57 protein-coding genes (2 of these 57 cut by a window edge) are annotated in these 56,804 nt (G+C 58.4%); 42 read left to right on the forward strand and 15 right to left on the reverse strand.

Translation table 11 applies throughout. From position 1 onward, the window contains the following. From ACR0DK_RS16685 to ACR0DK_RS16695, 3 genes are all read right to left on the reverse strand, one after another. On the reverse strand, positions 1-2,269 hold the 5' portion of the coding sequence (locus ACR0DK_RS16685; RefSeq protein ID WP_480737209.1) for a translocation/assembly module TamB domain-containing protein. The gene continues 1,814 nt to the left of window position 1, outside the view; the window shows 2,269 of its 4,083 coding nt (coding positions 1-2,269); it begins with the start codon at positions 2,267-2,269; its stop codon lies off the left edge, out of view. Beyond that, entirely contained in the window at positions 2,269-4,074 is a 1,806-nt protein-coding gene (locus ACR0DK_RS16690) for an autotransporter assembly complex protein TamA (protein ID WP_480737212.1), read from the reverse strand. Before ACR0DK_RS16690 ends, ACR0DK_RS16685 begins: the two co-directional genes overlap by 1 nt. Positions 4,075-4,227: 153 nt before the next feature. After that, positions 4,228-5,451: a urate hydroxylase PuuD gene (locus tag ACR0DK_RS16695; RefSeq protein WP_480737215.1), complete on the reverse strand. Its 1,224-nt coding sequence runs from the start codon at positions 5,449-5,451 to the stop codon at positions 4,228-4,230. A 95-nt stretch (positions 5,452-5,546) separates the two neighbouring features. Between ACR0DK_RS16695 and ACR0DK_RS16700 the strand changes: the two genes are divergently transcribed. Then, a complete protein-coding gene (locus ACR0DK_RS16700; RefSeq protein ID WP_170511345.1) occupies positions 5,547-6,461 on the forward strand; it encodes a LysR family transcriptional regulator in 915 nt (304 codons plus the stop codon). Between the two features lie 2 nt (positions 6,462-6,463). On the opposite strand, the gene uraH is transcribed toward ACR0DK_RS16700, so the two are convergent. Further along, complete coding sequence (gene uraH / locus ACR0DK_RS16705; protein WP_170404478.1) at positions 6,464-6,820, reverse strand: hydroxyisourate hydrolase; 357 nt, start codon at positions 6,818-6,820, stop codon at positions 6,464-6,466. Positions 6,821-6,983: 163 nt separating this feature from the next. On the opposite strand from uraH, the gene puuE reads away from it, so the two are divergent. From puuE to ACR0DK_RS16720, 3 genes are all read left to right on the forward strand, one after another. After that, entirely contained in the window at positions 6,984-8,402 is a 1,419-nt protein-coding gene (puuE, locus tag ACR0DK_RS16710; protein WP_480737219.1) for an allantoinase PuuE, read from the forward strand. Next, positions 8,399-8,884 carry an ureidoglycolate lyase gene (locus ACR0DK_RS16715; protein ID WP_170564627.1) on the forward strand — a complete coding sequence of 162 codons (486 nt, stop codon included), beginning with the start codon at positions 8,399-8,401 and terminating at the stop codon, positions 8,882-8,884. Before puuE ends, ACR0DK_RS16715 begins: the two co-directional genes overlap by 4 nt. A gap of 67 nt (positions 8,885-8,951) precedes the next feature. Further along, positions 8,952-10,379, forward strand: a complete 1,428-nt coding sequence (locus ACR0DK_RS16720) for a nucleobase:cation symporter-2 family protein (protein ID WP_170424357.1) — start codon at positions 8,952-8,954, stop codon at positions 10,377-10,379. A 39-nt stretch (positions 10,380-10,418) separates the two neighbouring features. Here the strand turns inward: ACR0DK_RS16720 and ACR0DK_RS16725 are convergent, their stop codons facing one another. From ACR0DK_RS16725 to ACR0DK_RS16735, 3 genes are all read right to left on the reverse strand, one after another. After that, entirely contained in the window at positions 10,419-11,408 is a 990-nt protein-coding gene (locus tag ACR0DK_RS16725) for a type I glyceraldehyde-3-phosphate dehydrogenase (RefSeq protein ID WP_480437477.1), read from the reverse strand. A 54-nt stretch (positions 11,409-11,462) separates the two neighbouring features. Next, complete coding sequence (locus tag ACR0DK_RS16730) at positions 11,463-11,786, reverse strand: hypothetical protein (protein ID WP_170397457.1); 324 nt, start codon at positions 11,784-11,786, stop codon at positions 11,463-11,465. Positions 11,787-11,888: 102 nt separating this feature from the next. Next, positions 11,889-12,722 carry a bifunctional allantoicase/(S)-ureidoglycine aminohydrolase gene (locus ACR0DK_RS16735; protein WP_170397455.1) on the reverse strand — a complete coding sequence of 278 codons (834 nt, stop codon included), beginning with the start codon at positions 12,720-12,722 and terminating at the stop codon, positions 11,889-11,891. Between the two features lie 176 nt (positions 12,723-12,898). Between ACR0DK_RS16735 and ACR0DK_RS16740 the strand changes: the two genes are divergently transcribed. The 5 genes from ACR0DK_RS16740 to ACR0DK_RS16760 all read left to right on the forward strand — a co-directional run bounded on the left by ACR0DK_RS16740 (position 12,899) and on the right by ACR0DK_RS16760 (position 17,169). Then, positions 12,899-13,255, forward strand: coding sequence for a hypothetical protein (locus ACR0DK_RS16740; RefSeq protein WP_170404458.1), 357 nt, complete (start codon positions 12,899-12,901; stop codon positions 13,253-13,255). Between the two features lie 222 nt (positions 13,256-13,477). Beyond that, the gene (locus ACR0DK_RS16745) at positions 13,478-14,713 is read left to right on the forward strand and encodes an acyl-CoA dehydrogenase family protein (RefSeq protein WP_480737223.1); all 1,236 of its coding nucleotides are present in this window, start codon (positions 13,478-13,480) and stop codon (positions 14,711-14,713) included. A gap of 15 nt (positions 14,714-14,728) precedes the next feature. Continuing rightward, a complete protein-coding gene (locus ACR0DK_RS16750) occupies positions 14,729-15,529 on the forward strand; it encodes a thioesterase family protein (protein ID WP_170424351.1) in 801 nt (266 codons plus the stop codon). Between the two features lie 69 nt (positions 15,530-15,598). After that, the gene (locus tag ACR0DK_RS16755; RefSeq protein WP_480737225.1) at positions 15,599-16,246 is read left to right on the forward strand and encodes a DUF1007 family protein; all 648 of its coding nucleotides are present in this window, start codon (positions 15,599-15,601) and stop codon (positions 16,244-16,246) included. After that, positions 16,231-17,169 (forward strand): nickel/cobalt transporter, encoded by a 939-nt coding sequence (locus ACR0DK_RS16760; RefSeq protein WP_223117664.1) that lies wholly within the window; start codon positions 16,231-16,233, stop codon positions 17,167-17,169. The genes ACR0DK_RS16755 and ACR0DK_RS16760 overlap by 16 nt, the downstream gene beginning before the upstream one ends. A 2-nt stretch (positions 17,170-17,171) precedes the next feature. On the opposite strand, the gene truA is transcribed toward ACR0DK_RS16760, so the two are convergent. After that, positions 17,172-17,939, reverse strand: coding sequence for a tRNA pseudouridine(38-40) synthase TruA (gene truA, locus ACR0DK_RS16765; RefSeq protein ID WP_480737226.1), 768 nt, complete (start codon positions 17,937-17,939; stop codon positions 17,172-17,174). 107 nt (positions 17,940-18,046) lie between these two features. Here truA and ACR0DK_RS16770 point away from each other — a divergent pair, with 107 nt between their 5' ends. The 11 genes from ACR0DK_RS16770 (at position 18,047) to ACR0DK_RS16820 (ending at position 29,744) form a co-directional block, all read left to right on the forward strand. Further along, the gene (locus ACR0DK_RS16770) at positions 18,047-19,462 is read left to right on the forward strand and encodes a YcjX family GTP-binding protein (protein WP_170397441.1); all 1,416 of its coding nucleotides are present in this window, start codon (positions 18,047-18,049) and stop codon (positions 19,460-19,462) included. Further along, on the forward strand, positions 19,459-19,914 hold the full coding sequence (locus ACR0DK_RS16775; RefSeq protein ID WP_480737228.1) for an N-acetyltransferase family protein: 456 nt from the start codon (positions 19,459-19,461) through the stop codon (positions 19,912-19,914). The genes ACR0DK_RS16770 and ACR0DK_RS16775 overlap by 4 nt, the downstream gene beginning before the upstream one ends. Continuing rightward, a complete protein-coding gene (locus tag ACR0DK_RS16780; RefSeq protein ID WP_480737230.1) occupies positions 19,907-20,896 on the forward strand; it encodes a YcjF family protein in 990 nt (329 codons plus the stop codon). The genes ACR0DK_RS16775 and ACR0DK_RS16780 overlap by 8 nt, the downstream gene beginning before the upstream one ends. Before the next feature lie 54 nt (positions 20,897-20,950). Next, entirely contained in the window at positions 20,951-21,661 is a 711-nt protein-coding gene (locus tag ACR0DK_RS16785) for a VIT1/CCC1 transporter family protein (RefSeq protein WP_170404431.1), read from the forward strand. Between the two features lie 86 nt (positions 21,662-21,747). After that, entirely contained in the window at positions 21,748-21,948 is a 201-nt protein-coding gene (locus ACR0DK_RS16790) for an NAD-dependent epimerase/dehydratase family protein (protein WP_170663888.1), read from the forward strand. Beyond that, a complete protein-coding gene (locus tag ACR0DK_RS16795) occupies positions 21,945-22,241 on the forward strand; it encodes a DoxX-like family protein (protein ID WP_480737232.1) in 297 nt (98 codons plus the stop codon). Before ACR0DK_RS16790 ends, ACR0DK_RS16795 begins: the two co-directional genes overlap by 4 nt. Further along, the gene (locus tag ACR0DK_RS16800; RefSeq protein WP_170511427.1) at positions 22,241-22,720 is read left to right on the forward strand and encodes a DUF2269 domain-containing protein; all 480 of its coding nucleotides are present in this window, start codon (positions 22,241-22,243) and stop codon (positions 22,718-22,720) included. The genes ACR0DK_RS16795 and ACR0DK_RS16800 overlap by 1 nt, the downstream gene beginning before the upstream one ends. 101 nt (positions 22,721-22,821) lie before the next feature. Then, positions 22,822-25,530 (forward strand): DUF2339 domain-containing protein, encoded by a 2,709-nt coding sequence (locus ACR0DK_RS16805; RefSeq protein WP_480737234.1) that lies wholly within the window; start codon positions 22,822-22,824, stop codon positions 25,528-25,530. Between the two features lie 164 nt (positions 25,531-25,694). Next, the gene (gene ileS, locus ACR0DK_RS16810; RefSeq protein ID WP_480737236.1) at positions 25,695-28,604 is read left to right on the forward strand and encodes an isoleucine--tRNA ligase; all 2,910 of its coding nucleotides are present in this window, start codon (positions 25,695-25,697) and stop codon (positions 28,602-28,604) included. A 137-nt stretch (positions 28,605-28,741) separates the two neighbouring features. Beyond that, entirely contained in the window at positions 28,742-29,200 is a 459-nt protein-coding gene (locus tag ACR0DK_RS16815) for a methylated-DNA--[protein]-cysteine S-methyltransferase (RefSeq protein WP_170397424.1), read from the forward strand. Between the two features lie 76 nt (positions 29,201-29,276). Next, positions 29,277-29,744: a hypothetical protein gene (locus ACR0DK_RS16820; RefSeq protein WP_170397423.1), complete on the forward strand. Its 468-nt coding sequence runs from the start codon at positions 29,277-29,279 to the stop codon at positions 29,742-29,744. Here ACR0DK_RS16820 and ACR0DK_RS16825 read toward each other — a convergent pair. From ACR0DK_RS16825 to fsa, 4 genes are all read right to left on the reverse strand, one after another. Further along, the gene (locus ACR0DK_RS16825; protein WP_170397421.1) at positions 29,729-30,442 is read right to left on the reverse strand and encodes a CDP-alcohol phosphatidyltransferase family protein; all 714 of its coding nucleotides are present in this window, start codon (positions 30,440-30,442) and stop codon (positions 29,729-29,731) included. The two genes, ACR0DK_RS16820 and ACR0DK_RS16825, sit on opposite strands and share 16 nt — an antisense overlap. A gap of 54 nt (positions 30,443-30,496) precedes the next feature. Beyond that, a complete protein-coding gene (locus ACR0DK_RS16830) occupies positions 30,497-31,417 on the reverse strand; it encodes a tyrosine recombinase XerC (protein WP_170397419.1) in 921 nt (306 codons plus the stop codon). Beyond that, positions 31,414-32,121, reverse strand: coding sequence for a DUF484 family protein (locus ACR0DK_RS16835; RefSeq protein WP_170397417.1), 708 nt, complete (start codon positions 32,119-32,121; stop codon positions 31,414-31,416). The genes ACR0DK_RS16830 and ACR0DK_RS16835 overlap by 4 nt, the downstream gene beginning before the upstream one ends. 197 nt (positions 32,122-32,318) lie before the next feature. Beyond that, complete coding sequence (gene fsa / locus ACR0DK_RS16840) at positions 32,319-32,972, reverse strand: fructose-6-phosphate aldolase (RefSeq protein WP_170397415.1); 654 nt, start codon at positions 32,970-32,972, stop codon at positions 32,319-32,321. 88 nt (positions 32,973-33,060) lie between these two features. On the opposite strand from fsa, the gene ACR0DK_RS16845 reads away from it, so the two are divergent. The 4 genes from ACR0DK_RS16845 (at position 33,061) to ACR0DK_RS16860 (ending at position 37,956) form a co-directional block, all read left to right on the forward strand. Next, entirely contained in the window at positions 33,061-35,256 is a 2,196-nt protein-coding gene (locus ACR0DK_RS16845) for a primosomal protein N' (RefSeq protein WP_480737243.1), read from the forward strand. Positions 35,257-35,335: 79 nt separating this feature from the next. Continuing rightward, positions 35,336-36,568: an MFS transporter gene (locus ACR0DK_RS16850; RefSeq protein ID WP_480737245.1), complete on the forward strand. Its 1,233-nt coding sequence runs from the start codon at positions 35,336-35,338 to the stop codon at positions 36,566-36,568. 66 nt (positions 36,569-36,634) lie between these two features. Continuing rightward, entirely contained in the window at positions 36,635-37,507 is an 873-nt protein-coding gene (locus tag ACR0DK_RS16855) for a 50S ribosomal protein L11 methyltransferase (RefSeq protein ID WP_480737247.1), read from the forward strand. A 104-nt stretch (positions 37,508-37,611) separates the two neighbouring features. Continuing rightward, a complete protein-coding gene (locus tag ACR0DK_RS16860) occupies positions 37,612-37,956 on the forward strand; it encodes a hypothetical protein (RefSeq protein WP_170397406.1) in 345 nt (114 codons plus the stop codon). A gap of 108 nt (positions 37,957-38,064) precedes the next feature. On the opposite strand, the gene ACR0DK_RS16865 is transcribed toward ACR0DK_RS16860, so the two are convergent. Next, positions 38,065-38,280: a DUF1127 domain-containing protein gene (locus ACR0DK_RS16865; RefSeq protein ID WP_170397404.1), complete on the reverse strand. Its 216-nt coding sequence runs from the start codon at positions 38,278-38,280 to the stop codon at positions 38,065-38,067. A gap of 333 nt (positions 38,281-38,613) precedes the next feature. On the opposite strand from ACR0DK_RS16865, the gene ruvC reads away from it, so the two are divergent. From ruvC to ACR0DK_RS16955, 18 genes are all read left to right on the forward strand, one after another. Then, entirely contained in the window at positions 38,614-39,111 is a 498-nt protein-coding gene (gene ruvC, locus ACR0DK_RS16870) for a crossover junction endodeoxyribonuclease RuvC (protein ID WP_170818083.1), read from the forward strand. Beyond that, positions 39,108-39,785, forward strand: a complete 678-nt coding sequence (ruvA, locus tag ACR0DK_RS16875) for a Holliday junction branch migration protein RuvA (RefSeq protein WP_170424326.1) — start codon at positions 39,108-39,110, stop codon at positions 39,783-39,785. Before ruvC ends, ruvA begins: the two co-directional genes overlap by 4 nt. Before the next feature lie 16 nt (positions 39,786-39,801). Then, complete coding sequence (ruvB, locus tag ACR0DK_RS16880; protein ID WP_480737250.1) at positions 39,802-40,821, forward strand: Holliday junction branch migration DNA helicase RuvB; 1,020 nt, start codon at positions 39,802-39,804, stop codon at positions 40,819-40,821. A 64-nt stretch (positions 40,822-40,885) separates the two neighbouring features. Then, entirely contained in the window at positions 40,886-41,509 is a 624-nt protein-coding gene (locus ACR0DK_RS16885; RefSeq protein WP_170397395.1) for a hypothetical protein, read from the forward strand. Further along, complete coding sequence (gene ybgC / locus ACR0DK_RS16890) at positions 41,506-41,889, forward strand: tol-pal system-associated acyl-CoA thioesterase (RefSeq protein ID WP_170404386.1); 384 nt, start codon at positions 41,506-41,508, stop codon at positions 41,887-41,889. The genes ACR0DK_RS16885 and ybgC overlap by 4 nt, the downstream gene beginning before the upstream one ends. A gap of 105 nt (positions 41,890-41,994) precedes the next feature. Beyond that, entirely contained in the window at positions 41,995-42,690 is a 696-nt protein-coding gene (gene tolQ / locus ACR0DK_RS16895; RefSeq protein WP_170397391.1) for a protein TolQ, read from the forward strand. Between the two features lie 2 nt (positions 42,691-42,692). Beyond that, positions 42,693-43,163, forward strand: coding sequence for a protein TolR (gene tolR / locus ACR0DK_RS16900; RefSeq protein ID WP_170424320.1), 471 nt, complete (start codon positions 42,693-42,695; stop codon positions 43,161-43,163). A gap of 15 nt (positions 43,164-43,178) precedes the next feature. Further along, positions 43,179-44,282, forward strand: a complete 1,104-nt coding sequence (locus tag ACR0DK_RS16905; RefSeq protein WP_480737254.1) for an energy transducer TonB — start codon at positions 43,179-43,181, stop codon at positions 44,280-44,282. Continuing rightward, entirely contained in the window at positions 44,279-45,598 is a 1,320-nt protein-coding gene (gene tolB, locus ACR0DK_RS16910; protein WP_170466163.1) for a Tol-Pal system beta propeller repeat protein TolB, read from the forward strand. Before ACR0DK_RS16905 ends, tolB begins: the two co-directional genes overlap by 4 nt. 86 nt (positions 45,599-45,684) lie before the next feature. After that, positions 45,685-46,188: a peptidoglycan-associated lipoprotein Pal gene (gene pal / locus ACR0DK_RS16915; RefSeq protein WP_170397385.1), complete on the forward strand. Its 504-nt coding sequence runs from the start codon at positions 45,685-45,687 to the stop codon at positions 46,186-46,188. 4 nt (positions 46,189-46,192) lie between these two features. Then, entirely contained in the window at positions 46,193-47,023 is an 831-nt protein-coding gene (gene ybgF, locus ACR0DK_RS16920) for a tol-pal system protein YbgF (protein WP_480737256.1), read from the forward strand. Further along, the gene (tilS, locus tag ACR0DK_RS16925; RefSeq protein ID WP_480737258.1) at positions 47,020-48,273 is read left to right on the forward strand and encodes a tRNA lysidine(34) synthetase TilS; all 1,254 of its coding nucleotides are present in this window, start codon (positions 47,020-47,022) and stop codon (positions 48,271-48,273) included. Before ybgF ends, tilS begins: the two co-directional genes overlap by 4 nt. A gap of 77 nt (positions 48,274-48,350) precedes the next feature. Then, positions 48,351-50,267, forward strand: coding sequence for an ATP-dependent zinc metalloprotease FtsH (gene ftsH / locus ACR0DK_RS16930; RefSeq protein ID WP_170424311.1), 1,917 nt, complete (start codon positions 48,351-48,353; stop codon positions 50,265-50,267). A gap of 95 nt (positions 50,268-50,362) precedes the next feature. Continuing rightward, positions 50,363-50,938, forward strand: a complete 576-nt coding sequence (locus ACR0DK_RS16935) for an MOSC domain-containing protein (protein ID WP_170511399.1) — start codon at positions 50,363-50,365, stop codon at positions 50,936-50,938. 166 nt (positions 50,939-51,104) lie between these two features. Continuing rightward, positions 51,105-52,781: a formate--tetrahydrofolate ligase gene (locus tag ACR0DK_RS16940; RefSeq protein WP_170397376.1), complete on the forward strand. Its 1,677-nt coding sequence runs from the start codon at positions 51,105-51,107 to the stop codon at positions 52,779-52,781. 57 nt (positions 52,782-52,838) lie between these two features. Continuing rightward, complete coding sequence (locus tag ACR0DK_RS16945; RefSeq protein ID WP_170404363.1) at positions 52,839-53,144, forward strand: chorismate mutase; 306 nt, start codon at positions 52,839-52,841, stop codon at positions 53,142-53,144. A gap of 53 nt (positions 53,145-53,197) precedes the next feature. After that, on the forward strand, positions 53,198-54,088 hold the full coding sequence (gene folD / locus ACR0DK_RS16950; RefSeq protein WP_170397373.1) for a bifunctional methylenetetrahydrofolate dehydrogenase/methenyltetrahydrofolate cyclohydrolase FolD: 891 nt from the start codon (positions 53,198-53,200) through the stop codon (positions 54,086-54,088). Positions 54,089-54,417: 329 nt separating this feature from the next. Next, a complete protein-coding gene (locus ACR0DK_RS16955; RefSeq protein WP_480737261.1) occupies positions 54,418-55,047 on the forward strand; it encodes a LytTR family DNA-binding domain-containing protein in 630 nt (209 codons plus the stop codon). Between the two features lie 3 nt (positions 55,048-55,050). On the opposite strand, the gene pdeM is transcribed toward ACR0DK_RS16955, so the two are convergent. Both pdeM and ACR0DK_RS16965 read right to left on the reverse strand, forming a co-directional pair. Beyond that, entirely contained in the window at positions 55,051-55,713 is a 663-nt protein-coding gene (pdeM, locus tag ACR0DK_RS16960) for a ligase-associated DNA damage response endonuclease PdeM (protein ID WP_170397369.1), read from the reverse strand. Positions 55,714-55,753: 40 nt separating this feature from the next. Further along, on the reverse strand, positions 55,754-56,804 hold the 3' portion of the coding sequence (locus ACR0DK_RS16965; RefSeq protein ID WP_480737264.1) for a ligase-associated DNA damage response DEXH box helicase. 1,361 nt of this gene lie beyond the right edge of the window; 1,051 of the gene's 2,412 nt are visible here — the last part of the coding sequence; its start codon lies off the right edge, out of view; it ends in the stop codon at positions 55,754-55,756.

Raw genomic sequence — 56,804 nt, forward strand, 5'->3', positions numbered from 1 at the left:
GGTCGTCTGCTCTCAGGTTGCCTTTGATATCAAAGGCCTTGCTGCTTTGCGCGGCCCGACCGGTGACGTCGGCATCAATCGACCCGGCCAGATCAAGCCCGGCGAGGCCGGAGAACAAAGACAGGTCGGGGGCGTTCAGCTTGGCGCTTCCATCCACCGTGATGTTTCCGGTGGGGTCATCGATGGTTGCGCCCACCTCGGCAGTAAGAGCAGCACTTTTGACCGTGGCGTTTCGAATAACGATTTGGTTGCCCGAATGCGCACCGTCCAGATTGATTGATGTCCGGCCTTTCAACAGCGGGTCGAACTCGCTCATCCCGGTTTCGATATTTGTTCCGATCACGCTGGCTTGGCCGTCGAATTCCAACGTCTGTACGGTGCCTTTGCCATCCAGCCGGGCCTGTAATGCGCCCGCCAGATCACGCTGTGCGATGCCTGAGAACACCGCCAGATCGGGGGCGTTCACGCTGGCCTGACCGTCAATTGTCAGATTGCCATTTGGCGTCGTGACCGTGCCGCTGGCCTGCGCTGTCAGAGCGTCGCCATTCACGGTGAAATCGCGAATTGTTACCCCTTCGGTGTCGCGTTTGGCATCCAGAACGATTTCGGTTTCACCCGTGATCATTGGATCAATATCGTCACGCCCGGTCACCAGATCACGCCCATTCACCGTGACCTTGCCGTCAAAGCTGCGTTCCAGTGGCGAGCCCTTGCCAGCCACCTGTATCGAAGCTTTGCCACCAAGTTGAAGCTGAGCCAGGTCCGAGAAACGCGACAGGTCGGTTGCCTGCAGCAGCGCCGTACCATCAACCTGCAACCCGGTCGCAAGCCCGCTGATCAACGCATCAGCGTCTAGGGTATAGTCGCTGCCGACCAGTTCGACCCCGGACAATTGCAATGTCTGGTCGCTGCCGTACTCGAACTGTCCATCCAGTGTGATCTGATTTCCGACGGCGGCATTCAGTGCGGCATCTGTCAGATCAATGCCATCCAGCACAGCCTGCAGATCGCCATCGACCGACAGCCCGCTGGATTGATCTAGCGTGCCTTGCCCGCTGATCCGTGCATGATCGAGGTTCAGGTTGGGGGTTTCAATCTTGTTGGTCGTCAGGCTCAGGTCCCAGAGATTGCCATTCTCGGTATTGTACAAGGCCGAAATCTGAGCCGCGCCGATTGACGTATCGCCGCCGCTGACGGGCAGAACGACCTTGTCACCTTCCGGCGGCGTGATACGACCTTGCAGGGCGACCAGTTTCAGAACACCACCCGAAGCAAGGCTGAGTTCGCTTTTGAGGTCCAGCGCTTCCGAGGTAATCTCGATATCCGATATATCCAGCGCCCCGTCAGAATGGGTGCGCCCATCTACAAACAGCCGTGTGTCGGTACCGAAGAACGTGTCCATCTCTTCGGCCAGAAACGGCGTCAGGTCGCCTCCGACATCGGCAGTAAACGCGATTCCATCGGAAGCGTTGCCACTCTCTTCGGCTGTGCGCAGTCGTACCTGACCGGACACGCGAAGCTGCTGATCGCTGCTTAGACCGATATCAGCATTAAAATCCGTTATCGGCCCCGAGCCTTTTGCAGTCAGCTCAAGCGGCGGGGCATCGGGGATGGACAGGGCCGTTGCGATCAGACCGCCTGAGGCTTCGGCTACGGTCAAGTCCAGATCGATCTGGCGGCTGTCGTTCTGAAAGCCTGCTTTCAGATCAATCGTGTCCCCGGCGCGGTCCAGTCGGTCGATATCCAGCGTAGTATCCAGTGTTCCATCAGCCAGCGATAGGTTGCCGTTCACGGCAAGCTCAGCAGCGACGCCGATCAGCGGCTCACCCAGAGACAGGTCATCGACACGCAGCTCTCCGATTTCGATCGAAACCGGAAGCTCAGGTAGTTGGAAGGGTTGGGTTTCGGCTGAAGGGGTCGGTGCGTCCTTAGTTGTTGTACCGGGTGTGCGGGCGATATCGATTTCCTGCGCCGATAGTGTGTTGACCGAGAACCGACCGCGCAGCAGTGCCAATCGGTTCCAGTCCAATTCAGCGTTTTTAATGGTGAGCCAGACGCCGTCGTCATCGGCGACTGTGATTTCCTGAATCGTTGCACGCGAACTTAAGGCACCTTCAAGGCCGATCACCCGCACATTCTGATCATCACCGGACAGGGTATCTTGCAGAAACTGCTCGATCATGCTGCCGCCCTCGTCCTGAGCGGTCGCCGCGATGGGAACGGTGATCGCTGCTGAACTTAGCAACAGGGGATATACAACGCGACGCATCAAAAGGCCTGCCCGATCCCGAGGTAGAATTGCAGCCCGTCACCCGTATCGCCCTGAACCGGCACCGCAAGGTCAAAGCGCAAGGGCCCGAAGCCGCCCAGATCATAACGGATTCCAAGGCCCGCGCCAGAATGCTCTTCCGCGCCGCTGCCGATGAATGAGGACGTGTCGACCACACCGTAGTCATAAAACCCAACCAACGAGATTGCGTCAGTGACTTTGCCTCGGACCTCGGCTGAGAGCCCCAGAAAGGATTTGCCACCGGCGACACCATCCCCGACGGGGATACCTAGGCTTTCAAATGGCTGACCCCGTACTGTACCGGCACCACCCGAGAAGAACAGGAAATCTGGAGTCACACCATCTGCCGGAGGTCCGAGGACCGATCCCAACTGCACCCGGCCTGCCAACACCAGCCGACCGGCGGTGCCCAGATCGTTATAGGCGCGACCGTCAAAGAACATTCTCAGGCCGGTATCCGACCCGGAGAACCCGACAAAGGGCATGACTTGCGAGTCTAGATAATAACCGCGCGTAGCACTGACTTTGCTGTCGCGTTCATCCCATTCTGACCGGAACGGAAGAATGAAGTATCGAAACTTGCGCCCATCGCCATAGGCGTCATCCGCGTCCGACCATTGGAAACCTGCCGAGGCTTCGGCGTAGAGGCGGTCAGAGAATGTGCGGCGTGCACCATAGGCAAGCGAGGCGACGGTGACGTTGTAGTTTTCGGTATTGCGCCGTTCCAGCAGGGCGCTCCAGAATGTATTGTCGTCAGGGCCCAGACGATCAGGTTGATCCAGCCGCAGACCAATGCGTCCATCGATATCCTCGGCACCGCCGATATTGCGGATTGCCGCCTCGAACCGCAGCCTTTCGGCTCGCCGGAAAACGTTTCGATGGGTCCACGTAGCTGTAAGATCAACCCCGTCGCGCGAGGCAATCTCGGCCCCAAAGGTCAGGCGGCGCGGTGGCAGGTCTTCAAACGTCGCGTCGAAATCAAGCGTGCCATCCGGGTTGGGTTCTTCATGTTCCTTGAGCGAAACCGTAGCGAATGTGCCGGTACGCCGCAGGCGGGTGCCAACCTTTTGGACCTGTTCAGGCGAATAAACCTCACCCGAGGGGAAGCCCGCGATTTTCTCGATCGATCGATGGCGGACATTTGTATCGCCCTGAATGATCATTTTACCGAACCGCAGCCTTGGCCCCGGAGCCAGATCAATTGTCGCGTCCAGCCGTGCCTGCGCATGGCGCGCTATCACTTTCTGATCTTCCACTTCCGCCTTGGCATGGCCTGTATCGCGCCAGCCCTGCACCCCGGCCGAAGCCGCCTGTTGGATCGCTCCGGTGGTCGCGGTCTTACCCGTGGCGAACTCTTCGGGCAGTTCCGTGCCCGGTGCCAGCGGTTGCACGACAGCCGTTCCGAACTTGAACTTCCGTCCCGGTGTGACAAGGATAGTCGCCCGTTTGAATTGGGCTGGAACGTTCAGCGAATTGATTTTGGCGGCTTCCTGCCCGTCAAGCTTGATGCTGACGACGGGGCTGAAATAGCCTTCGTCGTACATGATCTGAACGATGGTGCGGTAATCGGACAAAGCTGCCGACAGTATTTCCAGTGACGTATCAAGACCACGCGATTCCGAGGTGAAGATGGATGAAGTCTCTTCCAAGCGGTCGACCAGATCTTCAGATGCACCAGGGGCGGATAGGGTCGTTTCTAGCGCGGTAGCAAGATTGGGGGACAAGGCCACAAACGCACCAAAAAGCCAGCCTCTCAGATCGCTGCGCGGTCTGCTCCCTGTCATTGTCTGGCTCCAACTGCCCCAAGTCGAAATCGCTATGGCCGCGAAACAAAACGAATGCGGCGTGTTGAATTCATTTAGAGCATCTGACGGCGCTTAGGGGAAGAACTAAACAAAGTTCAGGTGTTTTTATTGGCAAACTCGTGTGCCAATCCGCTACAGACCGGCATTTCGGAACCAGCGAACAATCGCATCCCGGTCTTCAGGTTCCATATAGGTCACGTTCGCAGGAGGCATGGCATGTGTGACGCCGGATTGCAGATAAATCTGTTGCGCGTTCTGAGCAATGTCAGCTTTTGTTTCCAGCAGGACACCTTTGGGTGCCCACAGGATGCCTTCCCAGACAGGCTCGCGCGCGTGGCACATAGAACAGCGACCCAGAACTATGTCCTGTGCTTCTTCAAAGCCATCCGCCGCTGCGAATTTCTGTTCATAGGGGGTTAGTTGCTGCGCTTCTGCCTCCTCAAGCGGGTCATGCATCGAAGCGGTCGACAACCACATGATGGTCATGAACAGCAAAGCCGTCACCAGCCAGGTCCAGGTTGGATTGCCAGCGCGCGCATGGCGGGTGTTGAAATAGTGCCGGATCGTGACACCCATCAGGAAGACCAGCGCGGCGATGATCCAATTGTACTCGGTCGCAAAAGCCAGCGGATAGTGGTTCGACAACATCAGAAACACGACCGGCAATGTCAGATAGTTGTTGTGGGTCGAACGCAGCTTGGCGATTTTGCCGTATTTCGGATCAGGTGTACGCCCGTTCTTTAGGTCGTCCACCACAATGCGCTGGTTTGGCATGATGATGAAGAACACATTTGCGGTCATGATTGTGGCCGTGAAGGCCCCCAGATGCAGCATCATCGCGCGACCGGTGAATATCTGGTTATAACCCCAGCCCATAATCACCAGCAGCACGAACAGAAGAACCATCAGCAATGTCGGACGCTCGCCCAATCCCGACTTGCAAAGAAAATCGTAGACCAGCCAACCGACAGTCAGCGAGGCAGCCGAGATCAATATGCCTTGCCATAGCGCCAGATCCGCCTTTTGGGCATCGATCAGATAGAGCTCTCCGCCTACCCAGTAGACGATCATCAGTAGCGCGGCACCGCTGAGCCATGTGGCATAGCTTTCCCATTTAAACCAGGTCAGGTGGTCGGGCATACGCTCCGGAGCGACGAGATATTTCTGGATGTGATAGAATCCTCCGCCATGGACTTGCCATTCCTCGCCGTCCGCCGGTCCGGGGATATCGCGGTTCAAACCAAGATCCAGCGCGATGAAGTAGAAGGATGATCCGATCCAGGCAATCGCGGTGATAACGTGCAACCAGCGCACGCCAAAACCAATCCAATCCCAGAAAACGGCGAAGTCGTACATGCTTATGTCTCCGATTGCGTTGCGCCACACTAGGCAAACGGGCTTTTCTTCGGTATTCCCGTATATTGTCAAACTGTATCAAAAAAAACGATAAGATGTCCTATCTCGACAACATTCGAACCTTTGTCCGGGTCTATGACTTGGGCAGCATGTCAGCCGCCGGGCGGGATATGAGAATTTCACCTGCGGTGACGTCGGCGCGAATTTCGCAGTTGGAGGATCATCTGGGAGTACGCCTGTTTCAGCGCACAACCCGGAACCTGACACCAACGGAACAGGGGCGGGCGTTCTACCCCGGCGCGGTTGCGGTTCTGGATGCAGTTGATGAGGCAGAAGCCCAAGTCACGCATCTGACCGAAGCCCCCCGCGGGTCTCTGTTTGTTGCTGCGCCCTTGGGTGTCGGGCGCCGGTTATTGGCGCCTCATGTGCCTGATTTTCTGTCAGAATACCCTGAGATTGATGTGCGTCTAAGACTGACAGACCGCTCGGTTGATCTGACCACCGAAGGCTTGGATCTGGCTTTTTTCATCGGTCAGCCCGAAGACAGTACATTGCGCATTCGCAAGATTGCGGATTGCCAGCGTGTGCTATGTGCAGCCCCTGATTACGTGAGCCGATGTGGGATGCCAGAAGCTGGATCCGATCTGATTTCAGGCAAGCATGAATGCTTGAACCTGCGCTTCCCTGGCGCGGCAGAGTTTCAGTGGATGCTGGAAACTCCCGATGGCCCGAAACGATTTGCTGTCTCGGGCAGGTATGAATGTGACGATGGTGATGTTTTGACCGATTGGGCGCTGTCTGGGCAAGGTATTGCCATGAAACCCGTTTTTGAAGTGTCAGAGCATTTGAAGGCGGGGAGGCTGATCCCGGTGGCGATGAAGACGCCCCCGGTTCCCGTGCAAATGGCCTGCCTGTATACGCATCGCCGCCATCAGGACCCGAAGGCTCGGCTGTTTATGGATTTCATGATTGACCGGATCGGTAAAGTGGTTCGAAGCGCCGAAGTCTAGGACTAGCTGCCCCGGTAGGTCGAGTAGCCGTAGGGGGACAACAGCAGCGGAACGTGGTAGTGCGCGTCCGCATCGGACATGCCAAAGCGGATCGGCACCTGATCCAGAAACAGAGGATCATCGCCATCCTGACCTGTCGCGCGCAGGTAATCTCCGGCGAAGAATATCAGCTCATAAGTGCCGGTTTTAAAGTCGTCCTGCGGTAAGATCGGGCTATTGGTTCGGCCATCCGCGTTGGTTTCCATCTCGACCAGTTTACGGTGCGAGTTCCCTGACACTTTGTAGAGCGCGATTTTCAACCCCTCAGCGGGGCAGCCGCGCGCCGTGTCGAGAACGTGGGTTGTCAGATAACCAGCCAAGGGTCTCTCCTATGTGTTTCTTTTGGTGTGCCACAGTCTGGGCCAAACCGCAAAATGGTTGAAATGCCGAAAGAAGTGGAAACAGTGTTCGGATTGATTTGATAATCAATAGACCGTTTCTGCGGTAAAGCTGTCAAAACACCTAATCGGACTGGAAGACCCTATGCAGCCGCCTCGTTACCCCCGCGATATGATCGGATACGGAGCCAACCCACCTGACGCCGCATGGCCCGGCGGTGCAAAACTGGCTGTGCAGATTGTGTTGAACTACGAAGAAGGCGGCGAGAACTGTGTCCTGCACGGGGACGCTGCGTCCGAGGCGTTCTTGTCCGAGATCGTTGGGGCGGCGCAGTGGCCGGGCCAGCGTCATTGGAACATGGAATCGATCTATGAATACGGCTCGCGGTCGGGGTTCTGGCGCCTGCATCGCTTGATGAAAGACCTACCGATCACCGTTTATGGTGTGGCTACCGCGTTAGCGCGTTCGCCAGATCAGGTTGCGGCGATGAAATCGGCAGGGTGGGAGATTGCCAGCCATGGTCTGAAATGGGTCGAGCACAAGGATATGCCCGAGGCGGAAGAACGGGCCCAGATCACCGAAGCGATCCGTCTGCATGCCGAAGTCGTAGGGGATCGCCCGCGCGGCTGGTACACTGGGCGCTGTTCGGACAACACCGTGCGTCTGGTCGCCGAGGAAGGTGGCTTTGCTTATGTTGCCGATACCTATGCAGACGATCTACCCTACTGGATGCAAACCGGTGGTCGGGATCAGTTGATTGTTCCCTACACGCTGGATTGCAACGACATGCGCTTTGCGACGCCACAGGGGTTCAACGCCGGGGATCAGTTCTATTCATATCTGAAAGACAGTTTCGATGCGCTTTATGCGGAAGGCGAGGCCGGTGCACCCAAGATGCTGTCGATCGGTTTGCACTGTCGCCTGATCGGGCGACCGGGACGCGTCATGGCGCTGAAACGGTTTCTGGATTACGCGCGTGGGTTCTCGGACGTGTGGTTCGCAACGCGATTGCAGATTGCCGAGCATTGGGCCGAAAAGCACCCGGCGGCTGAGCGTCCACAACCCTCGCAAATGGGCCGCGAAGAATTCGTCTCTGCGTATGGAGGTATCTTCGAGCATTCCGCTTGGATCGCCGAGCGCGCCTATGATCTGGAATTGGGCGCGGCGCATGACACGGCAGTCGGATTACACAGTGCTTTGACGCGCATGTTCCGGTCCGCCTCGACCGAGGAACGGCTCGGTGTTTTGACAGCCCACCCTGATCTGGCAGGCAAACTGGCGCAGGCAAAGCGGCTGACACAGGAAAGTACGTCCGAGCAAGCCTCGGCAGGGCTTGATGCGCTGACGGATGAGGAACGCGCCACCTTCACCGAACTGAACCAGCGCTATACGGAAAAATTCGGCTTTCCGTTCATCATTGCCGTGCGGGACCACAACAAGGCTTCGATCCTAAACGCATTCGAACGGCGCATCGAACAGGATCGCGAAACCGAGTTCGCCGAGGCCTGCCGACAGGTCGAGCGGATTGCCGAGTTCCGTTTGCGCGATGTGCTGCCCTCATGACTCGGATTGTCGCTGAACCGATCTCGGCCGAAGCTTTCGCACCGTTTGGTGATCTGATTGATGTGTCAGGTGAGGCCGACAAGATCATCAACCAGGGCCAGTGCGGGCGGTATCATGATCGGGCAAGGCTGGATTTCGGTGATGCCCAAGCGGGCATCAGCCTGTTCAATGCAAACCCACGCGAACTGCCTTATCAGCTAGCGATGGTTGAGCGTCATCCTGACGGCAGCCAGGCGTTCATTCCGATGACTCACCAGCCCTTTCTCGTGATCGTCGCCCCGGATGAGGAGGGGCAACCGGGTCGTCCTCGCGCGTTCATTACACAGCCAGGACAGGCGGTGAACTATCACCGGGGAACATGGCACGGAGTTCTGACACCCTTGCATGGACCCGGTCTGTTCGCAGTCGTTGATCGGATCGGGGAAGGCCCGAACTTGGAGGAATACTGGTTCAGCACACCGTACGAGGTGGTCAACCGCTAAAACCAGAACCGAAGCCGCCGGAGAAGCGGTAAAAACCCCATTGGATCTTAGGGAGGACAATGAGATCATGGCAGAAACTTCGATAGGGACGCCCGAACAGCTTCGGGACCCGAACTTCACACCCGCCTTGCACAAGGCGATACCGCTGGGCATTCAGCACGTTTTGGCGATGTTCGTCTCGAACGTGACACCGGCCATCATCGTGGCGGGTGCTGCCGGTTTTGGATTTGGGTCGAACTCCCCGGATTTTCCCGAATTGCTGTACCTGATCCAGATGTCGATGCTGTTCGCTGGGCTGGCGACCCTGCTGCAGACTATCACGATTGGCCCGGTTGGAGCGGCTCTGCCGATTGTACAAGGAACGAGCTTTGCGTTTTTGCCCATCATGATCCCTCTGGTCGCCGGAAAAGGCGTGGATGCCTTAGGGGCGCTGTTTTGCGGTGTCTTGGTTGGCGGTTTGTTTCATGCCTTTCTTGGCCTCTTCATAGGCAAGATACGGTTTGCGCTTCCGCCGCTGGTCACTGGACTTGTCGTAACAATGATCGGTTTGGCGCTGGTCAAGGTCGGCATACAATACGCCGCTGGTGGTGTGCCTGCGATTGGAACTCCTGAGTATGGATCGCTGCTCAACTGGTCGGCTGCACTGGTTGTGGTTGTTGTGACGCTTGGCCTCAAGTTCTTTGCACGCGGTATGCTGTCGGTGTCTGCCGTACTGGTTGGTTTGGCCATCGGCTACGTCTATGCCCTGATGGTCGGGATGGTGACGTTCGAGGCCATTGGCACAAGTTGGTCGCGCGCCTCAGCTTTTGCTCTGCCCGTACCGTTCAAATATGGGTTTGAGTTCTCTCTGGCCGCCGTGATCGGCTTTTGTCTGATGTCTTTTGTCTCGGCCATCGAGACCGTCGGAGACGTATCGGGTATCACCAAAGGTGGTGCAGGTCGCGAAGCAACCGACAAGGAAATCGCTGGCGCGACCTATGCCGATGGTTTCGGAACAGCGATTGCCGGTATGTTTGGCGGGTTTCCCAATACGTCCTTCAGCCAGAATGTCGGTTTGATTGCGATGACGGGCGTCATGAGCCGCCATGTCGTGACCTGTGGAGCTATCTTCCTGATCCTGTGTGGCCTTGTGCCAAAAGTCGGGGCAATTATCCGCACCGTGCCTATCGAAGTGCTGGGCGGTGGTGTGATCGTCATGTTCGGCATGGTGGTCGCGGCAGGTATCTCGATGCTGTCAGACGTGGATTGGAACCGTCGCAACATGGTGATCTTTGCGATTTCGCTGTCGATCGGTCTTGGGTTGCAACTGGAACCCGGCGCGGTTCAGCACCTACCTGATACACTTCGTATCCTGATGACCAGCGGCCTGCTGCCCGCAGCGCTGATCGCCATTGTACTGAATTTGGTCCTGCCAGAAGAATTGGCCGAAGAATCGACTGAAGAGGTTTCAGGGGGTATGGCCGGTCACGGGGCGGGTAGCCTACCTCACGATTGAAGTGTTGAAGTAATCCGCAGCGTGCTTCAGCGCTGCGGATTACCCGGTGTTTGCCATTAGGCGCGCGACATCCAGCATGCGGGCTGAAAACCCCCATTCATTGTCGTACCAGCCAAAAACCCTGATCTGCATCTCTCCAATCATGCGCGTCTCGGGCCCCGCCACTACCAGTGACTCAGGGCGGGACCGCAAATCAGATGACACCAAGGGCAGATCGGTCCATCCCAGCACGGCAGAAGCTGCGACCGCGTCGCGAAAGGCTTGGTCGAACTGCTCAGCGCTCATGCCACGTTCAAGCGTGGCGACAAGATCAATGGCAGATACGCTGGCCGTCGGAACACGCACCGCGGCCCCCGACACACGACCGGCCAGGTCTGGCAAGACGATATCAATCAAATGCGTCGCGCTCGAGGTCGTGGGCACCATCGACAATGCCCCGGCGCGCGATCGGGCCAAATCCCCGCGTGGCGCATCGACCATCGGCTGGCTGTTTGTATAGCAGTGGATGGTGGTCATGTGCCCGGACACAAGCCCGCCGATTTGATCAATCAGCTTGACGAGCGGCGCCAGCCCATTCGTGGTGCAGGATGCATTTGAAACGATCCGTGCGCTGCCCAATTGATCTTCGTTTGCCCCCAGTACCAGTGTGACTTCGGCAGCGGGTGACGGACCGGAAATCAACACTTTATCCGCCCCAGCAGTCAAGCCCCGGCTGGCCACGTCGGATGTTCGCGCGATGCCGGTGCAATCGAGCATGACATCGACGCCGGACAGATCGACCTGTGCCAAATCGGCGCTGTGAGACATCAGAATAACGCGGCCATCGATATTCAGTGCTTCACCTTCAGTCGTGACCGAACCCTGATAGGGGCCAAACGTGCTGTCATATTTGAGCAGGTATGCGCATGTTTCCAGCGGTGCGATATCGTTGATCAGCACCAGTTCTACATCCGAATGCTGCGGCAGGCTTAGGACCTGACGCAGAATGGTGCGGCCGATACGGCCGAATCCGTTGATCGCGAGTTTCATGCGCAAGCTATGGCAGGCAGATCAGGCGATCTCAATCAAAGTATTGTACCAATTTCAGTTGCAGCTGACCTGCGAAAAGAACTGGCCCGAAATGTTCTGATACATGCTGGAATAGATCGCCTTGCAGCCAGTCGCCTTCTGTATCGCGGCCATTGCCTGGATGGTGCGAAGACGTGGCGGCGGGCCAAAGGGGTTCAGATTGTTATTATCCCGCGTCGCCCGATAAACCACAGGCGCGTCCGAGACCTGCGTCACCGCCCATGTGCGGCTCATGACGAAAACGGATTTGGTTTCTTCCTTGGCTGCGACCGGGGCGGCGTTGAACGCCGAAAGGCCAAGGGTGGCAACCAGTGCAATCATCGTACCGCGCAGTAACATCGAACAATCTCCAGTGCTGAAAACTCATTTGATTTCATCAGATTCCAGCGATTCTGTGAACCCCTTTACCAGAACTTGACCCGGTAAAGCCCCGATCGTCAGCTACCTAGACGGTACAGACAACGGCATGTGCCTATTCACATCCTTGTACAACAGATAGCGAAACCGTCCCGGTCCGCCTGCGTAACAGGCCTGCGGGCAGAAAGCGCGCAGCCACATGTAGTCGCCGGCCTCAACCTCGACCCAGTCCTGATTGAGACGATAAACGGCCTTGCCCTCAAGCACATAAAGGCCGTGTTCCATCACATGGGTTTCGGCAAAGGGAATCACGCCACCAGGTTCGAAATTGACGATGTTGACATGCATGTCGTGACGCAGGTCCTGCGGATCGGTGAAACGGGTGGTAGACCAGCGGCCTTCGGTGCCGGGCATTTCGTTAGGTACCACGTCGCGTTCATTGGTGATGATCGGGTCAGGGGCGGGCAGGCCGGGCACTGCATCATAAGCCTTGCGCACCCAATGGAACCGGGCAACTGAATCGCCATGGTTGTGCAGCGTCCAGTCGCTGCCCGGGGGGATATAGGCATATCCACCGATCTCAAGAACATGATCCGCTTCGTTCAGGGTCAGCGTGACGCTGCCCTCGACCACGAAGATCACCCCTTGCGCATTTGGGTCGGTTTCGGGCGTATCGCTGCCACCGCCGGGCTGCACCTCCATTATGTATTGCGAGAATGTCTCGGCAAAACCACTCAGAGGCCGGGATAAGACCCAAAGACGTGTATTCTCCCAGAAAGGCAGAAAGCTGGTGACGATGTCGCGCATCGTGCCTTTGGGGATTACCGCATAGGCATCGGTGAACATGGCACGGTCGGTCAACAGTTGCTCTTGCCCCGGATGTCCGCCTGTCGGTGCATAATATTTAGGATGTGTCATCAAATGCCTCTGCTTCGTCTGGGGACAATATGAGGCGATCTCACGGGCGGACCTAGCGCCTGCCTTGCGAAAGGTTTGTTCGGGATAATTTGAAGGTGGCCAAGTGGGGCTTGGCCGCACACGCATAGAGGTATATCTATGGACGTGAAAGTCATTCAAATCGGCGAGGCCCTTTGATGAAAGCCTTTGTTTACACAGCGCTGGTTGCTGCACTTTTTCTGGGGGTGGGTGGAATAGCACAGGCTAAACCACTTTCCCGAATCATCGCGGAAATGGGGTTGAGCCCCGCTGACTTTGAGGTGTTGAACGACACCTCAAACGCGTTGCTGTCGACGGGCACTCCATCCGTGGGGCAGGAGAGGGCTTGGCTCAATCAGGACACCGGCTCGAAGGGGACAATCCGCGTGCAAAGCGTTCAGGGCAATTGTGTGATACTTCAGCACTTTGTGCAGCCTGAAGGTGCTGCACAGGCCCGCGATATCAGAACACGCCGCTGCAAGACCGCTGATGGGAACTGGATCCTGACACCTTAAAGGTCGGTGCCTTGGCCAGCACCCGAACTAGCACAGCTGCACCCTTGTGATTTGCTCCAGCTAATTTGACCGCAGGCCCCCTGCTGGGCATCGCATTGATGCTGGACCGGGCTCAATTTGCGTGAATGACGTTCCGTCACTTAGCTGGACACGCTCATGGCCACTAAGCCATCCTCGGACCAAAGCCAAAGACCCGCATTGCGCCACAGGGAAGGAATAGACATGACCATGACTTTCGGATTGCGTGAGGAAAACCGCTCCCTGTTACAGCGGGTGAGAGATATGATTCACGACGAGGTCATGCCGCTTGAAGATGAGTATCAGGCAGAAATCAATAAAGGCGATCGTTGGAAATATACCGAGCGACAGGCCGAGATTCTCGAGGGGCTGAAAGCCAAGGCCAAGGCGGCGGGGCTTTGGAACTTCTGGCTGACAGACAGCGACAAAGGTTTTGGCCTCAGTACAGTTGAATACGCCTATTTCGCCGAGGAGATGGGCAAGACGCCCTTGGGGGCCGAAGTTTTCAACTGCTCCGCGCCCGATACAGGGAATATGGAGGTGTTTGAACGCTACGGGTCAGGCGCGATGAAAGAGCAGTGGCTGAAGCCTTTGCTCGACGGGCAGATTCGCTCGGCCTATCTGATGACCGAGCCCGATGTGGCCTCATCAGATGCCACCAACATTTCGATGTCCTGCGTGCGGGACGGGGCCGACTATGTTCTGAACGGCGAAAAATGGTGGTCGTCTGGGGCGGGCGATCCGCGTTGCAAGGTCTATATCGTGATGGTCAAAACCGGCGGGGACGATCTGCCAAAGCACCAGCGCCAGTCGATGATCGTGGTCCCAGCGGACGCGCCCGGGATCGAAGTGCTGCGCCCGATGGAGGTCTATGGCCACGACGATGCGCCCCATGGGCACATGCACATCCGTTTCACAGAAGTTCGGGTCCCAGCCGAAAACATTCTACTGGGTGAAGGGCGCGGGTTCGAGATTGCGCAAGGTCGCTTGGGGCCGGGCCGTATTCACCATTGCATGCGCGCGATTGGTCAGGCCGAGTCTGCGCTGGAGCAGATGTGCAAGCGTTCACTACAGCGCCAGGCGTTTGGGATGAAACTGGCGCAGCTGGGGGCAAACTACGACATCATCGCCGAATGTCGGATGGAGATCGAAATGGCCCGTTTGCTGTGCCTCAAGGCCGCCTGGTACATGGATCAGGGCGATGCAAGGGCGGCGGCCCCATGGATCAGCCAGATCAAGGTCGTTGCCCCCAAGGTCGCGCTGAAGGTGATCGATGAGGCCGTGCAGATGTTCGGCGCACAGGGGATCAGTCAGGATACGCCCTTGGCAAATGCATGGACCCATGTGCGCACCCTGCGTCTGGCGGATGGGCCGGACGCAGTGCATCGCCGTCAGGTCGCTCGCGCCGAGTTGAAGAAATACACGCAAGAAAAAGTCTGAGGCGACAGAACCACAATGACATCGGATGTGTTGGGGCAGGCGTATTTCCACCAAAATGCGCAGGGTGTGTTTGTCGGAAATGACCCCGCGCGCGGGCCTTGGTCGGCCGATCATTGCCATGCTGGGCCAGTCAGCGGATTGATCGTGCGGGCGGCAGAAACCGAAGTCGGCCCTGAGAAGATGTTGACCCGGTTGACCGTCGATCTGCTGCGTCCATTGCCTCTGGCTGGTTTGCGAGTCGCGGCAGAGACGACACGCCATACCAAGACGCTGGCGACCACACGGGTCACCGTACATGATCTGGACGACACGCTTTGCGCCACCGCCACAACCATGCATATGGTGCGCAAAGACCTTGGGGCCGTGCCTAATGTCGAACTGCCCGCGCCCAGGGTCGAAGATATGGTCGATGGCCCGTTTCCGATCGGTGAGATGCGCCATCAGTTGCCCGGTTTTGCCCATCACTCCCAGATCGGCTATCCCGCTGATGGCAAGCAAGGGGCGGGTCCGAAAACCGTCTGGATGCGCACACCTGCCTTGCTGGAAGGAGAGGACCCATCGCCGATCCAAGCGCTCTGCCCGCTTGCAGATTGCGGCAATGGCATATCGTGGAACGCGCCCACATCTGAGATGGGTTTCATGAATACCGACCTGACTGTGCAAGTCCACCGCGAGCCTGTCTCGGACTGGCTGGCCTCTGACTCGATCTCGCACTGGCAACCCTCGGGGATCGGTATGTCGCAGTCAGTTCTATTTGATACGCAGGGGCCAGTTGGGACGGCTTTGCAGACATTGGTCTTGTTCCCGCCGGAGTAAATGGCGGGATTCTGCAGCCTAGTGTTTAGTCGGATTGCCGATACCCGCTGCGCATTCTATCTTTGCAACATGCGCTGGCTTGCCTTCTCCTTGACCTGCCTTCTGCCGATACCGGCACTGGCTCATCCCCATGTTTTTATCGACACGGGGCTAGAGTTCATGGTCGATGAAGCAGGCAACCTGACCCATGTGCGTGTGACCTGGGCCTATGATGAGTTCTATTCATTGCTGGTTCTCGAAGACATGCGACTGGATCAGGATGCTGATGGCGTGCTGACCGAGGCCGAAGAGCAGTTTTTAAGCGGCTTCGACGCGCAGTGGGTCGAAGGTTACAATGGCGATCTGGTCATCCGCATGGGCGAAAATGTGATCCCGCTCTCTGGCCCGCTTGAGCCGCAGGCCACGACCGAGGATGCCCGCATCGTGACCACACATCTGCGCGCGATCGAAGGAGACCCCGTTCCCGCGGATGCGCTGTCGATCAAAGCGTTTGATGAGAGCTTTTATACCGCATACGAAGTGACCCGCCCGGTTCTGGTTTCAGGCCCCACGACTTGTAATATCGAACGCAACGATCCGGATATCGACAACGAACTGGCCCAGATGCAGGCTTTTTTGCTGACGCTGGATGCCGAGTATGACCTTGAAGAAAATGATATCCCTCTGGTCGGTGAGAAATTCGCAACCGAGATTCGGCTTTCATGTCCAAATACCTGATCGTTCCCGTTGCCATCGCCTGCGGGGTGCTGCTGTGGTTCTGGGGCAGCGGTGGTTTTGACCATCTGGCCGCTTGGGCTGCCGGAGAGCAGCGCGAATTCCAGAACCAGATCGCCCGCGCCCTGCGCGCAGCACGCGCCGAGCAGCCCGAAGCTGTGGCAACGCTACTGACGGTCTGTTTTGCATATGGGTTTTTTCATGCCATCGGACCGGGCCATGGCAAGGTTCTGATCGGAGGATACGGGCTTGGCCGTCGTGTCGCGTTTTGGCGGTTGTCTGCAATCAGTGTCCTGTCGAGCCTAGGGCAAGCAGTGACGGCGGTTGTGCTGGTTTATGCCGGGGTATTGGTATTCCAGATGTCACGCGAGTCGCTTGTAGGCACGACCGAACAGGTCATGGCACCGATCAGCTACGGCGCAATTGCCGCTATAGGCCTGTGGCTGGTTTTTCGCGCCATCCGCAGTTTTGCGCGGCGTCACAAAAACCAGGCCTCTCAATCGCACGACCACCATCACCATGCGCATGATCACGACCACCATCATCACGACCACGAGGTTTGCGCTGACTGCGGCCACCGCCACGGCCCGACGGCCGATGAGGTCGCTCAGGTCGGCAGCTTGCGCGAGGCGTTGATCCTGATCGCTGGTATAGCCGCACGCCCCTGTACCGGCGCGTTATTCGTGCTGATCCTGACATGGCAGATGGGTATCGCAATGGTCGGCATCGCGGGCGCATTCGCCATGGCTTTAGGCACCGCAACCATCACCACTTTGGTCGGTTGGACATCCTTTGGGTTGCGCGGCGGGTTGCTGGCCTCAGCCTCGGCTACGCGCTTTGCATCGGTACTGGCCCCGACCATCGAACTGGTTGCGGGTCTTATCATCGCCGTGATTGCAAGCGGGCTGCTACTGCGGGCCTTGTAGACTTAGCCAAACACCGGTTCGGGATATCCTACCCGTGCCAGATACAATCCTTGCGGCGGGCATACCGGCCCACAGGCCGCTCGGTCAACCGCCTCAAGCGCATCGCGAACGTCCTCAGGCGTCCATGCCCCAGCCCCCACACGCTCCAACGTGCCAACAAAGCTACGTACCTGATTGTGCAGGAACGATCGGGCGCGAACATGGAAGTGGATTTCGGCCCCCGAGAAGCCCTGAACCTGTTCCACCCGCAACTCATCCAGTGTTTTGACCGGGCTGGCGGCCTGACAGATGGATGAACGGAAGGTGGTGAAGTCATGTCGCCCGATCAGCATATCCGCCCCGGCCTGCATCGCTGCAACGTCCAGAGAATGATTGATCTGCCAGACCTGCCCTTTGTCGTGGGTTGCAGGTGCGCGACGCATCAGGATACGGAACAGATATTGCCGCTCAAGCGCCGAAAACCGCGCGTGCCAATCATCATCCACTCGTGCAGCTTGCACGATCGCGACAGGCTGCGGTTTGAGGTGATAATTCAACGCCTCGGACAGGCGGAACAGGTCCCATTCTTTGACCAGATCGCAATGCGCCACTTGTCCTAGCGCGTGAACCCCCGCGTCGGTACGACCGGCGGCGGCGATGGTGTGGTCTCCGGGTTCGATCCGCGACAGGGCGAGTTCGATCGCGCCCTGAACCGACGGCAGTTCTTTCTGCCGCTGCCATCCGGCAAACGGTTCCCCTTGGTATTCGACTTGCAGCGCGTATCTGGGCATGGCGCGCTGGTATCGCGCCTTGGTCGGACGGGCAAGGGGGCGAAAGCTCTGGCAAGTGCCGCAACCGCTACCTATCTTGGGCAAAACGATAATTGCGGGGCGACAGCTTGGTCATCTCATCATTGGCAGACAGTCTGGTGCGCGGCGTCGAATCCGTGGGTGACCGTGTGTCCGAGACATTCTTCGAACCGGTCATCCGGCTGGGCGTCACGGGATTGGCGCGGTCGGGTAAGACAGTGTTCATCACATCACTGGTCGCCAACCTGCTGGATCGGGGCCGCATGACCGGTCTTGTGGCGCAGCAAGAGGGGCGTGTCACCGCCAGCTATCTGCAGCCGCAACCCGACGACACCGTGCCCCGGTTCGATTTCGAATCCCATCTGTCGGCGCTGACCGGACCAGCGCCGCACTGGCCGGACAGCACGCGTGCTGTTTCCGAGTTACGCCTGTCCTTCAAAGTCCAGCCCGCAGGTCTGCTTTCGGGATTGCAGGGCCCTCGAACATTGCATCTGGACATTGTGGACTATCCGGGTGAGTGGCTGCTGGATCTGGCCCTACTGGACAAATCCTATGAAGATTGGTCGCGGGACACGCTGGAACACATATCCAATCGCCCACAAGCAGGGGCATTTCTGGCAAAGGTTCAGGCGACCGACCCAACCGCGCCACATGATGAGCCGCAGGCGCAGGACCTCGCCCGCAGCTTCACCGATTACCTGAATGCCGCGCGTGATGCCGGTTTCTATGACTGCACTCCCGGTCGGTTTCTTCTGCCGGGCGATCTGGCCGGGTCTCCTGTGCTGACATTCGCGCCGCTCCCGGTGTCGGGGGCGTCAATTCGGCGTTCACTACACCGCGAGATGGAGCGGCGGTACGAGGCGTACAAATCGCGTGTGGTCAAACCTTTCTTTCGCGACCACTTTGCCCGGATCGACCGGCAGATCGTTCTGGTAGATGCGTTGGGGGCAATCCATAAAGGCCCGCAAGCGGTCGAGGATATGCGCCGCGCGATGGCCGATATCCTGTCGGCCTTCCGCCCCGGTCGCAACGCATGGCTCAACAGGCTGCTGCTTGGCAAGCGGGTCGAGCGTATCCTGTTTGCGGCCACCAAAGCGGACCATCTGCACCATCTGCAGCACCCGCGCCTGACCGCGATCATTGAGGCCCTGACCCGTGAGGCCCGCGACCGCGCCAGCTTTGCCGGGGCTGAAACTGCGGCCTTATCGTTGGCTTCACTTCGGACAACGACAGAAGAGATGCGCAGCCATAACGGCGTAGAACTGCCATGCGTGCGCGGCACTCTGCTAGACAGCGGTAAGCAGGCGGCCTTTTACCCCGGTGATTTGCCAGAGGACCCTGCCCATCTGCTGGGCCCCGCGCGCAATGGGGCCGAGGGATGGCTGGGCGACGACTATGGCAATATGGCCTTTGCACCCGCACATTTGACCCTGAATCCCGGTGACGGTCCGCCACATATTCGGCTGGACCGGGCTGCGCAGTTTCTGATCGGAGACCGGCTGTGAACGTGATCCTTCGTCCTGCTCGCAGTACCGATGCCGGAACCACAGGCGCTATTCTGCATGGGTTCGCCCGCGAAAACGACTGGATGCCTGAACTGCATTCTGAGGCCGAGACCATTGCGTTTTGCGGCAGGATGATTGATCTCGGCTGGGTCACGGTGGCCGAAAAGCAAGGGCAGGTGGCCGGATTTCTGGCGTTGAATGGGGACGAAGTGCAGTCGCTCTATCTGGCGGCCTCGGCGCGCGGGCAGGGGATCGGGCAGCAATTGCTGGATCGTGCCAAAACGCAGCGTCCCACGCTCAACTTGTATGCGTTTCAGGCCAATCCTTCCGCATGCCGGTTCTATGAGCGCAACGGCTTTGTTGAGGTCGCACGCGGCGATGGGTCCGAAAATGACGAAAACCTGCCCGACATCAGATATGTCTGGACGCGCAAGGAGTTGGTCGATGGCTAAAGGCCCTGTTTTGATTGATCTGGAAGACGATGCCTCGACAGTTGATGTCTCGGCCGCGCCTCCTGTTCCGGACATCGCGCCTCCGCAGGGGCAGGCGATGCAGTCAGCGGTGCGGTTTGCAGCGCGGAAACCTTCGGTTTTGGCGCGTTGGTTCTGGGGGTTGGCATTAGCCGTTGTGGGGGCGGTGGTCTCGGTCGCCGCATGGGATTTTGCCATCTCTCTGCTGGAACGCGCACCAATTCTGGGTTGGATCGTCACCGGTCTGATCGCTGCGCTGTTGCTGGTCGTCCTGATCATTGCACTGCGCGAGTTGGCCGCAATCAGCCGTCTGTCTCGCGTCGACGGGCTGCGGCGCGCGGCGGACACAGCTTTAACAGACGAGGACTTGTCGCAAGCCCGCGCTGTAACCACACGGCTGATTGCGTTCTATAAGGGACGCGATGAAACACGCTGGGGTCGCGACCGTTTGACCGAACGCATGGGAGAGCAATTCGATGCGGCAACCCTGCTGAGCTTGGCCGAAGACGAATTGCTGGCCCCGCTGGACGCTGCTGCCAGCCGCGAGGTCGAGGCCGCAGCCCGGCAGGTTGCCACCGTTACCGCTTTGGTTCCGCTCGCGCTGGCCGATGTCGCGACCGCGCTGGCAAGCTCATTGCGAATGATCCGACGTATTGCCGAAATCTATGGCGGTCGAGCAGGTTTCTTGGGCAGTTGGCGCCTAACCCGCGCCGTATTCGTGCATCTGATTGCAACTGGCGCGGTGGCAGTGGGGGATGATCTTCTGGAGCCGATTTTAGGCGGCTCGGTTCTCAGCAAATTGTCGCGCCGGTTCGGTGAGGGGCTGGTCAACGGCGCGCTCACCGCCCGCGTGGGTGTCGCTGCGATGGAGGTCTGTCGACCTTTGCCTTTCTCGAAACGCCACCAGCCCTCGACCCGTGGCATGATCAAACGCGCGCTCAGCGGGTTGTTCTCCAGGACTTGATCTGGCGCAAGGCCGTGCCTGAACCTGTCCTGCATAAACAGGACGGAGCCAGCCATGACCGAACACGGCCACAGCCAGCAAGAGATTTTCGAACGGATCAATGCGCCTCCGGGTCGTGGGGTTCTGCGCGATGTGGTTTATGGCGGCATCGATGGCTCAGTCACGACATTCGCGATCGTTGCCGGGGTTGCCGGGGCAGGTTTATCGCCTTTTGTCATCGTGGCACTTGGGTTGGCCAACGTGCTGGCGGATGGTTTTTCGATGGCGGCGGGCAACTACTCGGGAACCAAGGCCGAGCTCGATAACATCCACCGTATTCGAGCCATTGAGGAACGGCATATCAAGTTGTATCCGGATGGCGAGCGAAAGGAGGTGCGCGAAATCCTCGCACAAAAAGGCCTTTCAGGCAGCGTTCTGGATGACGCGACGGCTGAAATCACTTCGAACCACGACAATTGGGTCGACCTGATGATCGAGGGCGAATATGGGCTGGGCAGCGTCGACCCGCATCCCCTCAAAGCTGCGATGGCGACGTTCTTTGCCTTTCTGATCGCGGGGATGATTCCGTTGTTGCCGTTCCTCTTATCCGTTGCAAATGCGTTCACAGTATCGGCCTGGATGACTGCGGGCGTGTTCTTTGCCATTGGCGCGATGAAAAGCCGGTGGTCGCTTGCACCCTGGTGGCGATCAGGCGGAGAAACCCTGCTGATCGGGGGTGCGGCGGCAGCTATCGCGTTCTGGGTTGGCTCGTTGTTTCACCCCTGAATGGTGCTGTTGTCGCGGACGGGGTGATCAGGCTGGTCCTCAGAATCTGACCCGCTAGGGTGTTGTAAACCATTGCGAGGCACCTCGTGGCAACGGATCATCCTGAAAAAACTGTTTTGGTGCTGGGCGCTTATGGCTTCATCGGTGCTGCGGTCGTTCGGTCGCTGCATGCGGATGGCGCCTGTGTGAAGCGGCTTGCGCGCAGCCAGAAGACGGCTGAGAGGGTCCTTCCGGATATTGCGCTGATCTCGGGGGATCTACGTGATTTCAAGTCGGCGGCGGATTGACGGGGCTATCGCGGGCAGCCGAGATACTCTCGCGCAATGGTTGGCCCGTTGGGATTGCCAACGCGAGCGTGGTGTTTTGGTCGATGATCAATATCGCGCTGGGGCTGGCAATCTTGTGGCGTCCGTGGGCCGCGCGCGCTTGCCTCGCGCAGGCTGCAATCGCCGCTTGCTATCTGATCGCCGCCACGTTGACGGTGCCTGAACTGTGGCTCGACCCTTTGGGACCGTTGGTCAAGATAGCACCGGCTTTGATGCTATCACTGATCGCGCGACCCATGTTGGAGAGCCGCTGATGGACCCGGATCTGATCTTGCGTTGGCTTCACGTGATCGGAGCATGCGTTCTATTGGGCACTTGCGCGGGGATCGCCTTTTTCATGCTGATGGCGCACCGCACGGCAGATGCACGGGTGATTGCTCATACGGCGGGAATCGTGGTGCTGGCCGACACAGTTATTACGGCCACCTCAGTCATTTTCCAGCTGATCACCGGCGTGTTGCTGGCCTGGCAACTGGGCTGGTTGCTGTCGGAGGGTCGGATCGCGATATCACTGCTGCTTTACGTACTGACCGGCCTGTTCTGGCTGCCGGTGGTTTGGATTCAGTTGCGTCTGAGGGATTATGCAAGGCAGGCTGATCGGGATGGTACCTCCTTGCCAAGCAGTTACGACAAACTGTTCCGCAGATGGTTCGCTTGCGGTATTCCGGCCTATGCCGCAGTGCTGGCGATCCCTTGGCTGATGCTGGCACGCCCTCACATCCTGCTTTTCTAGGCCGATTACCTGAGCAGCAGGCGGTATCCATGCGGATTTCCAGACTATAAACTAGCCTGTCTGCACGGTACGTTTGGCGCATCGCATCCCGGAGGTTTCGGTTGGAATCCTTGCTTGTCCTCGTTGGTCTGATCGTTCTGGCCATTCCTGTTTCGATCATCGCTTTGCTGATTGGTCAATCGCGGTTGCGTAAGCGCGTCGAACAGCTTGAGCGGCAATTGGCCAGGCAAATACCGGAAAGCGGCGCCGAAACCTCCAAGACATCAAGGCCGGAGCCGACGACGACGCAAACCAAGCATGATCCCTGGGCCGCGGCAAAAACTTCATCTGCCACTGACGAAAATCAATCGGATGTGCCGCAGGCCTCAGAGGCTGACGATCCTCCTGCCACCATCGTTTTTCGTGAGGAAAAGATTGCCGTGCTGGGCGCGTGGATGCGTGAAAACTGGTTCTACGCGGTTTCGGCGTTGTCACTGGCGTTGGCGGGGATTTTTCTGGTTCAGTACGGGGTTGAAAACGGACTGTTGCCACCGACAGCGCGCGTCATCGCGGCGTTGGTCTTTGGCCTTTTGCTGATCGGAGCGGGTGAAGTGATCCGCCGCCGCTTTGGCGACGATGAAAACTCATCTACTGCATACTTGCCGTCTGTATTCTCGGGCGCAGGTCTGGTGACCCTGTTCGGTGGGGTTCTGGCCGCGCGCCAGCTTTATGATCTGATCGGCCCCGAGGCCGCTCTGGCCGGTCTCGTTATCATCGCTCTGTTTGCGTTGGTCTTGGGATGGTTCCACGGGCCGCTGCTCGCCGCCGTAGGTCTAATCGGAGCCTTTGCCGCGCCCTTTATGGTTGGAGGCGCATCGGACGATCCCAGTTGGCTTTATGGTTATTTCTTTATCATCGCCATTTTGGGCTTGGGTATCGATACCGTCAGGCGTTGGGCATGGATTTCTATTCTGACGCTAGTGGGTGCATACGGGGCGGCGTTTTTGCTGGTGCTGTCTTCCCCCTCTACGGAACCGGGATATCTGACCTGTGTGACAGCACTGGCGCTGATTGCGATGGCGATACCCGTACGCAGTATCTGGCCCGACCACACCGGCCCGATGATTGCCGAGGTCATCCGGCGACGGAAAGGGGATCCATGGCCCGAGTTTCCAACCCGAATTGCCTTTGGTGCGGTTCTCACCAGTTCCATCATCCTGTCGCTGCATTGGTCGGATTCAAGCGGTGAGTTTTGGCTGGGCGTTGCTCTGTTTACCGCTTTGATACTGGCGCTGATCCTTTGGACAAAAGCTGCGCGTGCTTTGCAGGATGTGACGGTGCTGCCTGCGTTGGGTCTGATCTGGTTTGTTCTGCTGCACGGGTTGGACGGTGGCTCCGTGTGGCGCGGCTTTGCCGACACATACGTGGAAACGGCCGAGGCCGATTATCCTTGGGTAGTCACGCTATTGGTTGCCCTCGGGGCCTTGATCAGCGTGCTCGCTGCGTGGCGGTCCTTCCACGCCGGGCGCTACGCTGTGGTCTGGGCCGGTGGTGCAGCCCTATATGCCCCGACGCTGGCGATCGCGCTTGAAGTCGGATGGCAGCCTGCAAACGTGATCGGAGCTTATGCGTGGGCCTTACACGCAATCGCATTAGGCGCGATGATGGTGGTTTTGGCCGAACGGTTTGCGCGGGCCGATGGTGAGAAACGGATGCGGCCTGCACTGGCAACTCTGTCTGCGCTATCGTGCCTTAGCTTTGCTTGCATCATCGTACTCAGCTCTGCCGCTTTGACCGTAGCACTTGTCGCCATGATTGTTGTGGCCGCGGCGCTGGACCGGCGATTTGTTCTGGCTCCGATGAGTTGGTTCATTTGGGCGGGTGTGTTCACGGTGACCGTACGGCTGGTGCTCGACCCGGGGCTCGATTGGGCCGAAACCGCGCCGTTGATCGAAATGACCTTGGTCTATGCGGTGGCGGTTGCCGGGTTCATCATGGGGTGGGCGTTGCTAAGGTCCTTGGACCGCCCGATTGCCTCATTGCTGCTTGAAAGCGCGGCCTGGGCAACGGCGGGAATACTGCTATCGCTCTTGTTGCTGCGCTGGCTGGAAAGCTTCGGAGAAGGCGGCGCGACAGACAGCCATTGGGGGCTGGGGCTGCTGGCGGTGATCTGGCTGCTGCTGGCTTTTGCACAAATACAGCGGTTCGAGCTTGGCGGTAAGCTGAACTACGCGCGTTACGCGCTCGCGGCGTTCTTTGCGGCACACGGCATGATGCGTCTGGTTCAGGCTTTGTCTGAGGCTAACCCGTTGCTCGACCCATTTGCCGATCCCGTGCTCGGCCCGCCGGTGCTGAACACGTTGGCGGTGGCCTATCTGTTGCCTGGGCTGGCCATCGGCTTCTCGGCTTGGCGCGTCGTGACGCAGCCCGTGCTACTGAAGCAGATCAGTTATTGGGTCGCCGGTGCCCTGATCGCTTTTTGGCTGGGGCTTACAATCCGTCATGTCTGGCAGGGGGCGGGTGGCATGTATGAAGGCAACGGCGTCACCCAGCCCGAGCTTTATTCATACACCATCACCTTGTTGGTGGTCGGCGCAGGGTTGTTCTACCAGTCGTTGGCCCGCCGGTCCGATTTGATGCGCAAGGCCGGTTTGGCCGTGATTGGCCTCGCGGTGGCCAAGGTGTTTCTGATCGATATTGCCGGATTGGGCGGGCTGATCCGGGTGTTTTCGCTGTTGGCGCTCGGTCTCGCACTGGCGGGTCTTGCATGGCTCAATCGCTGGGCCAAGCTGCGCCATTCGTCGCAAGACCCGGAACCTCTGGACCATTGAGAGCAGGCGTCCTATAAGCGCGGCCATGTTTGACCGGCTGGCCATCATTATTCGAATTATATCCCCGGCGCTCTGATATCGCGAGACGCCGGGCAAAGGTGCTTGAGTTATCGCACTGACCGCTTCGATCCATACACGACCAGAACATCCTGAGGACGCCCCAAATGTGCGCCGAAACACCTGACTACAAAGACACGCTGAACCTGCCGAAAACCGAATTCCCCATGCGTGCAGGCCTGCCCAAGCGCGAGCCAGCATGGCTGGACCGCTGGGAAAAGATCGGCGTCTATGACCGCCTGCGCGAGCAAGAGGGTCGCAAACCTTTTACCCTGCATGACGGCCCTCCTTACGCGAACGGCCATCTGCATATCGGCCACGCACTGAACAAGACCATCAAGGACATGATTGTTCGGTCCCATCAGATGATGGGCTACGATTCACGCTATGTACCCGGCTGGGACTGCCATGGCCTGCCCATCGAATGGAAGATCGAGGAACAGTACCGCAAGAAGGGCAAGAACAAAGACGAGGTGAACATCGTCGACTTCCGTCAGGAGTGCCGCAAGTTCGCCGAAGGCTGGATCGACATCCAACGCGAAGAGTTCAAGCGTCTGGGCATCACCGGCAATTGGCCCGACCCCTATATCACGATGGACTATCACGCCGAGGCCGTGATCGCGGATGAGTTCATGAAGTTCCTGATGAACGGTACGCTTTATCAGGGCTCGAAACCCGTGATGTGGTCCCCCATCGAGAAGACCGCGCTAGCCGAGGCCGAGGTCGAGTATCACGACAAGGAAAGCTTCACCATCTGGGTGAAGTTCAAGGTTGTGAACACCGGCGATGTGACGCTGGACAACGCTTATGTGGTGATCTGGACGACGACCCCATGGACGATGCCCTCGAATAAGGCCGTGGTCTATGGCGAGGGTATTTCCTATGGCCTCTACGAAGTCACTGGACGCCCCGAGGAGTGCTGGGCGCGGATCGGTGAGCGTTACTTGCTGGCCGATGACCGCGCCGCAGATGTGTTTGCGCGCGCGCGTCTGGATGACACGATGTATCGCCGTCTGTGCGATGTAACGCAGGAAGATCTGGCCAAGATCCAACTGGCACACCCGCTGGCCGGGGCCGAAGATGGCAATGGCGAATGGGACGACATCCGCGATTTCCGCGCCGCTGAGTTTGTGACCGACACCGAAGGCACCGGCTTTGTCCACTGCGCGCCGTCGCACGGGATGGAGGAATTCGAGCTTTACCGTGATCTGGGGATGTTGGAACAGGTCATCACTTACAACGTGATGGATGATGGCAGCTTCCGCGCCGATCTACCGTTCTTTGGCGGTAAATACATCCTGTCCCGCAAGGGCGGTGAAGGCGATGCGAACAAGGCCGTCATCGACAAGTTGGCCGAGGTTGGCGGGCTGCTGGCGCGTGGCAAAATCAAGCACAGCTATCCGCATTCGTGGCGCTCGAAGGCGCCGATCATCTACCGCAACACGCCGCAGTGGTTTGCCTCGGTTGACCGCAAGCTGGAGGACGGCATGGGCGAGATGGGCGACTCCATCCGTGAACGTGCCCTGCGCTCGATTGATGAACTGGTGAAATGGACGCCGCAGACCGGCCGCAACCGTCTGTATTCCATGATCGAAGCACGCCCGGACTGGGTCCTGTCGCGCCAACGCGCCTGGGGCGTGCCGCTGACCTGCTTCACCAAGAAGGGGGCATTGCCGACCGACGCGGACTACCTGCTGCGCAATGACGAACTCAATGCCCGCATCAAAGCCGCGTTTGAGAAGGATGGCGCAGACGTCTGGTACACGGACGGGTTCAAGGAGAAGATCCTCGACGGTATCGCGAACCCCGACGACTACGATCAGGTGTTCGACGTGCTGGATGTGTGGTTCGACTCTGGCTCGACCCACGCCTTTGTGCTGCGTGATCGTGAGGACGGGACCGCGGACGGTATCGCTGACGTCTATATGGAAGGCACCGACCAGCACCGCGGGTGGTTCCATTCGTCGATGCTGCAGGCTTGCGGCACCAAGGGGCGTGCACCATACCGCAACGTAGTGACCCACGGATTTACGCTGGATTCCAAGGGCAACAAGATGTCCAAATCGCTGGGCAACACCATCGTGCCGGAAGAGGTCGTTAAACAATACGGCGCCGATATCCTGCGCTTGTGGGTGGCTCAGACCGATTACACCGCTGACCAGAGGATCGGACCGGAGATCCTGAAAGGGACAGCCGACAGCTATCGCCGCCTGCGCAATACCATGCGGTTCATGCTAGGCTCGCTGGCGGACTTCACCAAAGCGGATCGGGTTGCGCCTGAAGATATGCCGCGCCTGGAGCGCTGGGTGTTAAGCCGACTGGCCGATTTGGATGAGCAAGTGCGCAAAGGTTATGCAGCATTTGACTTCCAGGGTGTATTCAGCGCTGTATTCACATTCGCCACGGTTGACCTGTCATCGTTCTATTTCGATGTCCGTAAAGACGCGCTTTATTGCGACGGTGACAGCCTACGCCGCCGTGCCGCGCGGACTGTGCTGGATATCCTATTCCACCGTCTGACCACATGGCTGGCCCCAGTTCTGGTCTTCACTATGGAAGAGGTCTGGCTGGAACGGTTCCCGGCCGATGATAGTTCGGTCCATTTAATGGATTTCCCTGAAACGCCCGCTGATTGGCGCCATGAAGAACTGGAAGCCAGCATGGCCAAAGTCCGCCGCGTTCGCCGCGCCGTGACCGCTGCGCTGGAAATTCAACGTCAGGACAAGGTGATCGGATCCAGCCTTGAGGCCGCACCGATCGTGCATGTCGAAGATCAGGAAACCCGCGATCTGCTTGCGACCTTCGACGTGGATGACATGTGCATCACTTCTGGTCTGGCTGTCACAGGCGATCCGGCTCCGGCCGAGGCGTTCCGTGTGCCGGAAATCGAGGGCGTAGCTGTAGTGTTCGAAAAAGCCCAAGGTGACAAATGCCAGCGCTGCTGGAAAATCCTTCCTGATGTTGGGCTGCACGCCCATCCGGGCGTATGCGGGCGCTGTAACGAGGCGCTGAGCTGACATTCGAACGGAGCGCGAGAGAGAGATCGCTGATGCGAGGCTCTGCCTCGCGCTCCGAGGTATTTTTGGCCAGATGAAGAGGCGGATCGTCAGGATTCGGGTTGCAGGCGTGGTGAAACATCTGCAACCGTTCTCTTATGCCGATGATCGCCGTAGAAACTCAGTTTGGTTGCCTTGGTGTCGAAGAGACCAGCGGCGCCATCACGCGTCTTGTCTGGAATGGCCGTGACGAAGGTCTAGCCACCCCGGTTCTGCGAGAAGCGGCGGCGCAGTTGCGTGCCTATGACGAAGGGCGTTTGCAGCAGTTCGAACTGCCCTACCGGATCAAGGGATCGGAATTTCAGCGTCAGGTGTGCGATGCAATGTATGCTATCCCATTTGGTGATACGCGCACCTATGGCGAGTTGGCTAACGACCTTGGCTACTCGGCGCAGGCGGTTGGGCGCGGATGCGGGGGAAATCCCATCCCCATCATTATTCCCTGTCACCGGGTTCTGGGTGCAGATGGGAAGATGGTTGGGTTTTCAGGCCACGGCGGTGTTGAGACCAAAGTGGCTCTGCTGCGTCACGAAGGTGCTGCCAGCCTGTTGATCTGATCGGTACTTATCTGTTGCAATCGGAGCGGCACGGCCCCAACCTATATCGAATAGTGAATTTGAAGGACCGAATTGAATGACCGGCCAGACAGACCCCGCCGCACGCAAGAAAGCCATCATCGATCATCTGATGTCTTTGGAAGAACAGGAACTGGCAACCGCACAGGCACATTATGATGCCTTCCTTAAGGACTCGCAGTTGGATGACCGAGAAGGGCATGACAAGGACGACATCGCTGCCTCGCGCGAGAATGCAGATCTGGCGGCCGCCTTTGATGCGCCTGTTCATGCGCATCACGCCAAGATTGACGTGATCGAGAACACCGATTTTGGCCTCACGGATACGGTGCAGCCCGGCGCCGTAATCAAGTTCAACAATCGCCGCTTCGTCGTATGTGTCTCAACGACTCGGTTTGAGGTGGACGGCAAAACCTACATGGGCATTTCGACCCAAAGCCCAATCTATCTGGCTATGGTTGGCCTGCAAGAGGGTGACGTGTTCACCCATAACGGGACTGAGTTCGAGGTTCAGGAAGTCTTGTAATCCCGGGCCTTGCGCGGCGGAATGATCTGCTGCGCAATACCGGCCGAGACCAAATACAAGCTGGTGATCACCAGCCCCCAATGGGCCCAGCTTTCGGGGTGAAAGTCGACCCAGGCGGCCCAGCCTGCAAAGAATGTCCACGCAAAAGCCATAGGCAATGACAGGGTGCGCCAACGCTCGGTCCGGACTGGGTGAATGAATTTCAGCGGCAGGAACATTGCGACAGACAGCAAGGTGACCAGCAGCAGGATGACCCAGAAGTTGGGCTCCAGGGCGAAGATCACAATGACGAACATGTTCCAGCAGCCTGGAAAGCCAGAGAAGGAATTATCCTTGGTTTTCATGCGGGTATCCGCAAAGTACATCGCGCTTGCAAAGGTGATGACGATGATTGCAAACCAGCCGGTCCAACCGTCCATCAGACCCGATTTGAACAGGGCAAAGGCAGGGATGAAAACATAGGTCAGATAGTCGATGATCAGGTCCAGCAAGACTCCGTCAAACTCGGGTGCGTTCTTCTTAACGTGATAGTGCCGCGCCAGCGGGCCATCGATGCCATCGACGATGAACGAGACAACGAGCCAGAGATACATCAGGCTCCATTTCTCTTCGACTGCTGCCAACATGGCGAGCATTGCGAAAACGGCACCTGTGGCGGTGAAGAGATGAACGGAAAGCGCTTTGAATCTGAGTGTCATGGTGGTGTCATGACGGAAGCAAGGCGCAGATGCAAAGCAAAAAGGGTCTTTGCTTCAGGCTTTTGGGTGCGTGCGGTTATAGACTTCCATCAACCGGGCCGTATCGACTGCGGTATAGGTCTGCGTGGTCGAAAGCGAGGCGTGACCCAAAAGCTCTTGGATCGCGCGCAGGTCGCCACCCGCAGACAGCAGATGGGTGGCAAAGCTGTGGCGCATCGCGTGCGGGGTGGCTGTTGCGGGAAGGCCAAGTTGCATCCGTGCCTTGGCGACCACAGCCTGAATGATTCCGGGGTTGAGCGGGCCGCCCCTGACACCTCGGAACAACGCCTTATCGGGGGATTGCGGATGTGGGCAGAGGTGAAGATAGCGATCCACCGAAGCCCGAGCGGCAGGCAAGACCGGTACGATTCTTTCCTTATCGCCCTTACCCGATATGCGCAGCGTTTCTGGCAGAGGAGCGTCCACACCGGTCAAAGACAACGCCTCGGAAATCCGCAACCCGCACCCGTAGAGGAGCGTCACAACCGCAACATCCCGTGCAGCGACCCAGTCCGATGAGGATTGTAGCTCGACCGTGTCGATCATTGCGCGCGCGGCATCTTCGGCCAGAGGTCGGGGCAGTTTCTTGGTAAATTTGGGCGCTCGGGTGGACAGCACCGCAGTAGGTTCGAACCCTTCGCGTTCGGCCAACCAGCGATAGAAGGTTTTGACGGCAGAAAGCTTGCGCGCCAGAGATCGCGCGCCGACATCAGAATTTCGCTGCTCTGCCATCCAGGCCCGCATGTCAGAAACGCTGATGCGTTCCAGCGCGGCCAGCCCTTGGCGCTCGCTGTGATGCAAGGTCATGAAGGACAGGAATTCTGTCACGTCGCCGCGATAGGCGTTGAGCGTATTTTCGGACCGCCCCGCCAGCGCCCCCAGACTGTCCAGCCAATGCTGCAGAGCATCGCGGCAGGCTGGGGAAATCAGGCTCACGACAGCCAGTGGCGCATAGAGCGTTCGAACACGCCGGCAAAGAAGGCAAGAAGATCAGTGCCAAGCTGAGGTGAGAAATGCCTCGGGTCGCGCGCGCCCATGACAATCATGCCGGGTAGGCGGCCAGTGCCAAGATCGAGTTTCAGGCAGGCCTCGGATCGTAGCTGATCGGCTTGTTTACCGTAAACTTGCGGATTGGGATGGCGGATTTCGCGCAAGGTAACCTCGCGCGGCTGACCGTTGCGGTCAGCGGTTAGATAGCTATCGATAAAGCCGGGCTCAGCCACAGTCAGCACGCCGCCGAGCTGGTTCACTACCGGATCATCGCGTACGACGGTTGTTTCGAGGACCAGAGTGATGTGATCGACTCGCAGGATTTCGGCCACGTCATTGCCTAGCGCGCGCAGGAAATCCTCGAACACGGTTGGCTCCAACAGGCGAAGAATGGCGCGATGCACCTGATTTGTGCCCGCCAAGTTCTCATACGCGGCAGCGATCACCGAGCGATGAGTGTCCTCAAGGCGGTCAAGACGCGCCTCAAGCCGCTGCATGGCGATACCGCGCAGGTCGATAACGTTGTCACCACGCGCCTGCTCATTTGCAGCCACCAAGGCCTGCATCAGGTCTTTGTCATCCAGCACGGCGTCAGGCTCAGCCAGAATTGCGGCGCGGAGATTGTCCTTGAGTTTAGGATCGCTGCTCATGTCCCGTCCGGTCGTTTTTTTTGTTTGGCGGGCTTATAACATGGGTTGCTGGATTTGCCTTGGGAAAAATGCACGCGAAAGGCGAATTTCATCGCTGCTGTGGCGGGCGCTCCCGCCTGCCCGGCGCTGATCAAAGATCAGCTTTTGCCGTTGGGCCGGGCGCGGTGCCTGATGGCACCGCGCGGCAATGCTTGGGATCAGAGGATTTTCTGACCTGTCTTGGCCCAGTCGGCCAGGAAAGTTTCAAGGCCTTTGTCGGTCAGCGGGTGGTCGGCCAGTTTTTTGATCACGCCCGGAGGTGCTGTAATCACGTCAGCCCCGATGCGGGCACTATCGGTCACGTGGTTTACGGTGCGGATCGAGGCGGCGAGGATTTCGGTCTCGAACCCGTAATTGTCATAAACTTGGCGAATATCTGCGATCAGGTCCATGCCATCGAGGTTGATATCATCCAGACGTCCGATGAAGGGCGAGATAAAGGTCGCGCCCGCCTTGGCGGCCAGAATGGCCTGATTGGTCGAGAAGCACAGGGTCACGTTGACCATCTGGCCTTCGTCGGTCAGTGTTTTACAGGTTTTCAAACCGGCCCATGTCAGCGGCACTTTGACTGCGATGTTGGGCGCGATCTTGGCCAGCTTACGGCCTTCGGCGATCATGTCGTCGGCCTCGGTGGCGACAACTTCGGCCGAGACGGGGCCGTCGACCAGATCACAGATCTCTTTGGTGACTTCCAGAATGTCGCGGCCCGATTTCAGGATCAGCGAGGGGTTGGTGGTTACGCCGTCCACCATGCCCAGATCGTTCAGTTCGGCGATGGCGTCGATCTCGGCGGTGTCTACGAAGAATTTCATGAGGGCAGTCCTTTGATGGGTTGGCCTTGGTCGCGGATGGCTTTACCTCAAAGAGACCCATGCTGGAACCCCCTGCGAAGGATATGCCGTGAGCGCTAACGGATTTTTCGACGAAGGAGAGCTGGTTGCGGTGCTGACCACGCAGCCGCTGGACCGGACGTTGGATTACAAAGCGCCCGAGGGCGGGTGCTTTCTTGGGGCGTTTGTCGAGGTGCCCTTGGGCCCGCGCAAAGTCTTGGGTGTGGTTTGGGGGCCGGGGCAGGGTGGTTTTGATCTGGCCAAGGCGCGGTCGGTGAACCGGGTGCTTGAGGTCGCGCCGATGCGTGAAGAAATGCGGGTGTTTCTGGGGAAAGTGGCTGACTACACCCTGACGCCGATGCCTGCGATGCTGCGGCTAGCAACGCGCGCGCCGGGGTTGGGCGATCCGCCCTCAATGCGCAAGGTTTATCGTTTGGGCGGTGGTCAACCGGACCGAATGACCGACGCACGAATGCGGGTACTAGAAGTTTTGCGAGACTATGGCGGCTTGGCCTTTACGCTGAAGGAACTGGCCGAGCAAGCGGGGGTCACATCTTCGGTCATTAAGGGGTTGGTCAAACAGAACGCTGTGCGTGAAGAGGACAGCCCGCGTGATCTTCCCTATCCTCATCTTGATCCAGAATTGCCGGGAAAGGACCTGACCGAAGATCAGGCGGAGGCCGTGATGCGGCTTCAGACCGGGCAACGGACGGGAGATTATGGAACGACTCTTCTGAAAGGGGTGACGGGCTCGGGCAAGACCGAGGTTTATCTTGAGGCGGTCGCCGAGGCCCTGCGCGTGGGGCGGCAAGCACTGGTCTTGCTGCCCGAGATCGCGCTGACGGCTGAATTTCTGACCCGTGTCGAGGCGCGATTTGGTGCGCGTCCGGCTGAGTGGCATTCGGGCGCGACCATGACCGAACGTCGCCGGGTTTGGCGGATGGTCGGTCAGGGTGATGCGCAACTGGTCGTTGGGGCCCGGTCAGCACTGTTTCTTCCATTTCGCGATCTTGGTCTCGTAGTTGTCGATGAAGAACACGACACCTCGTACAAACAAGAAGATGGGGTCCATTATAGTGCGCGGGATATGGCCGTTCTGCGTTCGGCCATCTGCGGAGCTCGGGTGATTCTGGCCAGCGCGACGCCTTCACTGGAAAGCTGGGCCAATGCCGAGGCGGGTAAATACGAACGGCTGGACCTGACCTCGCGTTTTGGTGCAGCAGTCCTGCCCGAAATGAAGCCGATCGACATGCGCGCCGAGCAGATGCAGGCCGGGACTTGGATTTCCCCCTCGCTGCGGCAGTCGGTGCAACAGCGTATCGAACGCGAAGAGCAGTCACTGCTGTTCATCAACCGCCGTGGCTATGCGCCCGTGACACTATGCCGGGCGTGCGGGGAGCAGATTGCCTGCGATCATTGCGACGCGCGAATGGTTGAACATCGGTTCCTCAAGCGTCTGATGTGCCATCAATGTGGTGAGACCAAGCCAATGCCAGAGGCCTGCCCATCCTGCGGGGTCGAGGGTAAACTGGCACCGGTCGGACCCGGGATTGAACGGCTGGCAGAAGAAGCCGAGGCGGCGTTCCCTGAAGCCAAAATCGCTATGCTCAGCTCTGATCTGTTTGGTTCGGCTCGTGCCCTGAAGGCCAAGATCGAAGAGATTGCCGAAGGCGATGCGGATATCGTTATCGGGACGCAACTCGTGGCCAAAGGACATAATTTTCCAAAGCTGACGCTGGTTGGGGTGATCGATGCGGACCTTAGCCTGCATGGTGCTGACCTGCGCGCGGCGGAACGAACTTTTCAATTGATGCGGCAGGTAGCGGGCCGGGCAGGTCGTGCGGAAAAACCGGGGCAGGCGTTGTTGCAGACATTCCAGCCGGAACATCCGGTGATCCGGGCGACTCTATCGGGCGATGAAGAAGGGTTCTGGAAGGCTGAAGCCGCCGGGCGTCAGGCCGCCGGGGTGCCGCCTTATGGTCGAATGGCCGGGATTGTCCTGTCTGGCCCCGAGGTCGGGCCGGTCTTCGACATCGGCAACGCCATGGCGCGCAACGATGCGCCGTTGCGCGATGTTGGTGCTCAGGTATTTGGCCCTGCTCCAGCCCCGATCGCGCGCATACGCGGGCGTCACCGCGTCCGGCTGTTAGTCAAAGCCCCGAAAGGTGCGCCTATTCAGGACGCCATAGCCCGCTGGATCGCCCCGTTGAAGTTGAAAGGCGATATCCGCCTGACCGTGGATATCGATCCGCAAAGCTTCTACTGACCCCTGCATCAGTGCAGAGCCGCTGTGCGCCGGCCGCTTTCCCCTCGCCAAAAAGTACAAATGGGCGTAGAGCATCCTCATGCTGAAACCCATGCCCTTGTCTGAGGCGCAGAGTCTTCCGCTCTGGCGCCGACCTATGACGCTCTTGTTCGTGATGGCGTTGACCATGCCGATCGCGTTCAACGCGTGGAGTGCATTGCTGAACAATTTCGTCATCGAGGCGGCGAACTTCGACGGGGCGGATATCGGGCTTTTGCACACGGTACGCGAGATTCCGGGCTTTCTGGCCGTTGGCGTGATTGCGGTGATCATTTTCATCCGCGAACAGGTACTGGCCATGATCTCATTGATGATGTTGGGCGTGGCGACGGCGGTGACGGCCTGGTTTCCCAGCCTTGGCGGGCTGCTGTTTGTGACGCTGTTCAGCTCGATCGGGTTTCACTACTATGAGACGGTGAACCAGTCACTGCAGCTGCAATGGCTGCCTAAAGACCGTGCGCCGCAGGTGCTTGGCTGGCTGGTGGCTATGGGCTCGGCTGCGACGGCTGTGGTCTATGGGTTGATCGTTCTGACATGGGACCGCTTCGACCTGTCCTATAACTTCGTGTTCATGGCGGCGGGCGGCGTGACGGCCTTGCTGGCATTGTTTTGCCTGATCGCTTACCCGCAATTCGACGCGCCGACGCCGCAGACCAAGAAGCTGATCCTACGCCGCCGCTACTGGCTGTATTATGCATTACAGTTCATGGCGGGCGCGCGGCGGCAGATTTTTGTCGTGTTCGCCGGTTTCATGATGGTCGAGAAATTCGGCTTTGAAGTGCACGAACTGACCAGCCTGTACCTGATCAACCTGATGATCAACATGATGGTGGCTCCGCTGCTGGGCAAGGCAGTCGCGCGTTTTGGCGAACGCCGCACGCTGATCTTTGAATATGCCGGGCTCGCCATCGTTTTCGCAGCCTATGGCGGCATCTACTGGTTTAGCTGGGGCGTGCTGCTGGCGGCGATTCTCTATGTGATCGACCATGTGCTGTTTGCTCTGGCGTTGGCTTTGAAAACTTATTTCCAGAAGATCGCCGACCCGGCGGATATTGCACCCACTGCGGCGGTGGCATTTACCATCAACCATATCGCCGCTGTTTTCTTGCCAGCACTTTTAGGTCTGCTATGGGTCGTTTCGCCCGGCGCTGTGTTTGGTTTGGCCGCTGCAATGGCGATCATCTCGCTTCTGCTGTCATTACTGATCCCGCGTCATCCGGAACCGGGCAACGAAACCATCCTGTCGAAATACGCCCCCGCGCCCGCCGAATAAGCGACTCCGCTTGACCTTGGCGGTCGGTGCCCCTAGGCGCTGTTTCGATCGAAACAGGAGGCCCCCATGCCAACATTCACTGCTCTGACCACTTTGACCGGCAAGAAAGCCGCCGAAGGATTGGGCGAGGCGATGGAACGGCTGGACCCGGAACCAACCGGCGTCGGCGTGTTCGAGGTCGAGGATGGCTCGGGCCTGTGGGAGGTCGGCGGCTATTTTACCGAAACCCCGGATGAAACCGCGCTGGCGGTTCTGGCCGCCGCGTTCGAGGCCAAGCCCTTTGTGGTCTCGGAACTGCCCGAAACGGATTGGGTCGCCCATGTCCGCCGCGAACTAGCCCCGGTCGAGGCCGGCCGGTTTTTTGTCTATGGAAGCCATGATGCCGACAAACTGCCCGAAGGCCGCATTCCGCTGCTGATCGAAGCTGCGATGGCCTTTGGCACAGGGCACCATGGGACAACGCTTGGTTGCCTCAAGGCTTTGGACCATCTTCTGGATCATGGGTTCACGGCCACCAAAGTTGCCGATATCGGCTGCGGTACTGCCGTGCTGGCGATGGCCGCAGCTCGAGTTTGGGATGGCGATATCATCGCCAGCGACATTGATGAGGTTGCCGTCGATGTGGCCGAGGCCAACCTTCGGGCGAACGGTATGGCGGGTGCGGTTAAATGTGTTGAAGCTGCAGGTTTCGATCACCCGGATCTGAAGGCGCATGCGCCTTACGATCTGATATTCGCCAATATCCTAAAAGGTCCGCTCGTGGCCCTTTCGCCTGAAATTTCGGCGAACCTGCGGGGGGGTGGACAAGCGATTCTATCGGGAATCCTCAATGAACAGTCCGATGGCGTGATCTCGGTTTATCTCCAAAACGGCTTCAATCTGGTTCGCCAGGATCGGATTGGTGAGTGGACGACGCTAATCTTAAGCAAACAGGGCTGAATTTAGACCATTTACGGGAGTTTTGTGGATTTTTGCCACGTTTTTGTCGCATTCTCTAATTACCGTCTTTCAATGCACTCGGGGGGCGGTTTTCGGAGGCTGCCATGACAGGAAAACAACTCGAATTCGATCAACGCATCTCGCGTTTGAACAAAAAGCACCAGAAACTCAGCCGCGGCTATCGTGCCACGTTGCGCTCAGACGGGCTGGTGGTGATGAAACCACAGCGTATGCGTTCAGCAGTTCCAGCGAGGGTTTTGTTACTGTGTTTGGTTGGCTTCTTTGCCTTCAAGGCCTTTTTACTGTCTCATCTTGGCCCGACTGCGTACGAAACGCGTGTTGAAAGCCTGAATCAGGGCACGCCGGTTGAGAAAGCTGGCGCCTGGATCATGCAGGCCGATCCGGTGACCGCGTTTTTCTCGAGCCAACTGAACAAGGTATGGTTCTAACCGGATATCTTGCACCCTCCTAACAAAAACACCGCATGCCTCACGGCGTGCGGTGTTTCTGTTTGCCCCACAGGGAGGAGGAAGGGGCGTATGCGGTAGTCCGTTATCTCAGTAACGGCGGCCTTCGGCGACAACGTCGATGTCGCCGCGGCATAGTCCGATATCGTCCAGTTCGCGGTCAGAAAGACCGTTCAGCGCGTTACGGGTTGCGCGGGCGTCATTCCATTCAACAACGGCGTTTACAACCGATGCAAAAAGTGCGCCGATACGGCCGACGAGGCCGAATGAGCCAGTGGTGGTGCGGGTGGTATCCAGTGCAGCCATATCCTGTTTCCTTCTGGTTTGTGTTAAACTCTGATCTTGCGATCTGAGCGGCATCTAGTGATGAGTTTCGCCGTGCGCAAGCGCAGAAATTGCATGTGTCCTATGCATTTTTTGCAACGCTCGAAATTGATGAAAACCCCTTAAATCATTGGTTAAAGTTCGATCGGAAAAGCGTCGAAAACGAACCTAACCCGGTCGCAAACAGGCCGCGAGGAACCGGAGGCGACATGAATGTCGGTTTTGGACCCTGAGTTGATTTCCTTGGAAAATGTTCACGCTTCGTGCTAGTCGATGAAAAAAGATCACACAAACCCGAGCAGGCCGAGACAAAACATGCGAATTCTGGGCATTGATCCAGGGCTTAGAACCTTGGGATGGGGCGTCATCGAATCGCATGGCAGCCGCCTGAGCCACATTGCGAATGGATTGTGCAAATCCGATGGTGATGATCTGGGGGAAAGGCTGCTGTCGCTACACAATCAAATCGTCGAAGTCATCGCCGAGCACAATCCAGATCAGGCGGCAATTGAACAGACCTTCGTCAACAAAGATGGGGCCGGTACACTGAAACTGGGTCAGGCGCGTGGTGTTGCGCTTCTGACGCTTGCGCAAGCGGGTTTGCCGGTTGGCGAGTACGCCCCCAACCGCGTCAAGAAAACGGTGGTGGGCGTCGGCCACGCCGAAAAAGAGCAGGTTCTGCATATGGTCAAACTTCAACTGCCCGGTTGTTCCCCCAAAGGGGCGGATGCTGCGGATGCATTGGCGATTGCGATCTGCCATTCCTACTATGGCGCCGCACCGCAGGCACGGATGAAAGAGGTACGCGCATGATCGGCAAGCTCACTGGACGGCTGGATTACCGCGCGGCGGATCACGTTCTGATCGACGTGCGGGGGGTCGGCTATATCGTCTATTGCTCGGACCGGACCATGGCGGCCCTGCCGGGGGTGGGTGAGGCAATGTCAATCTACACCGATATGGTCGTGCGCGAAGACCTGATGCAGCTTTATGGTTTTCTGTCCTTGGTCGAGAAGGAATGGCACCGTCTGCTGTGCTCGGTTCAGGGTGTGGGTGCGAAGGTATCGCTGGCCATTCTTAGTGCGCTGGGGCCCGATGGTGTCAGCCGCGCGATTGCCTTGGGCGACTGGGGGGCCGTGAAGGCCGCAAAGGGTGTCGGCCCCAAGACCGCGCAGCGGATCGTGCTTGACCTCAAGGACAAGGCCCCGGGTGTGATGGCGATGGGCGGCACGGTGACCGAAGCGATGGATGGCCCGGCACTTGAAGTGGTTGAGACGACCGAGCCTGCGCCTGTTCCGAAACGGGTGGCGAAACCGGCCTCGGGCGCTGCCGCTGCTTCTGCGGATGCGCTGTCGGCGTTGGGCAATTTGGGCTATGGACCGTCCGAGGCGGCATCGGCCGTGGCCGAGGCAGCGGCCAATATGCCAGATGCGGGCGAGGCCGATCTGATACGCGCCGCGCTGAAGCTACTGGCCCCCAAGGGCTGAGTGAAAGGGTAACTGAATGGTAGACGCTGATCCCGCCCTGCGAGCCGAACGGATGCCCGAGGACAATGACCGCGCCCTGCGCCCGCAGGGGCTGGATGAATTCATTGGTCAGGCCGAGGCGCGGGCCAACCTACGCATCTTCATCCAGTCGGCCCGCCAACGCGGTGAGGCGATGGATCACACGCTGTTCCATGGTCCACCTGGATTGGGTAAGACCACGCTTGCGCAGATCATGGCGCGCGAGTTGGGAGTGAATTTCCGCATGACCTCGGGGCCGGTTCTGGCCAAGGCGGGGGATTTGGCGGCGATTCTGACCAATCTGGAATCGCGGGATGTCTTGTTCATCGACGAGATTCACCGTCTGAACCCGGCGGTCGAAGAGGTGCTGTACCCCGCGATGGAGGATTTCGAGCTGGATCTTGTCATTGGTGAAGGTCCGGCGGCACGGACTGTACGGATCGAGCTGCAGCCATTTACGCTGGTCGGGGCGACAACGCGGATGGGGTTGCTGACCACGCCGTTGCGCGATCGGTTTGGCATCCCGACCCGGCTGCAGTTCTATACGGTCGACGAGTTGCACGAGATCGTCACCCGCAATGCCCGCAAACTGGGCGCACCTGCGGATGACGAAGGCGCGCGTGAGATCGCGCGCAGGTCTCGTGGAACACCACGGATCGCCGGTCGTCTGCTGAGACGCGTAGTGGATTTTGCCATTGTTGAAGGCGATGGGCGGATTACGCGCGACTTGGCGGATGGGTCACTGACCCGGCTGGGGGTCGATAACCTTGGTCTGGACGGGGCCGACCGCCGGTATTTGAAGCTGATTGCCGAGAACTATGCGGGCGGGCCAGTGGGGATTGAAACACTCTCGGCGGCGTTGTCCGAAAGCCGGGATTCGCTGGAAGAGGTGATCGAGCCTTATCTCCTGCAGCAAGGCCTGATCCAGCGCACTCCGCGCGGACGGATGCTGGCGCAAAAGGCATGGACGCATCTGGGGATGGCTGCACCCAAAGGACAAAGCGATCTGTTTGGTTGAAGTGGGGCGCATTAGATTTTAAGCCTCAGGCGGTCGTATCTAAATCGAGAAGAAGGACTGGGGCGTGACACCCGATGAGATTGAGGCGCTGTTCACACGCGATAGCGGTGAGTTTCTGTTTGCGCGCTGGGGCAGACCCATCGTGCCCATCGTGTTTGGTGTCGAGGATGAAACGCTGTCGACCGTAAAAGGTGCGTTCGAGGCGGTTGTCACTCTGGCAAATCACAAGATGGCCGAGACGGATCCCGAACTGGGTGCCAATTGCATGGTGTTCTTCTTCCGTGAGTGGCAGGAATTGTTGGACGTGCCCGATCTGGATCGCCTGATCCCGGATCTGGCTCCACTGGTTGACCGGCTGGTGGCTGCCGATGCCAATCAGTATCGCATATTTCGGTTCGAGGATGACGGCGCTATCCGCGCGGCATTTGTGTTTTTGCGCATGGACAAAGAGCTGTCGAAAGTGCCGGCAGAAACGCTGGCGCTAAACCAGGTCGTGCAAACGATCCTGCTTTGGTCCGATACTGCCTTTCGCAGCGCCTCACCTCTGGCGATTGCTGGTGACGCGACGATCTTGCGGCCTGATATTGCGGCCTTGATCCGCGCCGCCTACGATCCTGTTCTGCCCGGTGCCGCGCAGGACCCCTCTCATGCGTTGCGCTTGTTCGCCAGATTGGAGCCGTCGCAATGAAGCATCACTACCCGGTCCGTGTTTATTACGAAGACACCGACATGGGAGGCGTGGTCTATCACGCAAATTATCTGAGATTCATCGAACGCGCCCGGTCGGACTGGGTGCGTAAACTGGGTAATGATCAGAACGCGATGCGGGACGCAGGCATTGTCTGGGTCGTGCGGCGGATCGAGGCGGATTATCTCGCCGCCGCTAGGTTTGAAGACGAGCTGATGGTCGAGACCGAGATGGTTTCGCTATCGGGCGCTCGGTTGACAATGTCGCAATTGGTCAAGCGTGGCGAGACCGAGATTTTCCGCGCCGAGGTAACGGCTGTCTGCATGAACGCGCAGGGTAAGCCCGTGCGCCTTCCGGCAGAGATTCGCGCATTGATGTAACATTTTCAGCCTCCGGGGTGGTTCTGTTGGCTTTTCATCTCCATCTGCGTTAGCGTTTGGCAAAACAAGGCCAAATGGCCATCAGGCAAAACAAAGAGCAGGTTCATGGAAGCTGAAACGCTGGCGCTGGCGCAGGAGATCGATTTCTCCATGTGGGGGCTGTATGCCCGCGCGACCTTTATCGTCAAACTGGTGATGTTGATGCTGATCGGTGCATCCATCTGGTCCTGGGGCATTATCATTCAGAAACTGATCAACTACCGAGCCGCGCGGCGCGAGGCGCAGGTATTCGATGAAAGCTTCTGGTCTGGCAATCCGCTAGATGAGCTGTTCGAGCAGATCGGAACCCAGCCCGATGGCAGTTCCGAGAAGATTTTCGCGGCGGGGATGATCGAGTGGCGACGCTCGCACCGCACCGATGGCGGCTTGATCGCAGGGGCGACGGCGCGGATCGATCGCTCGATGGACGTGGCGATCGCGAAAGAGGCTGAGGGGCTGCAAAAAGGGTTGCCCATTCTGGCCACTGTCGGATCGACAGCGCCGTTTATCGGCCTGTTTGGCACCGTTTGGGGCATCATGAATGCCTTTATCGAGATTGCCGAGCAGCAGAACACAAACCTCGCCGTTGTGGCCCCGGGTATTGCCGAGGCGTTGCTGGCCACCGGTCTTGGCTTGCTGGCCGCGATCCCGGCGGTGATATTCTATAATAAACTCAGCGCAGACAGTGACCGCATCGTCGGCGGCTACGAGGCCTTTGCCGATGAATTCGCCACTATCCTGTCGCGTCAGTTGGATAGCTGACGATGGGTGCGGCAGTTCAGCAAAGCTCGGGCGGGAACGGACGCAGGCGCGGACGGCGGCGCGGGCGCGCCCAACCGATGGCCGAGATCAACGTGACGCCCTTTGTTGATGTCATGCTGGTGTTGCTGATCATCTTTATGGTGGCGGCCCCATTGTTGACCGTCGGCGTACCTGTCGATCTGCCCAAGACTGCCGCAAGTGCCTTACCCGGTGACAACGAAGAGCCGCTGACCGTGACCCTGACCGCAGATGGGCGCGTGCAGATCCAGACCACGGATGTGCTGCGCGAAGAACTGATCGGTAAGCTGCGCGCGATCGCAGCTGAGCGCAGCAGCGACCGCGTGTTCTTGCGTGCTGACGGCGCGATTCCATATGCGCAAGTGATGCAGGTCATGGGTGCTTTGAACGCGGGCGGGTTTTCCAACGTTGGCCTTGTGACTGATACCGGCGGGCCAACGCTGGACGAAGGGTGAGAGTGAGGCTGCGCGGTGGATACCGGCACCAAGATTTCGGCAATTGCGCATGTCAGCCTGATTGGCTGGGCGCTGATCGGCGGGACCTTCCGGTCCGAGCCGCTGCCGATGGCTGTACAGGATGTCTCGGTGATCTCGGCTGAGCAGTTTGCGGCCATGACCGCGCAACGCGAAGCACCCGAGGTGCCGACTGACCCGGCTGAACTGCAACAGCCTGCAGAACCTGATGAGATCGAAATACTGGACCCGACGCCGGAAGATACGCCCGAACCTGAGCCGGTTGCCCAGCCCGAGCCGGAACCTGAGCCCGAGCCGGAACCGGAAACGGTGGAAGTGCCGCCCGAGCCCGAACTGATCGAACAACCTCCGACGCTTGAAGAACCCGAGCCTGAGCTGGCGGCGCTTCCTGCGCCTCCGGGCCCAGAGGCCGAACCAAGCCCTGCGGATAAGATCGCGCCCGAGCAGATTGCTCCTCCTCCGCCCGAGGCCAAGCCGGATGACATTGAAACCCCTCCGGTTTCGCTGGATGAAGGGGCGGAAATCCAACAAGAACAGCAAGATCAAACGGCACCGGAAGAGGCCGCGCCCGAGATTGTGACCGAGGCGGAAGAAGTCGAAGATCCGGCCCCGCGAACTTCTCCTCGTCCGCGCGTGCGCCCGAACCGGCCGGCACCCCAGCCAGAGCCTGAGGTTGCAGAAACGCCCCAGCCCGCGCCGACTGAACCTGCGCAAAACGAGCAAGCGATCAATGACGCCTTGGCCGAAGCATTGGGCAATGGCACCGAACCTTCGGGCCCACCACTGACAAGCGGCGAAAAAGACGCGATGCGGGTTGCGGTGTCGCGGTGTTGGAATGTCGGGTCCCTGTCGACGGATGCGCTGGAAACCGTGGTTGTTGTCGGGTTTTCGTTAACCAGAGATGGCAAAGTGGTTGGCGGCAGTTTGCAGCTACTCGACAGTTCAGGCGGCTCGGCCGCATCAGCAAAACAAGCCTACGAAGCCGCGCGGCGCGCAATTTTGCGCTGTGGGTCTAAAGGATATGACCTACCTGCTGACAAATACGATCAATGGCAGGATATTGAGATTACATTCAATCCCGAGAGGATGCGGATCAAATGATGAAACTTCTGACCAGCCTCTTAATTGGCCTGACCCTTCTTTCGACCTCGGCCTACGCCCAAAGTGGCCCGCTGCGTCTGGAAATCGATGAAGGGATCATCGAACCAATGCCGTTTGCCGTGCCAAGCTTTGTGCCTGACGGTCCCTCGGCGGCACAATATGCACAAGATATCTCGCGGGTGGTCGTGTCTGACCTGACCGGAACGGGCCTGTTTCGTGAAATCTCGTCGGATGCATATATCAGCCGCGTCAGCAGTTTCGATGCGCCGGTACAGTTCGCAGATTGGAAGGCGATCAACGCTCAAGCACTGGTGACAGGGGCGGTCAATGTGTCGGGCAAGCGCCTGACGGTCCGGTTCCGGGTTTGGGATGTCTTCTCGGGGCAGGAACTCGGCAACGGTTTGCAGTTTGCAGGAACAACCGACGGTTGGAGGCGCATGGCGCATAAGGTCGCGGATCAGGTTTATACCCGGATCACGGGAGAGGGCGCCTATTTCGACAGCCGAGTCGCGTTCGTGTCGGAAAGCGGCCCTAAGGATCAGCGGCGCAAGCGGTTGGCGATCATGGATTATGACGGCGCGAATGTGCAGTATCTGACCGACAGCGCAGCGATTGTTCTGGCGCCTCGGTTCTCACCGACGGGCGACCAGTTGCTCTATACCAGCTACGAGACCGGTCAGCCGCGTATTTACGTGCTGGATGTCGGCCGCGTGAAGCGGCAGGAGTTGAAAACGCAGGAAGGCACCATGAGTTTCTCACCGCGCTTCTCTCCGGATGGTCGTTCAATTGTTTATTCGTTGACCCAAGGCGGAAACACGGATTTGTGGAAAATGGATCTGGCCTCGGGCCAAAGCGTGCGACTGACCAATACGCCCGCGATTGAAACTGCACCAAGCTATGCGCCGGACGGCAGTCGGATCGTGTTTGAAAGCGACCGGTCGGGCACTCCGCAGCTTTACATCATGCCCGCCAACGGAGGCGAGGCAACGCGGATCAGTTTTGGGCAAGGCCGCTATGGCACGCCGGTCTGGTCTCCGCGTGGTGACTTGATTGCCTTTACCAAGCAGAACAAAGGTCGCTTCCACATCGGTGTTATGCGCACGGATGGCAGCGAAGAGCGCCTTTTGACCGCCTCGTTCCTGGACGAAGGTCCCACTTGGTCGCCAAACGGGCGGGTCATAATGTTCACCCGCGAAACTCAGGGGGCAAGCGGTCGATCGACGCTTTACTCTGTGGATATTTCGGGCCGTAACTTGCGTCCTGTTAGAACGCCGGATGGCGGTAGCGACCCGTCTTGGGGGCCACTGCAGAATTGATTGGAACAGACCGCAGGTAAAGTTCACAACAAACCCGCAATGTGATAGAAGCGCGGCAATAAACAACGAAACACGAGGCACTTGAGATGAAACTGTTGAGCAAAGTCGCGGCAATTGGGGCGCTGACCCTGATTGCGGCCTGTTCCAATAATGATCCGTCGGCTCTGGGTGGCGGCGCTGGTGGCAGCGGCGCACTGGTTCCGGGCTCACCCAGTGATCCGCGTTCGCCAGCCTATTTCCAGCAAACAGTTGGTGACCGGGTTCTGTTCGCGGTCGATCAGTCCACGCTCAGCCCGCAGGCGCAGACGATTCTGCAAGGGCAGGCCGATTGGCTGCTCGCCAATCCGGATTTTGTCGCCAATATCGAAGGCCATGCGGACGAGCAGGGCACGCGCGAATACAACCTTGCGCTTGGAGCTCGTCGGGCCAATGCGGCGCGGGAGTATCTGATCTCGCGCGGGGTGGCAGGCAACCGGTTGACCACCGTCAGCTATGGCAAGGAACGCCCGATCGAAATTTGCAGCACCGAGGATTGCTATTCGAAAAACCGCCGCGCGGTGACGGTGCTGACCGGTTCAACCTTGGGGTAAGATGATGCGAATTGCATGTTTGGTTCTGGCGGCGGTCGTGACCGTCGCTGGTATGGCACAGGCACAGGATCAGCAGACTTTGGCGGATATCCGTCAGGAATTAACCGTACTGCATGTGGAAATTCAGCGTCTCAAGCGCGAGTTTTCAACCACTGGGTCCCCCGCGCCAAACCTGTCTGGCAGTTCCGTGCTTGAGCGCGTTGATGCGATCGAGGCAGAATTGCAGCGCCTGACACGCCAGACCGAGCAGTTGAACCAAAGGGTGCAGAATGTCGTGACCGATGGCACCAACCGTATCGGTGATTTGGAGTTTCGTCTGGTTGAACTTGAAGGCGGTGATCTGAGCGCGTTGGGTGAAACCTCAACGCTGGGTGGTGAGACATCGACCGATGTGGCTGTGGCACCCACCCCCAACCCTACGCAACCCACGGTCACTGATCAGGGTGAGCTTGCAGTCGGTGAACAAGCGGATTTTGATGCCGCTTCGCAGGCCCTGGTGGATGGAGATTTCCAGACCGCGGCCGATCTGTTTGCGCAATTCGACCAGTCCTATCCGGGCAGCCCGCTGGCGAGCCAAGCCAACCTGCGGCGCGGGCAGGCGCTGAAAGGGGTGGGCGATACACGCGAAGCGGCGCGCGCCTTTCTGGCCAGCTTCACGGGCGACTCCGAAGGGCCTCTGGCACCCGAGGCGTTGTTTGAGTTGGGCGCAGCGCTTGGACAGCTGGGCCAAACCGATCAGGCTTGCATCACTCTCGGCGAAGTTGGCGTTCGGTTTCCGGCATCGGCACCAGCTGCTTCGGCCACACAGGAAATGGCAACGCTGGGCTGTTCTTGACCTCTGACGCCGATACGCTTCGGGCCAATTTGCGGGCAGGTCTGCCCGATCCACTGCCGCGCCGTCTGGGGGTGGCGGTATCAGGGGGCAGTGATTCGACTGCCCTGTTGCGATTACTTGTTGATATCGCGCGACAAGAGCAGATCGAGCTGTTTGCGGCGACCGTTGATCACGGCCTGCGAGCTGAATCTGCGTCAGAGGCCTTGGCTGTCGCAACCCTGGCGCAGCGCTTAGGCATTCCTCATGAAACGCTGAAATGGCAGGGGTGGGATGGATCCGGAAATCTGCAGGATCAGGCGCGGCGTGCGAGATACCGGTTGCTGGTCGCGTGGGCCGAATCGAAGGGCCTAGAGGCAGTTGCGCTGGGCCACACGGAGGATGATCAGGCTGAAACGGTACTGATGCGGCTGGCCCGTGCTTCGGGCGTTTCGGGGCTTTCGGCCATGGCTGTATCGCGAAAAGAAGGTCGGGTCACATTGCTGCGCCCATTGCTGTCCACGACACGCTCCGATCTTCGGGAATATCTGACTGCGCAAGGTATTTCGTGGATTGATGATCCGTCGAATCAGGACCCTCGTTTTGACCGGATCAAAGCCCGCCAGGCACTTTCCGGATTAAATCAAATCGGGATCACGGCAGAGTCATTATCACGGGTCGCTGAAAATATGGCGCAAGCGCGTGAAGCATTGGCGCAATACGCGCAAGAATCCGCTTTCCGGTGCATGACGGTGACGGATGGCGATCTTTGCATTGATCGCGAAGGTTTCGAAACTCTGCCCGAAGAAATCCGTCGTCGGCTTGTGATCGCGTCGGTTTCATGGATCGTGGGAGGAGAGTATCCGCCACGACACAAAGCGGTTGATCAAGTGCTGGATTCGATATCGTCTGCTCAGACGGCCACCCTGGGGGGCTGTATTTTTACCCCGGAAGGCAAAAAAACTTGGGTTTGCAGAGAGCTAAACGCCGTCAGCAATCAGCACGCGCGCCCCTCAGAACCTTGGGACAGGCGTTGGATTATATCCGGGCCAAAAACTGAAGTTGCGGAAATCCGGGCGCTTGGTGAGGATGGTATATTGCAGCTGGAAAACTGGCGCTCTGTGGGCAAACCTCGCGCTGCAGTGTTGTCGACGCCCTCGGTCTGGGCCGAAGGCATGCTATTGGCGGCACCTCTGGCCGGTTTTGCAAACGAATGGCGGGCCGAACTGCTTCCAGAAAGGTCCGACTTCGATGCGGTGATTTTATCTCATTGAACCTGCCACAATCCTCTCTATTTTAAGGAACAACCCCGGCAGGTCCCCACCTGCCGAAACCTTTCGGGAGATTTTCCTTGGGCAACGCTCGCAACATCGCCTTCTGGGTCGTTCTGTTTCTGCTGATCCTGGCACTGTTCAACCTGTTCAGTGGACCCAGCGGGTCGCTTCAGAACAATGAACGCACCTATTCCGAATTCGTCAGCGCCGTGGACGCCGGAGACGTCACCAGCGTGACGCTGGATGGCGAACAGATCCGCTATCGCACGAATGAGAATCAGGACTTTGTCACCATCAAACCCACCGATGCCGAGGTGACGAAGCTGCTGATCGACAAGAACATCCCCGTACGTGCTGAAAAACAGCAGCAATCGGGTTTCCAGTCGTTCCTGATCACGCTGCTGCCCTTCCTGCTGCTGATCGGTGTCTGGGTCTATTTTATGAACCGGATGCAGGGTGGCGGCAAAGGTGGCGCGATGGGTTTTGGCAAGTCCAAGGCCAAGATGCTGACCGAAAAGCACGGCCGGGTGACGTTCGACGACGTTGCGGGCATCGACGAGGCCAAGGAAGAGCTGGAAGAGATCGTGGAATTCCTGCGCAACCCGCAGAAATTTTCGCGTTTGGGCGGTAAGATTCCCAAAGGCGCGCTGCTGGTTGGCCCTCCGGGCACTGGTAAGACGCTGCTTGCCCGTGCGATTGCGGGCGAGGCAGGTGTGCCGTTCTTTACGATCTCGGGTTCCGATTTCGTTGAAATGTTCGTTGGTGTTGGTGCATCGCGTGTGCGTGACATGTTCGAGCAAGCCAAGAAGAACGCGCCTTGTATCGTCTTCATCGACGAAATTGACGCCGTGGGGCGCCATCGTGGTGCTGGCTATGGCGGCGGTAACGACGAACGCGAACAGACTCTCAACCAGCTGCTGGTTGAGATGGACGGTTTCGAGGCCAATGAAGGCGTGATCATTCTGGCTGCCACCAACCGGAAGGACGTTCTGGACCCCGCGCTGCTGCGTCCGGGCCGGTTTGACCGTAACGTGACCGTCGGCAACCCCGACATCAAAGGCCGTGAAAAAATTCTGGGCGTTCACGCGCGCAAGACGCCTCTGGGTCCCGATGTCGACCTGCGCATTATCGCGCGCGGCACGCCGGGCTTTTCGGGCGCTGATCTGGCGAACCTCGTGAACGAGGCCGCATTGATGGCCGCCCGCGTCGGTCGTCGCTTTGTCACAATGGAGGACTTTGAGAACGCCAAAGACAAGGTGATGATGGGGGCCGAGCGCCGTTCGATGGTGCTGACGCAGGACCAGAAGGAAAAAACCGCCTATCACGAGGCCGGCCATGCCGTTGTGGGTCTGGAACTGCCGCTGTGCGATCCGGTCTATAAGGCGACCATCATTCCGCGCGGTGGTGCGCTGGGTATGGTTGTGTCACTGCCCGAAATGGATCGTCTGAACTATCACCGCGATGAGTGTGAGCAGAAGCTGGCCATGACTATGGCAGGCAAGGCCGCCGAGGTGATTAAATACGGCGAAGATCACGTGTCGAACGGCCCTGCGGGTGATATCATGCAGGCCAGCCAGTTGGCCCGCGCCATGGTGATGCGCTGGGGCATGTCGGACAAGGTCGGCAACATCGACTATGCCGAGGCGCATGAAGGCTATCAGGGCAACACCGCCGGGTTCTCGGTATCGGCTCATACCAAAGAGCTGATCGAAGAAGAGGTAAAGCGCCTGATCCAGCAAGGCTATGAACGCGCGCACAAGATCCTGACCGACAAGAACGAGGAATGGGAGCGACTGGCGCAAGGCCTGCTTGAGTATGAGACCCTGACCGGCGATGAGATCAAGCGCGTCATGAATGGCGAACCGCCCACCGAAAGCGATGATGAGGGTGACAGCCCCGATGAGGGCAACGCCCCCAGCGTAACTGCCATCCCGAAGACCAAGTCCAAGAAATCGCCGCCAGATGGCGGTATGGAACCAGAACCCACTGCATAATTGCAAAACCCGGAGCCAGCCTCCGGGTTTTCTCTTTTCATCAGGGCTTTGCTAGGCATTATGCCTGCTAACCTGTGATTGAAGGGGGGCGCCTCATGCCATTCTTGCGTGAAACAGAATATTCAGCCGAGGTGGTATGGCTGGGCCATGTTCCAGCAGGCCAGTCTTTGCGGGCCAAGCCTGTCAACGATTTGGACCTGAATTTTGATGGCGTTCAGGGGGAACGGCATCAGGGGCTCAATAGGGCGTCCTGTGTTCGAGTAGCGAATCTCTATCAAAAGGGCACCGAGATCCGGAATGTGCGGCAACTGTCAGTGCTGTCGGCAGAGGAATTGGGTGATATTGCGGCTGAGATGGAGTTGGCAACGCTTGATCCGTCTTACCTTGGGGCTTCGATTGTCCTGAAGGGCATTCCCGATTTCTCTCATATCCCTCCATCTTCGCGGTTGCAGGCCGAGAGCGGTTTAACGATCACTGTGGACATGGAAAACGCCCCCTGCGTTCTTCCGGGCCGTGAGATCGAGGCGGATCACACCGGTTACGGGGCGGCATTCAAACCTGCGGCCAAAGGGCGACGCGGGATAACGGCTTGGGTCGAACGCCCGGGGGCTCTGAAACGCGGCGACAAGATGCAATTGTTTGTGCCGGATCAGCCCCTTTGGAACCCATAGGTTCAATCCGTTTCCGATTTGCGCATTACGATTTCTCGCAACGCCGTTTCGCGGCATGAAAATGTCGGAATCCTTAGCCATCAGAGTTGTGTACGTCAGTATATGTTGCGCAGCGCCGACGCCCGTGCGTCGGTTTTGCACGGAATTCAATCAGGGACCCTGCCCAATGAGCTACAAATCCGACATTGAGATTGCCCGCGAGGCGAACAAAAAGCCGATTCAGGAAATCGGCGCGAAGCTGGGTATCTCCAGCGATGATCTGCTGCCTTACGGCCATGACAAGGCCAAAGTCAGCCAGGACTTCATCAACTCGGTACAGGACCGCGAAGACGGCAAGCTGATCCTGGTGACCGCGATCAACCCAACCCCCGCAGGTGAAGGCAAGACCACCACCACCGTAGGTCTGGGCGACGGCTTGAACCGCATCGGCAAGAACGCGATGATCTGTATCCGCGAAGCTTCGCTTGGCCCGAACTTCGGCATGAAGGGCGGCGCCGCAGGTGGCGGTTACGCGCAGGTTGTTCCGATGGAAGAAATGAACCTGCACTTCACAGGTGACTTCCACGCCATCACCTCGGCCCACTCGCTGCTGTCGGCGATGATCGACAACCACATTTACTGGGGCAACGAGCAGGAAATCGACACCCGCCGCGTTGCATGGCGCCGCGTCGTCGACATGAATGACCGTGCTCTGCGTCAGATCACGGCGTCTCTGGGCGGCGTGTCGAATGGTTTCCCGCGTGAAGCAGGCTTTGACATCACCGTGGCGTCCGAAGTCATGGCGATCCTCTGCTTGGCAAACGACTTGAAAGATCTGGAGAAGCGTCTGGGCGACATCATTGTTGCTTACCGCCGCGACAAGACCCCGGTTTACTGCCGCGATATCAAGGCAGAAGGTGCAATGACCGTTCTGTTGAAAGACGCGATGCAGCCGAACCTGGTGCAGACGCTGGAAAACAACCCGGCTTTTGTCCACGGCGGCCCGTTTGCAAACATCGCGCACGGCTGTAACTCGGTTATCGCAACCAAAACCGCTCTGAAAGTGGCCGACTATGTTGTCACCGAAGCGGGCTTTGGTGCTGACCTCGGTGCCGAGAAGTTCATGAACATTAAGTGCCGCAAGGCGGGTATTGCTCCGTCGGCAGTGGTGCTGGTGGCCACCGTGCGCGCGATGAAAATGAATGGCGGCGTGGCCAAGGCTGACTTGGGTGCGGAAAACGTTGACGCTGTGAAGTCAGGTTGCGCCAACCTGGGTCGTCACATCGAAAACGTCAAATCCTTCGGTGTTCCGGTTGTCGTCGCGATCAACCACTTCGTCACCGACACTGATGACGAAGTTCAGGCGGTCAAGGACTACTGCGGCGAGCATGGTGTTGAGGCGATCCTGTCGCGTCACTGGGAGCTGGGTTCGGATGGCTCTGCGCCTTTGGCGGAAAAAGTTGTCGAAATCGTCGAAAACGGCGCCGCGAACTTCTCACCGATCTACCCTGACGACATGTCGCTGTTCGAGAAGATCGAAACCATCGCCAAGCGTATCTATCGCGCCGACGAAGTTCTGGCCGACAACAAGATCCGCAACCAGCTGCGCGAATGGGAAGAAGCAGGCTATGGCAATCTGCCGGTCTGCATGGCGAAAACCCAGTATTCGTTCTCGACCGACCCAACCCTGCGCGGCGCGCCTACCGGACACTCGGTTCCGGTGCGTGAGGTTCGCCTTTCCGCTGGTGCCGGTTTCATCGTCGTTGTCTGCGGTGAGATCATGACCATGCCCGGTCTGCCGCGCAAACCGGCCGCCGAAACCATCTGCCTTAACGACGCAGGTGAGATCGAGGGCTTGTTCTAAGCGCTCAAATAAGACATCTCGTGGTCCGGGGATATCCCCGGGCCGCAGGAGACCAAAATGCCCACTCTGATACCTCCGCAAGACTGTCATTCGATGCAGGAATTGCGGCCTCAGATCGACAAGCTGGACCGCCAATTGATTGGATTGCTGGTAACGCGCGCAACCTATATCGACCGCGCGTCGCAGCTGAAACCCGGCGAGGGCCTGCCAGCCCGCATCCCGGAACGTGTCGAAGATGTGGTGCAGCGCGTCCGCAAGAGCTCGGATGAGTTGGGTATGGACCCCGATCTTGCCGAAAAGCTCTGGCGTATACTGATTGATTGGTCGATTGCCCGCGAAGAACGCGTGCTCGGCCCAGACTGAAGAAACGGGTGCCTAGTGCGCCCGATCCGTTTTGTGAAAGAAGGGATCAAAGAATGGTAGCGCAGGTTATCGACGGAAAGGCCTTTGCCGCCAAAGTGCGCGCGCAGGTGGCTGACCAGGTTGCAAAGCTGAAAGAAGAGAACGGCATCACTCCCGGTCTGGCGGTGGTTCTGGTGGGTGAAGACCCGGCCAGCCAGGTCTATGTCCGTTCTAAGGGCAAGATGACCGTCGAGGTCGGCATGAACTCGTACGAGCACAAGCTGGATGTGGACACGTCCGAGGCGGACCTACTGGCGCTGATTGACAAACTGAACAATGACCCTGCGGTGCACGGCATTCTGGTGCAACTGCCGCTGCCCAAGCATCTGAACGAAGATCTGGTGATCAACTCGATCGATCCGGCAAAGGATGTGGACGGGTTCCACATCTCGAATGTGGGCCTGCTGGGAACAGGTCAGAAGTCAATGGTGCCGTGCACTCCGCTGGGCTGTCTGATGATGTTGCGCGATCACCACGGCTCTTTGTCCGGCATGGATGCTGTAGTGATCGGTCGGTCGAACATCGTGGGTAAGCCGATGGCGCAGTTGCTTCTGGGCGACAGTTGCACCGTGACCATCGCGCATAGCCGCACCAAAGATCTTCCCGATGTAGTGCGTCGTGCTGATATTGTGGTCGCCGCAGTTGGTCGCCCCGAGATGGTTCCGGGTGACTGGATCAAGGAAGGCGCAACCGTGATCGATGTCGGCATCAACCGGATCGAACGCGACGGCAAGAACAAGCTGGTTGGCGACGTTGACTACGCCACTGCGGCAGAACGCGCTGGTGCGATTACCCCTGTTCCCGGCGGAGTTGGCCCTATGACGATCGCCTGCCTTCTTGCGAACACGCTCACCGCGGCTTGCCGCGCAAACGGCTTGCCTGAACCTGAAGGTCTGACTGCTTAATAGCAGCCTCGGTGTTCAATCCGGGCGCAACGTCCATGATTGAATTGGCCGGAGAGCGAAAAGCTCTCCGGCCTTTTTCATTAGATTAGGATATTTATATAACTACATCTTGACTTGACCTAGCGTCGGTCGGTGATAATCCTTCTATTCCAGCCGTTTAAGGGGTTATAATCCTGTCTGTTCGTGTTTCATGGTTTTACCTTTGGCGAGGTGCGTTACCTGGTATGATGAAGCTGAGTCCGATCTTCTCGTTAATAAGCCTTCAACGGGTAGTGGCGGGCCTCGTTTTTATTCCTTTATTGGCGTATTCCTTTGCCCCCTTTCGGGATATGACACTGCCATTCAGTCAGCGGATGGTGTTCTGGACAGGTGTTATGCTGCTCGCGCTTGCAGCGACTTGGTCGGCTGGAAAGCTGGTACGCGAACGGCTAAATCGATCCGGATTGCTGGTCCGTGATTTTGCCTTCGTCCTGTTGATCCTGACATTGTTTGCACCATCACTGTGGTTTCTGACCTGGATTCTGTTCACGCTAAATGGATTGATGGCACCGGGCATATTGAAAGTCGCCCCTTATGGTCTTCTCTTCGCCACCGGACTTTTGCTGGTGCGTCAGCGGGAAGAAACCGCAGCACCGCTATACGAACTCAGACCACGTCTTTTCAATCGTTTGCCCGCCACTTTCGAGGGGCAGGTTTATCGGTTAACCGTGCGCGATCACTATGTCGACGTGGTCACGTCCGATGGCACGTTTACAATTCGCTCGCGCTTTACCGACGCGATTGCCGAGATGGAGCCGGTACAAGGCCATTGTACGCACCGTTCACACTGGGTCGTGGATTCGGCGATTGTTGGGGTCGAAAAAGAAAAGGGAAAATCCTTTTTGCACCTAAGCAACGGCGATCAGGTTCCTGTCAGCAGGAAATACAAGCAACAGCTCGTGGACGACGGGTTGCTCTAGAACCTATCTGGGCATCGGGATGAGTTGAGGCTGCGCACCGGTCAGAATTGCCCGCGCATCCGGCGCCATGATGCCGCTCAGAGCCTCTGCTGAACTGCGCAACCCCCCTGTGTAAGCACCATAAGCTGGAAGGATCAGACGTGATTGATCCAACAAAAAAGCCGGGCGGGTGATCGAGCGCCCTCGGGCATTCAGGTTAACTTTAGGGTGGTAGTGGCCCGAGATTTCACCTGCACTGTTTTGCTGGGCGATATGGCGAAAAATCAGATCGTGGCAAGCCCACTCGGACAAATGTGTGCCGCCCATTTCTACCGGGCCGGGGTCATGGTTCCCCTCGATCCAGATCCAACGTCGACCAGCCTGCATTGCGGTGATCTGTTGCCTATCCTCAGCAGCCAACGCGCCCGAGGCATCGAGATCGTCAAAACTGTCCCCCAAACAGATGACCGTCGTGGCACCGGTACGGGCAAGATCACTTGCCAATCGGGTCAATGTTTCGCGGCTGTCATACGGCGGCAAGGTCGGGCCGCCCCTGCGGGCGATCCGTTCGGATTTTCCTAAATGTAGATCGGAAACACAGAGCAAGCCCTGTTCCGGCCACCATAGTGCGCCCGACCCAAGCGCAGTCAGGTCTTGGCCAGCAAATGAAAACGCGATCTTGTTCATGATCCGTTCTTCATACGATTTTGCGGATTGCGCAAGTGGTTTATGCCGGTTGCAATCCGGCGGCCTGCAGTAACCGGGCACTTTCTTCCGCAAGCAAGCGTTCCTCGCCTTCACCCTTGACGGGGACTTTGCCAACTTCGAGGAACAGAGGCGCCGCCAGGGGTGAGACGCGGTCTAGCCGCAGCAGGTCAATCCGGTCTCCGATCCGGGCGACCATGGCTTCGATCCGTCCGAAATCGACCAACCCGCGCATGGCCTCTTCGCGGGTGATTTGCATCAGCAGATGTTCAGGATCGTATTTCAGCAAGGTGTCATAGAGGATATCTGACGAAAATGTCGCCTGCCGACCACTCTTGCGCTGCCCACCAGTGTTGCGTTCGATCAAGCCCGCGATTGTGGCCGAAGCACGAAATGTGCGTTTCATCACGGCGTTACCCGCCAGCCAAGTCTCCAATCCTTCTCGTAGCGCGTCCAACTGAAATAGTGGGCGCGGATCGGTCACCGCATCCAGTCCCCAGATTAAGGTGGCATAGTCAGTGGCTACAAATCCCAGCGGCGCAAGGCCGGTTTCCTCCATGCGTTTGGTCAACAGCAAGCCCAGCGTCTGTTGCGCATTGCGGCCGGCAAATCCGTAGACGCATAGATGCTCGCGCCCCCTGTCAGGGAAGCTCTCAATCAACAGGCGGTCACTTTGCGGCAGGCGTGATATCTCGCGCTGAAGACCCAGCCATTCGGCAGTATGTCCGGGCAGTTGAGGCCAATCCGGCTGTGCGAACATCCGTAGGATTCGGTCGCTCAGCTGGGTGGACGTGGCGAACTTGGTACCCGAAAAGGTCGCGATCTTGGGCTTGCGGTCAGCGCGGCGGCTGACCTCGACCACCATCTCTCGCAGACCCTCATAGCGGACGATCTGACCACCGATCAGAAAGGTATCACCGGGGGTTAGCGAGGCCGCGAATCCCTCCTCTACCTCACCCAGAGGCTTGCCCCCGCGATTACGCTTAAGCCGAACCTTCAGCGTGTCGGTGTCCTGAATCGTGCCAAGGTTCATGCGGATACGCTGTGCCGCCCTCGGGTCGCGCAATTGCCAC

This window comes from Ruegeria sp. CE6 (genome assembly GCF_056537485.1).

What these genes read in the sequence shown, in the direction of transcription:
- ACR0DK_RS16690 (WP_480737212.1), bottom strand. Translation starts at nt 4,074, where the DNA reads ATGACAGGGAGCAGACCGCGCAGCGATCTGAGAGGCTGGCTTTTTGGT.
- ACR0DK_RS16695 (WP_480737215.1), bottom strand. Translation starts at nt 5,451, where the DNA reads ATGTACGACTTCGCCGTTTTCTGGGATTGGATTGGTTTTGGCGTGCGC.
- ACR0DK_RS16700 (WP_170511345.1), top strand. Translation starts at nt 5,547, where the DNA reads ATGTCCTATCTCGACAACATTCGAACCTTTGTCCGGGTCTATGACTTG.
- puuE (WP_480737219.1), top strand. Translation starts at nt 6,984, where the DNA reads ATGCAGCCGCCTCGTTACCCCCGCGATATGATCGGATACGGAGCCAAC.
- ACR0DK_RS16715 (WP_170564627.1), top strand. Translation starts at nt 8,399, where the DNA reads ATGACTCGGATTGTCGCTGAACCGATCTCGGCCGAAGCTTTCGCACCG.
- ACR0DK_RS16720 (WP_170424357.1), top strand. Translation starts at nt 8,952, where the DNA reads ATGGCAGAAACTTCGATAGGGACGCCCGAACAGCTTCGGGACCCGAAC.
- ACR0DK_RS16725 (WP_480437477.1), bottom strand. Translation starts at nt 11,408, where the DNA reads ATGAAACTCGCGATCAACGGATTCGGCCGTATCGGCCGCACCATTCTG.
- ACR0DK_RS16730 (WP_170397457.1), bottom strand. Translation starts at nt 11,786, where the DNA reads ATGTTACTGCGCGGTACGATGATTGCACTGGTTGCCACCCTTGGCCTT.
- ACR0DK_RS16735 (WP_170397455.1), bottom strand. Translation starts at nt 12,722, where the DNA reads ATGACACATCCTAAATATTATGCACCGACAGGCGGACATCCGGGGCAA.
- ACR0DK_RS16740 (WP_170404458.1), top strand. Translation starts at nt 12,899, where the DNA reads ATGAAAGCCTTTGTTTACACAGCGCTGGTTGCTGCACTTTTTCTGGGG.
- ACR0DK_RS16745 (WP_480737223.1), top strand. Translation starts at nt 13,478, where the DNA reads ATGACCATGACTTTCGGATTGCGTGAGGAAAACCGCTCCCTGTTACAG.
- ACR0DK_RS16750 (WP_170424351.1), top strand. Translation starts at nt 14,729, where the DNA reads ATGACATCGGATGTGTTGGGGCAGGCGTATTTCCACCAAAATGCGCAG.
- ACR0DK_RS16755 (WP_480737225.1), top strand. Translation starts at nt 15,599, where the DNA reads ATGCGCTGGCTTGCCTTCTCCTTGACCTGCCTTCTGCCGATACCGGCA.
- ACR0DK_RS16760 (WP_223117664.1), top strand. Translation starts at nt 16,231, where the DNA reads ATGTCCAAATACCTGATCGTTCCCGTTGCCATCGCCTGCGGGGTGCTG.
- truA (WP_480737226.1), bottom strand. Translation starts at nt 17,939, where the DNA reads ATGCCCAGATACGCGCTGCAAGTCGAATACCAAGGGGAACCGTTTGCC.
- ACR0DK_RS16780 (WP_480737230.1), top strand. Translation starts at nt 19,907, where the DNA reads ATGGCTAAAGGCCCTGTTTTGATTGATCTGGAAGACGATGCCTCGACA.
- ACR0DK_RS16785 (WP_170404431.1), top strand. Translation starts at nt 20,951, where the DNA reads ATGACCGAACACGGCCACAGCCAGCAAGAGATTTTCGAACGGATCAAT.
- ACR0DK_RS16800 (WP_170511427.1), top strand. Translation starts at nt 22,241, where the DNA reads ATGGACCCGGATCTGATCTTGCGTTGGCTTCACGTGATCGGAGCATGC.
- ileS (WP_480737236.1), top strand. Translation starts at nt 25,695, where the DNA reads ATGTGCGCCGAAACACCTGACTACAAAGACACGCTGAACCTGCCGAAA.
- ACR0DK_RS16815 (WP_170397424.1), top strand. Translation starts at nt 28,742, where the DNA reads ATGCCGATGATCGCCGTAGAAACTCAGTTTGGTTGCCTTGGTGTCGAA.
- ACR0DK_RS16820 (WP_170397423.1), top strand. Translation starts at nt 29,277, where the DNA reads ATGACCGGCCAGACAGACCCCGCCGCACGCAAGAAAGCCATCATCGAT.
- ACR0DK_RS16825 (WP_170397421.1), bottom strand. Translation starts at nt 30,442, where the DNA reads ATGACACTCAGATTCAAAGCGCTTTCCGTTCATCTCTTCACCGCCACA.
- ACR0DK_RS16835 (WP_170397417.1), bottom strand. Translation starts at nt 32,121, where the DNA reads ATGAGCAGCGATCCTAAACTCAAGGACAATCTCCGCGCCGCAATTCTG.
- fsa (WP_170397415.1), bottom strand. Translation starts at nt 32,972, where the DNA reads ATGAAATTCTTCGTAGACACCGCCGAGATCGACGCCATCGCCGAACTG.
- ACR0DK_RS16850 (WP_480737245.1), top strand. Translation starts at nt 35,336, where the DNA reads ATGCTGAAACCCATGCCCTTGTCTGAGGCGCAGAGTCTTCCGCTCTGG.
- ACR0DK_RS16855 (WP_480737247.1), top strand. Translation starts at nt 36,635, where the DNA reads ATGCCAACATTCACTGCTCTGACCACTTTGACCGGCAAGAAAGCCGCC.
- ACR0DK_RS16860 (WP_170397406.1), top strand. Translation starts at nt 37,612, where the DNA reads ATGACAGGAAAACAACTCGAATTCGATCAACGCATCTCGCGTTTGAAC.
- ACR0DK_RS16865 (WP_170397404.1), bottom strand. Translation starts at nt 38,280, where the DNA reads ATGGCTGCACTGGATACCACCCGCACCACCACTGGCTCATTCGGCCTC.
- ruvC (WP_170818083.1), top strand. Translation starts at nt 38,614, where the DNA reads ATGCGAATTCTGGGCATTGATCCAGGGCTTAGAACCTTGGGATGGGGC.
- ruvA (WP_170424326.1), top strand. Translation starts at nt 39,108, where the DNA reads ATGATCGGCAAGCTCACTGGACGGCTGGATTACCGCGCGGCGGATCAC.
- ruvB (WP_480737250.1), top strand. Translation starts at nt 39,802, where the DNA reads ATGGTAGACGCTGATCCCGCCCTGCGAGCCGAACGGATGCCCGAGGAC.
- ybgC (WP_170404386.1), top strand. Translation starts at nt 41,506, where the DNA reads ATGAAGCATCACTACCCGGTCCGTGTTTATTACGAAGACACCGACATG.
- tolQ (WP_170397391.1), top strand. Translation starts at nt 41,995, where the DNA reads ATGGAAGCTGAAACGCTGGCGCTGGCGCAGGAGATCGATTTCTCCATG.
- tolR (WP_170424320.1), top strand. Translation starts at nt 42,693, where the DNA reads ATGGGTGCGGCAGTTCAGCAAAGCTCGGGCGGGAACGGACGCAGGCGC.
- tolB (WP_170466163.1), top strand. Translation starts at nt 44,279, where the DNA reads ATGATGAAACTTCTGACCAGCCTCTTAATTGGCCTGACCCTTCTTTCG.
- pal (WP_170397385.1), top strand. Translation starts at nt 45,685, where the DNA reads ATGAAACTGTTGAGCAAAGTCGCGGCAATTGGGGCGCTGACCCTGATT.
- ybgF (WP_480737256.1), top strand. Translation starts at nt 46,193, where the DNA reads ATGCGAATTGCATGTTTGGTTCTGGCGGCGGTCGTGACCGTCGCTGGT.
- ACR0DK_RS16935 (WP_170511399.1), top strand. Translation starts at nt 50,363, where the DNA reads ATGCCATTCTTGCGTGAAACAGAATATTCAGCCGAGGTGGTATGGCTG.
- ACR0DK_RS16940 (WP_170397376.1), top strand. Translation starts at nt 51,105, where the DNA reads ATGAGCTACAAATCCGACATTGAGATTGCCCGCGAGGCGAACAAAAAG.
- ACR0DK_RS16945 (WP_170404363.1), top strand. Translation starts at nt 52,839, where the DNA reads ATGCCCACTCTGATACCTCCGCAAGACTGTCATTCGATGCAGGAATTG.
- folD (WP_170397373.1), top strand. Translation starts at nt 53,198, where the DNA reads ATGGTAGCGCAGGTTATCGACGGAAAGGCCTTTGCCGCCAAAGTGCGC.
- ACR0DK_RS16955 (WP_480737261.1), top strand. Translation starts at nt 54,418, where the DNA reads ATGACACTGCCATTCAGTCAGCGGATGGTGTTCTGGACAGGTGTTATG.
- pdeM (WP_170397369.1), bottom strand. Translation starts at nt 55,713, where the DNA reads ATGAACAAGATCGCGTTTTCATTTGCTGGCCAAGACCTGACTGCGCTT.